Source organism: Pseudidiomarina fusca, assembly GCF_032227045.1.
GTDB lineage: Bacteria > Pseudomonadota > Gammaproteobacteria > Enterobacterales > Alteromonadaceae > Pseudidiomarina > Pseudidiomarina fusca.
Genome location: NZ_JANFPJ010000021.1, coordinates 1 through 57,671 on the forward strand (window position 1 = coordinate 1; position 57,671 = coordinate 57,671).

A 57,671-nucleotide genomic window follows, 5' to 3' on the forward strand; every position below is an offset into this window, starting at 1 on the left:
GAACCTAATTTTGAGTTGGTGCCGGCAGAGAGAGTCGAACTCCCGACCTACTGATTACAAGTCAGTTGCTCTACCAGCTGAGCTATGCCGGCACCCCGGTTAGGTGGAGCGCATTCTATTGTATCGATTTTGATGATGCAATAGAAAATGCTATTTTTTTTCCTTTTCTGCGTTCGTTTGGTTAAATAGCGAACGGATGACGCAAAATAATGGTTTCTGCACGGTCTGGTCCTGTTGAAATAATATCCACTGGAACACCGGTTAAAACCTCGATTCGTTTAATATATGCAAGTGCTGCCGTTGGCAAATCTTTGTGTTCGGTAATGCCAACAGTGCTATCTTGCCAACCTGGCATGGTCTCGTAAATAGGTTCTACGTGATCATAATCTTCAGCGGCCATCGGCGGATACTCAGTGATGTCGCCGTTAGGTAATTTATAACCCACACAGATCTTCAATTCTTCTAGGCCGTCCAAGACATCGAGCTTGGTTAAGCAAAAACCGCTCACTGAGTTGATTTGTACTGCCCGACGTGCGGCTACTGCGTCAAACCAACCGGTACGACGTTTACGCCCCGTGGTGGCGCCAAATTCATGGCCTTTAACACCTAAATGTTCACCAACTGCACAATCTAACTCCGTTGGGAAAGGACCACTACCCACTCGGGTGGTGTAGGCTTTAACAATACCCAACACGTAATCAATATAACGCGGACCAAAACCGGCACCCGTCGAGACACCACCAGCGGTCGTATTTGATGAGGTGACATAAGGGTAGGTTCCATGGTCGATGTCTAATAAGGTGCCTTGAGCCCCCTCAAACATGATGTGCTGGCCAGCTTTACGGGTTTCATCTAACAACGATGGAATGTCAGCGATCATATCTTTCAGTTGCTTGGCAACTTCGTGGCAATAAGCTAATACCTGGTCGGCATCAACGGCGTCGACTTTGTAGTAGTTCACTAAGGTAAAGTTATGGAACTCGACCACTTCGCGTAATTTCTCTTCAAACCGCTCTGGGTTAAATAAATCGCCTACGCGCAGGCCTCGACGCGCTACTTTATCTTCGTAGGCTGGGCCAATGCCGCGACCGGTAGTACCGATAGCTTTGTTACCGCGAGCTTTTTCACGAGCTTGGTCTAGGGCAATGTGATACGGCAAAATCAATGGGCAAGCTTCACTGATGAGTAAGCGGTCGCGTACGGGTACGCCACGCTTTTCTAACATCGCAATCTCTTCCATCAAGGCTTCTGGTGAAAGTACGACACCGTTACCGATAATACATTTAACGTTGCTACGCAAAATACCTGATGGGATCAGGTGTAAGACGGTTTTTTCACCATCGATGACCAGGGTGTGACCAGCATTATGACCGCCTTGATAGCGAACCACTAACGATGCTTTATCGGTGAGTAGGTCGACAATCTTACCTTTACCCTCATCACCCCATTGCGTACCAAGAATTACGACGTTTTTACCCATGAGTTAGATACCAGCTGTTACTGTTAGAAAAACAGGTGTTGAAAAAACAGGCGCTGATTTTAACAGGAATTGCCCTTACAAGGTAGCCCGATCAGTGGCTGCTTAACGCCTTTTTTAAGCGTTGATAGTCGGCCACATCATGGTAAAGCGCAAAGCCAAACCTTAGTCGGTTGCCCCGGTAATCGGTTTCGATACCAGCTTTGGCTAGCTTTTCAGCAAGTTGCTGCACTTGGTCTGGATTATCCAAACAAAAGGTAAAGAAATGCCCATGCTGCGCCAACGAGTTAACTAATAAACGTTGGCGGTTAACTAGGGGGTGCCCTACTTCATCTAGTACGGCCAAAAAACCCTGCTGCAATTGCTGCACATAACCATGCATGTGGTCTACGCTTAACTGTTCTTGCTGCCACCATTGCAGCACACTTTCAAGCCGGTAGAGGGCGCTAAAATCCATCGTGGAGCCGGCGAAACGCAAGCCATCGTCAGCATATTGCACCTCGCCCTGTTGGGGCTTGGCTAAGTTCGCGAAATCAGCGAACCAACCAGTGTACTCTGGGCGTAACTGGCAGCCCTTAGGCACGGCCATAAAACAACAGCCCTCGCCCGCTTGCAGATATTTGTATGCGCCAGCCAAGTAAAAAATCCGGTCCGCCACGGCACTTAAGTTGGTTGGTATGGCACCGCAACCATGATAGCCATCGACCACGATAGTACTGGCAGGATCAGCTTGAGGCACCCAATGATTTAAGTCTGGGCCAACCACACCTGAGTTATAGAAGACTTGGCTGGTAAAAATAAGCGTATAGGCCTGTGCTGCGACTGCCTCTAACCAGCGTTGTGGGAAGCTAGCAAAGGGTTCTGTGGCAACCACAGTCACGGTTAAGTTACTACGCTCTTGTAGCCGCCGTAATTGGCGAGAAAAACTGTGAAACTCGCTATCTGTGGTCAAAATCGAAACGGGTTGGCTCAGGTCAAAACAACTCATCACTCGGTACAGCAGTTCGTGGGTGTTACTGGCGAACACAAATTGCTCTGGATGAGGATGCTGCAACAGCTCAGCTAGCAAGGTTTGTACGGCGGGTACACGTTCACCAAAAATCTGGTTCCACTTATGGTCGACCCCTTGAGCGGTATCATCCCAATACTGGAGTTGCGCAGCACGCGTCACATCGGGCCAATAGTGATGACTATGGGGCGCGCAGTGTAAGCTATCCGGATGGCGTTGAAAGAAACCTTGGTAATACTGCTTGTAAGACATATCAGAAATTCTCAGCAAAGTAGTCGAGCGATGACCAGCAGCTTACCTACAAAAAACCCGCGGGACAACCGCGGGTTTTGATAGGTTTCAAAAGCTTAGCTAACAGCTATTTTTTACCACCGGTAGCGTCTTTCAAATACTTGAAGAAGTCGCTGTCTGGTTCAAGCACTAACACATCATTGCCACTTTCAAAACTCTTCTGATACGCCTGCAAGCTGCGCAAGAACGAGAAGAACTCTGAGTCTTGAGTGTACACTTCAGCATAGATACCCGCAGCTTCAGCATCACCTTGGCCACGCAGTTCACGTGACTCACGCTCAGCATCAGCTAACATTACGGCTACTCGAGCATCTACATCAGCGCGGATGAATTCAGCTTGTTCACGACCTTCAGAGCGGTGTTCCATAGCTACTGCTTGACGCTCTGCACGCATCCGTTGGTAAATCGACTGGCTAACTTCGGTCGGCAAGTTGATTTGCATTACGCGCACGTCAATCACCTCAATACCCAGCTCTTGAGCGCTATCAGCACCACGAATAAGAGCTTCACGCATTAAGTTATCACGTTCACCCGACACGATTTCTTTAATGGTACGGCTACCAAATTCAGCCCGTAAACCGCTGTTCACCCGACGGGTTAACAAGGCTTCGGCTTGAGCTTGGTTACCACCATTGGTCGATAAATAGTAAGTTGCAAAATCAGAGATGCGCCACTTTACATAAGTATCTACAATCAAATCTTTCTTCTCGCTGGTTACAAAGCGATCGGGGTCACCATCAAGGGTCTTAAAACGCGCATCTAAGCGCTTAACCTGCTCAATAAAAGGCAGCTTAAAGTGTAAGCCCGGCTCAAATACGACGGCTTCGCCAGTATTTGCGTCACGTTGTACCTTACCAAATTGCACCACAATGGCGCGTTCGCCTTCTTTCACTACAAAGAGTGAAGAAACCCCAAGGGCTAAGGCGACTATAACTAAAATGGCTACTAAGTTTTTCATCGTTTACCCCCGGCCACTGTTGAAGCGGTCGCTACTACGTGTGGTATTGCTGTTAGTGCTTGCAGGGTTGTTATTCTGCGAACTTGGGTTCGTTGAATTAATCCCTTGCTGTGGCGCACGCTCTTGGCTTTGCGCTTCAGAACGGCTGCGTTGCTGCTGTTCTAAAATTTTATCTAACGGCAAGTACATCATGTTATTGCTACCTTCAACATCCACCATCACTTTGCTGGTGTTGGCATAGATAGCTTCTAACGTTTCTAAGTACAAACGTTCACGTGTAACAACTGGAGCAGCTTTGTATTGTGGCAGCAATTCTTTAAAACGTGCTACCTCACCTTGCGCTTTCAGTACGGTCTGCTCGCGATAAGCTTGCGCTTCTTGCAGCACTCGACGTACTTGACCACGAGCTAACGGCTCAATTTGTCGGGCGTAAGCTTCAGCTTCACGAATAAAGCGCTGTTCGTCTTCTTGTGCCGCAATAGCGTCATCAAAAGCGTCTTTCACAGCTTCTGGCGGACGCGCAGGCAACAAGTTCACATCAACAATTTGAATCCCTAACAGATAAGGTGCAATGATGTTGTCTAACAATTCTAACGTGTCAGCACGAACACTTTCACGTCCTACTGTTAGTACTTCATCCATGGTGGTGTGACCCACCACGTAACGCAAGGCACTGTCTGTCGCTTGGGCAAGACTGCGGTCGGCGTTCTCTACTGCGTAGAGATAATCGCGCGGATTGATGATGCGATACTGTACGTCTAGCTCAACATGCACCACGTTCTCGTCTTGAGTCAGCATGAAACCTTCTGACTGGAACTGTCGCACATTGCTCACGTCAACGGTTTGTACGCTATCAATGAATATTGGGCGCCAATGCAAACCTGACTCTACTAAGTTGTGGTATTGACCGAAGCGCAGCACCACCCCACGTTCGGCTTCTTTGACCGTATAAATACCCGCCAAAAACCAAACTAATAGGGCGATAATCGCAATCACACCAAAGCCCTTGCCGGATAAACCGCCACCGCTTCGATTTTGATTGTTGCCACCTTTCTTACCACCTAGGCCAAGTTTGCCTAGGAGGTTACGCACTGCTTCATCTAAATCTGGCGGACCTTGTTCGCGGCCGCCTTGTTGTTTCCATGGATCACGGTCATTGTTATTACCGTTTCCCGGTTGATTCCAGGCCATTGATTACTCCAACTCTGGGTTGCTGTTTAATTGTATTCGTTAGTTATTCTACAAAGCCTTGCAGGTTATCGCCATATTCTTCGGCGACCTGCTTACACAATCTACGCCAATCTACTTGAGACATACGTACCTGCATTGAAAATTGTCCATCGTCCGCAGTCGTTTCTGCGGTGACACTCTTAAGTGCATACAGCTTACCACGTAATTTACCCATCGAGGGTGGAATTCGTAAGGATACGTCAACCATCTGTGGACGCAAGCGTTGCACCAAGGCTTGTTGTAACAAATCTATTCCGGCCCCACTCTGAGCTGAAAGCCATACGCGGATTGGCATGCCTTGATCATCAGTATCAATGCGCGCTACTCCATCATCAAGCTGATCGATCTTATTACAAATCAACAATTGCGGAATTTCGTCGGCACCAATTTCGGCCAGTACTTCTTCAACTTGATGGATGTTGTCTTGTTGACGGTCATCGGCCACATCAATCACGTGTAAGAGTAAATCCGCTTCTTGGGTTTCTTGTAGTGTCGCTTTAAAGGCAGCCACGAGCTCATGGGGCAAATGCCTTATAAAACCTACCGTGTCGGCCAAAATAATAGGCCCCACATCGGTTAGTTCAAGCTTGCGCAAGGTTGGGTCGAGGGTGGCAAAGAGCTGGTCGGCCGCATACACCCCGGCTTCAGTAATCTTATTAAAGAGGGTAGATTTACCGGCGTTGGTGTATCCCACTAAAGATACCGTCGGAATCTCAGCGCGTTGGCGTGCGCGACGACCTTGCTCGCGCTGCTTCTGAACTTTGTCTAAGCGCCCCAAAATGTTTTTGATACGGCCACGAATTAAGCGACGGTCCGTTTCTAGCTGGGTTTCACCTGGGCCACGCAAACCAATCCCGCCTTTTTGCCGTTCTAAGTGAGTCCAGCCGCGTACCAATCGTGTTTGGATATGACGTAATTGCGCTAGTTCTACTTGCAGCTTACCTTCGTGAGTGCGGGCGCGCTGGGCAAAGATATCAAGAATCAAGCCGGTGCGGTCGAGCACACGACATTGACACAACTTTTCTAAGTTACGTTCTTGGGTAGGTGTAAGGCTGTGGTTAAAAATGACGATGTTAGCATCGAGCAAGCGCACCTGATCGGCAATTTCTTCCGCTTTACCCGAACCAACAAAATACTTAGAACTGGGTGCGCTACGCGAAGCAGTCACCACACCGAGGGTTTCAACCCCGGCGGATGACACTAATAACTTCAGCTCAGAGAGATCTTCACGATCAATTTCTGCAGGAAAATCAACGTGTACCAGGACAGCCTGTTCACCACTTTCAAACCTATCAAACAAGCTATCACTGCTCCCCTAACATCAATTAATCGATCGCTTCTTCAGAGCCTTCTGCCATGGGCAGATAATTCTGTGGAATGCGCGCTGGCACCACTGTTGAAATGGCGTGCTTATATACCATCTGGCTGACTGTGTTTTTCAGCAAAATAACAAATTGATCAAAAGACTCAATTTGTCCTTGTAGTTTAATTCCATTTACTAAGTAAATCGAAACCGGCACACGCTCGCGGCGCAGTGCATTCAAAAAAGGGTCTTGTAGAGTTTGCCCCTTGGCCATAATAGTGCGTCCTTTTTTTTTGTTATTGTGAGTGCCTAGCAACATACTACTGCGCTAAAACGTGCCAGCCACTTAAAATATAGACAATTTTTTTAAATAGTGTAACTCAGAACCATTTTATTTCAGTTAATACTGAATATAGGGATTAGTTTAAGCTTTTCAAGGAGCAATTGAACGATAGTTTGTTCGATTGCAGCTATCGCTAAAGCAACTCAGCGAATACTTCGCCTGGCTGTTGCTGGCAGTAAGCAATCGCTTGGGCCGCTAAATCATCCGCATCCGTATCTAACCAATGCACCCCGGGCCATTTGCGCAGCCAAGTTAACTGCCGCTTGGCTAATTGCCGAGTGGCGGCGATGCCGCGCTCGACCATCTCGTCATAACTGCACTCGCCAGCTAAATACTGCCAAGCCTGACGATACCCCACACAGCGTAACGCAGGTAAATCGAGATGCAAATCGGACCGCTGTCTTAATTGTTCGACCTCGGCGAGAAAATCTTGTTCCAACATTTGTAAAAATCTTACTTTAATACGCTCGTGCAAGACGCTGCGATCATGGGGCGCCACGGCTAATTGCAGTACCGGATAGGGTAATGCTCCAGTGCGCTGGGTAGTAAGTTCAGTAAGTGTTTGTCCACTGCTTAAATAGACTTCCAGGGCCCTTACTAAGCGCTGTGGATCATGCGGATGAATCCGTGCCGCACTCACCGGGTCTATCTGTTCTAGGCGCTGATGTAGAGCATGGGTACCCGTGCTGGCTACCTGTTCAAGTAGCTGCTGGCGAATGGCCGGGTCTGCTTCAGGTAAATCGGACATGCCTTCTAGCAAGGCTTTGAAATACAACATGGTACCGCCTACCAGCAATGGAATCCGGCCACGCGCCAAAATGGCTTCTATTTCTTCGCGTGCATCGGCTGCAAATTGTGCCGCTGAATAGCTTTCGCTAGGGTCACAGATGTCAATCAATCGATGCGGTGCTTGCACTTGTTCAGCGGCACTTGGCTTCGCGGTTCCGATATCCATACCGCGATAGATCAGGGCAGAATCCACCGAGATAATATCGCAGGGTAACGCCTGTGTTAGCGCAATAGCTAAGCCCGTTTTGCCGGCTGCCGTGGGCCCGTAAAGGCAAATGACTTTATTGGTAAAAGTGGTCATCAAGTTTCCTTAGCTGTGGCCGTACTGCTAACTTCAGGTGGTAATGAAAGAGCATACAAATAGTCAGCAATCGGATCTTGTAGCCACTGCTGTAACCAGTGTTCAGCTTGGCTTAAATTGAACTGGGACAACACCTGGAACTGGGCCAGCCAACGGAATAACTGTGGGCTGTCCAACTGCTTAACCAGTTCCGCTAAGGTAACTGTGAGGTTGGTTTGCCGCAGCATGGATGGCACTTCTAACAAGGTGACCCGATTGCGGCCAAACTCACAACGGACCCCTAAGCGCGCCAACTGTTCAGCGGGAACAGCCCGTAATGCTGCGATCAAGGGCGCATCCTGTAATTGCAACGGTATCAACAGGGGTTGCCCAGCTAACCCTAATTGCCATTGTTGCTGCAATTGTTTGCTCAGCACATGCTGCTGTACTGCAGCTAAATCTAACAGCGCCAGCAGGTGCTGCTGAGAACCCAATTCAACCTGCTGCAATAGGGCAAAACGTTGCTGTATAACTGACAGTAATTTAGGTCCGGTGACAGCTGACTCAGGCTGACTGGGAGCAGCCACTTGCTGCAACTGAGCCAAACTTGGGTGGGCTTGAGCGCGCTGCGGAAACAGCTGACTATGACGTGGTTGTAACTCCTGCACCTGCTGACTGAGCTGACTGCTGGCCGGCTGATAACCATGCTGTGGTGGCGCTGTCACAACCTTGCTGGCATCCGCTGCGCCGGCACCATGAGGCGCTGCCGTAGCATCGCTGCGGGCGTTGCTTGGAGCTTGTTGCAAGGCACTGCGTACAGCTGCTAACACAAAGTCATGAATCTGCCGCGCTTGATGAAAGCGCACTTCATGCTTGGCCGGATGCACATTCACATCCACGTCTTGGGGCGGTAATTCTAGATACAACACAAACGTGGGGACTCGATGTTGCCCCATGCTATCGCTACTGGGGTCCGCTAACCCGCTAGCTTCACCGTAAGCTTGTCGCACCGCATGCGCCAGCAAGCGATCTTTCATCATCCGACCGTTAACATAAAAGTACTGAATATCTGCCTGATGGCGACATTCTTCTGGCGCTGCGACCCAACCCCATAGGCGCACTGGACCACTAGCATGTTCCACCGCTAAGGCTGGATCGGTAAATTGCCGACCACACACTTGGCTGATGCGTTGTAATGCATCTTGTTGCGCCGATACCGCAGGGTAGTTACGCACCGGTTTATCGTTATGGTTCAGGCTAAAACGCACCCCAAAACGAGCCAGTGCAATACGCCGTACGACCTCGTCGATATGGGCAAATTCAGTTTTGTCAGTACGCAAAAATTTGCGCCGCGCCGGTGTGTTAAAAAACAAATCTTGCACATCAACGGTAGTCCCATCCGGGTGACTTGCTGGGGCGATTTCAGCCTGCATATCACGCCCTTCTACCCAAGCCTGCCAAGCTTCGGCTTGCTGCGCTGGCTTTGAGGTCAGGGTTAACCGTGACACTGAACTAATACTGGCTAAGGCTTCGCCTCTAAAGCCTAAGCTTTGAATCGCTTCGAGGTCGTTGAGACTGCTGATTTTACTGGTGGCATGTCGACTAAGGGCTAAACCTAATTCAGCTTTGACAATACCAGTACCATCATCGCGAATACGAATACGCCGTCGACCACCTTGCTCAATATCAATGACAATATGGCTGGCACCTGCATCTAGACAGTTTTCCACCAGCTCTTTCACTACCGACGCGGGACGCTCGATCACCTCGCCGGCGGCAATTTGGTTGGCTAAACTGATCGGCAATAATTGAATCGGCATAACTAGCGTGCTCGTAGCTGATGAGTGCGAAATAAATCAGGGTGTTATGGGATGTCTAGCACTTGCCCTACTTGCAGTACATTACTGGTTAGGTTGTTCCGTGTTTTCAATGCTTTGACGGTTGTATTGTAGCGCTGTGCAATTACCGATAACGACTCACCAGATTTTACCACATGTTGCGCCGCACGGCTTGATACAAACGACGAGCCATCGGGCGGACGCCGAGTAAAGTAATCGCGCACCCCTTGATAAATGGCGCGCGCCATCCGCTGCTGATAGGCGTTGCTTAACAGTTGCTGTTCTTCTTGTGGATTTGAGATAAAACCGGTTTCCACCAAAATCGAGGGTTTTCCTGACGTAAGCACGGCAAAACTGGCATGTTGCGGTTTGTCTTTGTGCATAATGGCAATGCCATCCATATGCTTGATGACATCTTCGGCTACTTCAAAACCGGCACTCATGGCATGGCCCATGGTCATATCAATGAGGGCCTTGTTTAAATAACCGTGGGTATCGTCAGACTCTACCCGCAAATCGATGCCTCCAAGCACATCAGACAGCCGCTCTTTATCCTCTAACATACGCCCCATTTCAGTGGTAGCGCGACGTGAGGACAGCACCCACACCGACCCGCCACGGGGTTTCGGTGAGGTAAAAGCATCCGCATGAATGGATACCAACAAATCGGCTTCAATTTCTTGAGCTTTACGGGCGCGCGCTTTAAGCCCCACATAATAATCACCACTGCGAATCAAATAGGCTTGCATGGCTGGATCTTGGTTGATCATATCCGCTAGTGCTTTCGATATTTTCAACACAATATCTTTTTCGTAGGCTCCCGATGGCCCAATCGAACCGGGATCATCGCCACCATGCCCAGCATCGATGGCAATGGTCACTTTTCTTTCTTGTAATTCATCGGCACGTAACGGGGTATTTTTGCGCTCAATCGATCGCCCTTTTAAATCGATTACTAAGCGCTCGCCATATTGCTCGTTGGCCCGCACCGGAAAAATCTCAAATTCAATCTTGTCGTTGAGCTCAATCACAACACGAGTGGATTGCTTGTTCTTGGGGGTACTGGTACGAATTTTCTTAATCAACAGTGAGCTATTTTCCACTTTGGCTAAGTCAACCTTGAGAGCGGTTTGGTTAAAATCAATCACCAGCCGATAGGGTGTTTGTTGATACAAGGTAAAATAACTAAAATCAGGAGTTGCAGACAGATCAAAAACGACCCGCGTATTATCAGGCGCAGGCCACATTCGTACATTGTTGATGCTGTTAACTTGCACCGAGAAACTGGTGGTACTGAACAGCAGCAAACTGCAACTAATAAAAACGCGTATCCAATAGGGCATTAAAGTGTTTCGAGAACCGCTCGACCTCGTGTTGTTAGCGCATGTATCGTCATAGTTCGACCCGGTTGGGCATAGTCTATGGTTATCGTTATATCAGCTTCGGGTAAGTACCCTGTCCCTCGCTGCGGCCATTCGGCTAAAATAATCTGATGGTCTCCAAGGTAATCGCGGATGCCCATGAATTCAAGTTCTTCTGGATCAGCAAGCCGATACAAATCAAAGTGATGAATGGTCCAAGGACTCAACTCATAGGTCTCTACCAAGGTGTAAGTAGGGCTTTTTACCGCACCTTGGTGGCCCAAGGTCTGGATAAAACCACGGCTAAAAGTGGTTTTACCTGCACCTAGATCACCGTACAAATAACAAGTAAAGGCAGTTGCAGCAGGCCCCGCCTGTTGTAATAGCTTAGTGGTGTTACGAGCTAATTGTTGCGCTATTTGCAGCAGCTCTGCTTCGGTGGCTGCGCTACGAATAATGGTTGTCATCAAGGGTTCACCAAGGCTCTGAGTTCATTCACAATATCGCTTGCTATAGTACCACGTTCTCCGGCTTGCGCAGCATTTTCGCCAGCTACGGCATGCACCCAAACTGCGGTTGCTACTAGCTCGTGCAAAGCTGCAGCTGAAGGTTGCCGATGCTGCGCTAGCAAGGCCCCTAAGAGGCCACTGAGCACATCGCCCGAGCCGGCTGTCGCTAAGGCTGGGCTCCCACGCTCACACACTAAGATGCGCTCGATTTGGTGTGCTGGCCCGGCAATTAAGGTTCCTGCTCCTTTGAGTAGCACCTCGGCGTTAAAGTTCGTGACTAATTGCGTTAACGCTTCGTATCGATCCGCTTCCACCACGGCCGTCATATTCTCATCCGCAAACCGAGTGCTCATCACAGACCGTAACAAGCGACCCGCCTCTGCGGGATGCGGAGTTAATACCCACTGCCGTAAATGGGGTGGCGTCTCGCCCTGCTGCAACTGCGCTAGTAGATTAAGGGCGTCGGCATCGGCAACCACCGGCGGTAGCGGCCCTATAAGCTTCAAGTGCCAATCTAACAACTGCTGTAGCTGCTGTTGCGCCCAAGCATCGCGGCCTAATCCCGGCCCGATAACAATAGCATTTGCTTGTTCAAGCCAAGGGATAAGGCCCTTCTCATCGGTGCCATGCACCATAAGTTCGGGCTGCGCTTGCGCAATAATAGCAAGTGTGTGCGGATGCGTAACTAGAGTGACCTTACCCGCACCGCTGCGTAAGGCTGCCCGCCCAGCCAAAATAGCCGCGCCACTCATACCAGGCCCGCCAGCAATCAAAACAAGATGACCATGGTCACCTTTGTGCGAGCTAGGCTTTCGTTTCGCCAACCAGCGCTGCGCTAGCTCTGGCTGCACCAGCTCAGCCATGGCCGGCTGCTTGCTAAAGGCTGCGCCGATGCCCAATTCGGCCAAGCTCAGCTGCCCTACGTAATCTTTGGCCTTACCTGTTACCAGTCCTGCTTTTATCGCTACCATAGTCACGGTGTGTGCTGCAGTTACCGCAATGGGTTGCGGTTGCCCGGTATCACTGTTTAATCCGGTTGGCACGTCCACACTCAACACCCAAGCGGTGTTAGCTGCGGCGGTGTTAGCTGCGGCATTGATAGCCTGCACCGCAGCTAGGTAAAAATCAGTTAGAGGCCGACTTAGTCCACTGCCAAGCACAGCATCAACAAGGATCTGATAGCCGTGCAAGCTATCGATGCTACTCTGCCAGCGACCGCCCTCCGCCTGCCACGCCGCCTGTGCTTGTTGTGCTAGCTTGGTGGTTGGGGGCACCGCATAAACCGTCACCTGATAGCCCGCGGCTTGAGCCAGTCGTGCCAGCACCCAACCATCGCCACCGTTATTGCCGGGGCCACAGACAATCGCCACCCTGGCTGGTGCGGCGCAGTGATCCTGGATGGCCTGCAGACATGCTTGGGCAGCCGCTTGCATCAGTTGCGCCATACTCAAGCCAATCGCTGCGGCAGCTGCTTGCTCACCACTACGAACCTGTTCGGTGCGATATATCAAGTGCGATAATTGTGCCACCATGAGTCTCCCTATCGTGCGTTTTTGCCCAGATTTTGCTATGTTAGCCAACATCAACCGCGGGCATACCTACAAGAGTACGACACCATTCATGGATTATCATCAACTAGCTGCAGATATCAAACAATGGGGCCGCGACTTAGGCTTTCAGAAGGTCGGTATTACCGACGTTGACCTGAGTACTGAGCAGCAGCACTTAGAACGTTGGCTGGCAGCGGGTATGCATGGTGATATGGAATGGATGGCGCGACATGCAGAGTTACGCACCCGACCTGATCAACTGCATCCCGGTGCAGTGCGTGCGATTTCGGTGCGAATGAATTATTTACCGGCTGAAGCTGGCTTTGCTAAAACCCTGAAAAATCCTCGTTTAGGCTACATTAGTCGTTATGCGCTTGGGCGCGACTATCATAAATTAATGCGAAAACGCCTGAAACAACTAGGCGATAAGATACAAGCAGCATGTGCTGAGCTAGATTTTCGCCCCTTTGTGGATTCAGCTCCGATCATGGAGAAGCCACTAGCTATCAAAGCAGGTTTAGGCTGGCGTGGTAAACATACCTTAGTGCTTGATGAAGCCCATGGCTCTTGGTTTTTCTTGGGTGAACTGCTGGTTAATTTACCTCTACCGATGGATTCACCCGTAGCCGAAAAATGTGGTAACTGCAGTGCCTGCATGACCATTTGCCCTACCCAGGCCATCGTCGAACCCTACGTGTTAGATGCGCGCCGCTGTATTTCTTATTTAACCATTGAGCTCAAGCAAAGTATTCCGGAAGAATTTCGGCCGCTGATTGGCAATCGCATCTACGGTTGTGACGACTGCCAATTGATTTGTCCCTGGAATCGCTACGCCCACCTAACGGATGAAGCCGATTTTTCTCCGCGCCAGCACTTGCATGCTCCTGAACTACTGCAATTGTGGGCTTGGGATGAGGACACTTTTTTGCGACAAACTGAAGGTTCGCCGATTCGGCGGATTGGCCATGAATGTTGGCAGCGGAATATTGCGGTGGCCTTAGGCAATGCGCCAGCCGATGCTGCTATTATCGACGCCTTGCAGCAGCGTCGTGATAGTGCTAGCGCTATGGTTCAAGAGCATATTGATTGGGCCTTAGCGCGGCAACAAGCAGGTTTAGGCAAAGTTGAAAAGCAAGTGCTAAGGCTGGTACGTGCGGTAGAAAAAGGCATGCCGCGAGATGCTTAAGGCCCAGCGCTGGAGCTATTCAACTTCGGTTAGTACCACGTTAACTCGACGGTTTTCGCTGCGTCCAGCTGCGGTAGTATTAGTCTGCAGCGGCGCACTATCTGCATAGCCGACAGCTCGCATCCGCTCTGGAGCTATGCCTTGCTCTGCTAAAAAGCGTACCACCACACTAGCCCGCGCGGCAGATAACTCCCAGTTGCTAGGAAACCGCTGATTACTGATCGGGATGTTATCCGTATGCCCTTCAACGCTGATAAACAGCTGATTTTTCTTCAACACCTCAGTTAGGGTTTGCATCACCTGGGCGGCCTGCTGATTAAATTCAGCTTCGCCGCTGTGAAATAAAATCTTGTCTTTAAGCTTAATATTAACTTTACCGGGCGAGGTGCTTACTTCTACTCCATCGGCTAAACCACTACTGGCAAACTGCGCCTGCAATTCGCTTTCAGTTAGTGCTAAGCCTGCTGACTGCCCAGCCGCGGCTTGCAATACTTGCTCAGATGGGCTCGGCGAGCCAGACAAGTCAGCATTGGCAAGCAAAATAACAAACAACACCAGCAGCAGGGTCAACAAATCCATATAGGTGGTTACCCAACTGTCTTCCTCATCAACGGGCTGGTCATGCAGTGCCGCCACTCCATGCCCGAATAAACGTGCTGAAGCACCGCGATGCTCACGATGAGGTTCGCGATGTAAGTTGGCGGCTGCGTCCGAAGCTTTGGCTTGGGGGCCGCCGCTACGTTCCATCAGCTCATTTAATGTAGGTTCGTTGCTCATAGCCGCTCAGATTTACCCTTGCCTAAACCTTCATGGAGCCCATTTTTCGCGGCAATATCGTTAGCCTCGTTGATATCCAGCTCATCTTCTACATGGGCGAAGAAGGTGGCTAAATATTCACGAATGTAGGCTGGGCTGCGACCACGAGCAATCAGCAAGATGCCTTCTAAAATCATATTCATTAATTGCACGCGGCTCTCAGTACGACGCTCAAATTTAATCGCAATCGGTTTGAACAACATGTTTGCCAAGACCACCCCGTACAGCGTGGTTAATAGCGCAAAGGCCATGTCTACGCCAATCTCGCTCATGCTGCTCTGGCCCATGCCATGCAACATGTTAACCAGACCAACCAAGGTACCCAACATACCAAACGCGGGGGCAAAAGTGGCCATGGTGCGATACACCTGAGCTTCGGCGCGCTCTTTTAATTTGGTCCGCAGAATTCGCCACTCTAATAACTCAGCGATATCCTCGGTCGGCGTGCGATCGATGAGTAACTGTAAACCGGTTTTTAAAAACGGGTTTTGTACCTGGTTTAATTGATCTTCAGCATTGGCAATGCGTCCCTGCACTAACTGTCGTGCCACCTCAACCAATTCGCGCTGGTCATCTTCGGCGTACATTTTTTCGTTACGCAGCACAATCCACAGAATCTTGAACACCCGCACCACATCACGCAATGGGTATGCCAACAAGGTGGCCGCAAAGGTACCGCCTAGCACTATGGCTAAGCCTGGTAGATTGATAAAGGACCAAGCATCGGCTGCGGTTAGCATCACCGATAGCACCACGATAGCAATACCCGAAAGCATGCCAATAAGAGTTGATAAATTCATACGGCTCAGTAGTTAGTCACAGATGTTAGGTATTATCGGCAGGAGGCTCGCCAGCTTTAATTTTATGCAGCAAACGCTCAAAAAATGCGGCACCTTTACGCCGTGCGAAAGCTATATTGCGCTCCGGGATCAGTTCAGGTTGATCAAAGTTATCCAGTGCCTCGGCCAGCTCGTCTTCACGCAAAATATGAAAGATAGGATAAGGTGCACGGTTGGTGTAATTGGCAGGGTCGTCTTCAGGCTCACCGGCGAAGCAGTAGGCCGGATGAAAGCTAGCCAACTGAAACACCCCTTCGTAGCCTTCTAATCGCAATAACTGATTAGCTAAGTCTAAGGTATCTAGATAATCGCTAAAATCGGCTAAAGCATCGGGCACTATCACCAGCGCTGTGGCCACTTCAGGATGCTCATCTAAAAACTTACACTCAGCCACCACGCTCGCCAAGATATCCTCGACCGCAGTAGCTTTGCACACCTGATAGTTAATGCGTTGAGCTTCAATTTCTTGCCGGGCAAACGGGCAAATGTTGTACTTTACAATCACTTGCCACAACCAGCGTTGGGTAACCTCAACCACCTGCTGCATGTTTCCCCCTCTAGGCTTGGTCACGCAAATAGTCCAAGCCACCTACGATCGCAGCCACTTGAGCTAAGATGCATTGCTCTGGGGTGGCATTAGCGCTATCAGGATAAACCTCGGTGGTGGTCACATAAGGTGCATCGGTTAAGCCCATACACAATCCGAGTTCACGGCCAGCGTAATGAATCACACCTGCTTGCTGTAATTCCGCCCCAATGATTTTACCTTCGTCGTCCGCTGGGGCGATATGAGTTACTTTGCGCACGGAGTCAATAATGGCGCGCTGAAACTCTGGCGTCGGAATTTCTGAGTTACCTACCGTATAAAAACCATCCGGAATGTTCCAGTTGGTATTAACAGTGCCATCAAGAGCGGCTTTCGCCGGACGAAATTCGCTATTGTCGGTATCAGTTGTTTCGTGCAGATCAAAATGAGCTAAAAATTGCCATTGCTGTTGGCCTAGATAATCCATGATGTTGGCACATTCAGCCGCAGGGCTAGGTGCTTTAAAGGACCGGTTAGGGTCTATCGCATGGGGGTTCCAACGATTGATGGTTTCGTAACCCCACGGGCTTAGACAAGGTGCGACAACCAGATTAAACCACTGACTGTAATGCTCGGCTTGGGTTTCTAAAAACCGCAAAGCGCCATGTACACCACTGGTCTCATAGCCATGCACCCCGCCCGTAATTAATACGGTAGGCTTGTCTGACTGCCAATCGCGGGTCTTTACTACAAACAACGGGTAGTTATTGGCTGGATATTCAAGCAGGCCATATTGCTCTACATCAAAACGTTCATGCAAAGCGTTGATGGCGGGTACCACGTCCTCAAAATAAGAACGCTTGAGCTGCTGGGCTTGTTGCCATTCGAGTTTCTCTGCGGGCCCCCAAGGCTGGCCCGGAGTACCAATTGGATATTGACGTTCAACCATAATTTACCTCTATTCGTTAAGCCCCAGCCAAGACCATCGCTGCTTGCACTAACACTGCAATGTTTGCCACCACGCCCAGAATGAAAAAATAACTACGTGGGCTGGGGTTTTTCTCGGTTGCTATCGCATAATACAACACCATGTGAATGATGCGAATAATAGCATAGAGCCACACCCAAGCGACGAACCACTGCGACTGCACTCCACTCAAAATAGCGAGTAACACGGCGGCGGCAAAAAAGGGAACGTTTTCGATGGAGTTCTGAAAGGTGCGATGAGCTCGGAACACAAAGGAGTCATGGCTGAGTTCTGCGCTGATTTTACCTGGTACAGCTCCTGGTGCTGCTGCTTTGAAGCGACTGGCCACAAACCACTGTACCATCACCGTCACTAAAATGACCCACAGGCCCCATAATACCCAATCTACAATCATGCTAATCACTCCCTTGTTGTTGTTATTATCTCCCGCATCTAGCGAGTTCTGAATCTATTCTGGTTTAAAAAACCCGATCACCTGCCCCGCGGGCACTTTTTCGGGTTGTTGCGCTGATGCAGGAGCCGGTGCCGCTGCTTGACGCTCCTCAAATTTATGCCCGCATTGCACACATTGCACCTGTTCTTGCTCATTTACAATAGTCAGCATCAGGGTATCTTGGGCCTGGCATGCTGGGCATTCTGCCCCAGCAATAAAGCGTTTCCTAGTTCGAGTCATATTCACCTCTTATGGTATCGGGTATAATTGTCGCAGAAACCTAGCACAAACACCAAGTTCAGGAACTCGTTATGATACAAATGCGCGCCATGTCATTAATGCGCGGTGGCAAGTTATTGTTAGAAAATGCCGATATTACTGTCTTTCCGGGGCACCATGTGGGCCTGGTTGGGCGCAACGGCACGGGTAAATCATCACTATTTGCCTTGCTGCGGGGCGAGCTACAAACCGAACAAGGCAGTTGCGAATTGCCACCGGCATGGCGTATTGCTAGCGTAAAACAAGAAACCCCAGCGTTAGATCAAGCCGCCCTTGAGTATGTGCTAGATGGCGATACTGAACTGCGCCACTTGCAACAGCAACTAGCTGATGCTGAAGCTCGCCACGACGGTCATGCCATTGGCTCCTTACACGATGCCTTAGCTACCATTGGTGGTTATGATGCCAACGCACGGGCTGCCGCTCTATTAAACGGTTTAGGCTTTCAACCCGATCAGATTTATTTGCCGGTGAAGGCTTTTTCCGGCGGCTGGCGCATGCGCCTTAACTTGGCACAAGCTTTGATTGCGCGCGCAGACCTACTGCTACTTGATGAACCAACCAACCACCTCGATGTTGACGCCATTTTCTGGCTAGAAGATTGGCTGCAACGGTATCCGGGGACGCTGATGGTGATTTCCCACGACCGCGACTTTTTGGATGCGATTGCCGGACAAATCATTCATATCGAGCACCAGCGCGCTACCAGTTACAGTGGCAATTATAGTAGCTTTGAACGCCAGCAAGCAGAACAGCTAGCGCAACAACAAGCGCAGTTTGAAAAAGAACAAGCTCAGAAAAAGCATCTACAGAGCTACATTGACAGGTTTCGCTACAAAGCCAGCAAAGCTAAGCAAGCCCAGAGCCGAATTAAAGCGTTAGAGCGCTTACAGGCAGGAGCCCCCCTACGTGCGGCGAGTGGCTTTCAGTTCAGCTTTAAAGAGCCGCCTCAATTACCTAACCCTTTACTAACCATGCAGCAAGTGCAAGCGGGCTATGGTGAAGGTGATGCCGCGGTAACTATTCTAGCCGATATTAGCTTTAATTTAGTGCCGGGGAGCCGCATCGGTCTGCTCGGCCGCAACGGTGCGGGTAAATCAACATTAATCAAATTGCTAGCAGGGCAACTCAAACCGCAAGTGGGCGTGGTGCAGTTGAACCCCGGAGTGCGACTTGGGTATTTTGCGCAACACCAATTAGAACTGCTTGATTTGCAAGCCAGTGCACTTTTACATCTGCAGCGCTTAGATCCAAACGCCAGCGAACAGCAGCTACGCGATTTTATCGGTGGTTTTGGCTTTTCCGGTGATGCCGCAACCGCAGCAGTTGGGCCTATGTCCGGCGGTGAAAAAGCACGCTTGGTGTTGGCTCTGATTGTCTATCAAAAACCGAATATGCTGCTATTGGACGAACCTACCAACCATTTAGATAGCCAGATGCGCGAAGCCTTAGTGTTTGCTTTACAAGACTTTGTTGGCGCTATGGTGATTGTCAGCCACGACCGTCATTTATTGCGTACCACGGTGGATGAGTTTTATCTGGTAGCTCATCAACAGGTGCAGCCTTTTGCGGGTGATTTGGATAACTACCACGAGTGGCTCAAACAGCAAGCCAGTAGCGCCAACGCTGATACCACCGACGGTAGTAGCGGTAAGGCCGACCGTAAAGCTGAAAAACGCCAAGCCGCTGAGCGCCGTCAAGCCCTCAAACCGCTGAAGGATAAGGTGACCAAGGCTGAGCAGAAACTCGAACAAGTAAGTGCAGTGTTAGCCGAAATCAATCAGTTGCTTGCTGATAATAGTTTGTATGAGGCCGCCAACAAGGCTCAACTGACTGAGCTTCTACAACGTCAGGCCGCACAACAACAGGCCTTACAAGCGGCCGAAGAAGCCTGGATGGAAGCAGAAGAGGCGCTCCACCAAGCCAGTGAACAAGATAACTAAGGAAATCTTATGCTGATCCCATGGCAACAACTTGATGCTGATACTTTAACCGCACTGATCGAAAGCTTTGTGCTGCGCGAAGGCACTGATTATGGCGAGCAAGAAAAATCACTCACTGCCAAAGTTGAGGATGTACGGCGGCAGTTAGAGCACAAACAGGCGGTGCTGGTCTGGTCTGAACTGCACGAAACCGTAAATATTATGGCCGCTGATGAATTTAACCCAGGTGGTGAGTAAACACTTGCTGCCATGGCACCTTGGCATCACCTAACACGATAAAGTTTGGGTTGCCTAAGCTAGTTTCGCGGTTGTAGCTTAAGGGCTGAAAGTACTCATCGACAATGCGACCGCCAGCCTCACCCACAATAACTTCTGCAGCGGCAGTATCCCACTCGCCGGTTGGCCCCACCCGCAAAAAGCAATCGGCGCTGCCTTCAGCCACAAGACAGGCTTTTAAAGAGCAACTCCCGGTGGCCACTGTGGTGTAGCTGCGCGCGGCACTCATCCGTTGTAGCACCCGTGCTGGCGGCTGGCGGCGACTCATAGCAATGGTAATAGCTTCTTGCTCTGGTTGGCTGAATTGGCGAACTTGCAGGCGTTCGGTGCCCACCGCCGAGATCTTCACTGCTCCTTGCCCGCGCTGGGCGCAATACAAGGTTGCGGTTGCCGGCCAATAAATCACCCCAAGCACCGGCTGATGTTGCCCCGGTTGTGATTGCTCCACCAGTGCGATAACAATCCCAAAATCGCCGCTACCAGCGATAAATTCTTGCGTGCCATCAATAGGGTCAATTAACCAATAGCGTGACCATTGCTGGCGTTCGTCCAAACTCAGGTGTGAGCCCTCTTCCGATAAAATCGGAATGGTCTTATCTAAGGCTGTTAAGCCATCAATGATCACCTGATTGGCAGCATAATCGGCGCTGGTGACCGGCGATTCATCATCCTTCGCATAAGTTTCGTAGGCTTGATTCTGGTAGATATCCATCACCACGGCACCGGCTTGGCGAGCTACCACACAGGCACCATCAAGCAACTCAGCTAATTCTGCTACATCCGTATCGGCTCGTTTCATGCGTGTCCCTCGCGCAAGGTCATTAATAACGCGGCTATGCTGCGTGCTTCAGTAAAATCAGGCTGGGCCAACAAGGCATCGATGTCATTGGTTGACCAAGGCACCAGTTCTAACGGTTCTGGCTCATCACCTGGCAACTGCTCGGGATAGAGATCTCGCGCCACAAAAATATGCATGGTGGCTGCAAAAAACTGCGGCGCCATAGTCACACTCTTCAGCGGAATCAGCTCTCTTGCGCCATATCCTATCTCTTCTTTAAGCTCGCGATTCGCGGCCTGTTCAGGTGACTCGCCGGGGTCGATTAAACCTTTTGGAAAGCCCAACTGATAATTGTGTAAGCCTGCCGCATACTCGCGCACCAACATCAGGGTGTCGGCCTTCAAGAACGGCACTATCATCACCGCACCGCGACCACTACCCGGTATGCGTTCAAATTGGCGTTCTTCCCCATTACTAAAACGCAAATCGACCGCCTCAATTTTGAGTAACCGACTTTGCGCCACAACTTGACGAGTTAAAATTTCTGGAACTTGTTTGCGCGCCATGATGATTCCATTAACTAGCTTGACACATCGGACGTTATTTTTTCCGCGACAATGGTACTATAACGATAAAGCGCAAATGGGTACAACCCACAAGGAGCATTCATATGGCGACACCCCCTATTCAGTTTGATGCGGTAGTGATTGGTACGGGCCCCGGCGGCGAAGGTGCAGCAATGCAATTAGCTAAACATGGCCGTCGCGTTGCCGTGATTGAAAAATACGATTCGATTGGTGGTGGCTGCACTCACTGGGGCACGATCCCATCAAAAGCACTGCGGCATTCGGTAAGTCGCTTAATTGAATATAACAGCACGCCCTTGTTTGCCGGCGAAAAAGTTCACCGCGGGCTAACCTTCGCCGAAATTTTACGCCATGCACAAGGGGTGATTGGTAAGCAGATTCGTTTACGCAGCGGTTTTTACGAGCGCAATAACGTTACTGTGCTGCATGGGGTGGCTAGCTTCGAATCAGCCCACGAGCTGCGCATTACCCAAGCCGATGGTACTTATGAAATCATTGGCTGCAAACAGATTGTGATTGCTACCGGTTCACGCCCTTATCACCCTCAGGATGTCGATTTTAGTCACGAACGCATCTACGACTCAGACACAGTATTGCAACTCAAACATGAACCACGCAGCATCATTATTTATGGTGCTGGGGTGATTGGTTGTGAATATGCCAGTATCTTTCGGGGGTTAGGCGTTAAAGTAGATTTAATCAACACCCGTGAACGGCTGCTATCGTTTCTAGATGCAGAGATCTCCGATGCGTTAAGCTATCACTTGCGCAACAGTGGCGTGGTGATCCGTCATAACGAAGAATACCAAAGCATCCGCGGCCATGAAGATGGGGTGACTATGTACACCCAGTCTGGTAAACGTATCGATGCTGATTGCCTGCTGTTTGCCAACGGCCGCTCTGGTAACTTTGAGCAGTTACAACTTGAGACAGTGGGTTTAACCACCAATCATCGGGGTCAGTTAGAAGTAAATAAGCACTATCAAACTGCGGTTGATAACATCTATGCTGTGGGGGATATTATCGGCTATCCGTCGCTAGCAAGTGCAGCCTATGATCAAGGGCGCATCTGTGCCACCGCCATGCTCTTTGGTGACTGTGATCAGCGCTTGATCAGTGATATTCCTACCGGAATTTACACCATTCCCGAAATCAGCTCGGTGGGCAAAACTGAAGAAGAATTGACTGCGCAAAAAGTACCCTATGAAGTGGGCCGTGCGCAATTTAAGCACCTGGCTCGAGCGCAAATTTCTAATATGTTGGTAGGGAGCTTAAAAATTCTGTTCCATCGCGAGACCAAACAAGTGTTAGGGATTCATTGCTTTGGCGAACGCGCGGCTGAGATCATTCACATCGGCCAAGCCATTATGGAGCAACAAGGTGAAGGCAATACCATCGAGTACTTTGTCAACACAACCTTTAACTACCCAACCATGGCTGAAGCCTATCGCGTGGCAGCACTTAACGGCTTAAACCGAGTAAAAAATTAATCGTTAAGAGCTAGACCACCGCCGGCAATTCAACCCGGATGCATAATCCACCAAGCCGTTGACTGGTGCTAAACACCACGCGGCCTTGGTGGCGTTCGACAATTCGTTTCACAATCGCTAACCCCAACCCAGAACCTTTAGCGGCGCGGGCCGTGTCACCTTGAGTAAAAGGCTGAATCACTTTCGCTACTTGCTTGGCAGGGATACCCGGGCCATTGTCACAAACCTTAAACCACACTCGCTGCCGACTTTGGTCATACCCCGTTTCGATAAGTACTCGTCCGTTACCATAACGCTCAGCATTCTCGAGTAAATTTTGCAGCACCCGTTTAATGGATATGGCACGCACTGCAACATCGGGTACCTCGGTGTAAATCACCTCGATCTTGCTGTGCCAATTTTCGGGACTATGGCCCACCACTTCTTCAACTAAATAATTCAGATTATTACGCTCGTTATCGGCTACAGTATCAATGCGAACATAATCAATAAATTGATCAATAATGGCGTTCATATCATCAATATCATTAATGATACTTTCAGCTAAATAATCTTCATCTGGTGGCATCATCTCTGTCGCCAAACGAATCCGTGTGAGTGGTGTCCGCAGATCATGAGATACCCCTGCCATCAGTAAGGCGCGGTCTTGCTCAAGTTGGCGTACCCCTTCGGTCATTTGGTTGAAAGCCCGAGTTACTGCCACCACCTCGGTCGAGCCAGCTTCTTTGAGTTGATCCGGGTATTCGCCGCGGCCGATACGTTTAGCTGCTGCTTCTAAGGCCTTGAGCGGACGGTTTTGCCACGTTGTAAACAGCATGCCGCCGAATATGCTTAACAAACCAATCAGGCCTAGATAAAAGAGTAACGGTGAAAACCGTGCTTCATCAAACTTATCCAGATCTATCACCAGCCAATAGTCAGGAATCGCAGCCGTTTTTATCCACACTCGATACACGTCGCCCTGTGAAATACGAACTTCGGTATCGGCCTGCAGCAATTCTGACATTTGTGCGGAGAGAAAATTATAACGAGAGGTTTGTTGCAAACCTCGCTTCACCGCTTCTAACTCAGACAGCGGCAACACCCCGGTGGCGGCAGTGTAGTCCTGGACCAACTGTTGGTGCTCAGCACGTGCCCGTTCACTCTGTTGCAGCCAAGTATCTAGCACTAAGATGCCCTGCACTTGGCGCGCCACCACGCTACTGATTTGCTGCATACTGGGTTTGACGACATACAAACCAACCATCACATACGATACCAGTTGGTTAATCAGCAGTACCCCCGCAATCAAAGCAACGGTGCGAGCAAAAGCTGAGCGAGGTAGTAGGCGCATCGTGACCTTAATTACTTAGATTTATCAGCTGTCGGTGCTTTACCATCTGGCACAAACACATAACCTAGCCCCCACACAGTCTGGATGTAACGCGGATTAGCAGGGTCTACTTCAAGCATCCGCCGCAACCGTGATACCTGCACATCAATACTGCGCTCTAACGCACTGTAATCTCTGCCTCGGGCCTGATTCATTAGTTTATCCCGTGACATCGGCTGGCGTGGATGAGTCACCAAGGCTTTGAGTACGGCAAACTCGCCACTTGTTAGTGGCATCTGCTCGTCGCCTCGATACATTTCACGGGTACCCAAATTAAGCCGAAACTCACCAAACACGATTTCTTCATCTTGCGCCGCCGGAGCACCGGGGATTTCATTACCACGGCGTCTTAGCACCGCCCGAATACGTGCCAGCAGTTCACGAGGATTAAAAGGTTTCGCCAAGTAGTCATCCGCACCAAGCTCAAGGCCGATGATACGATCCACTTCATCCCCTTTGGCGGTGAGCATCACAATGGGAATATCATTGTTCTGTTGGCGTAAGCGCTTACAAATAGTTAGACCATCTTCACCGGGAAGCATCAAATCTAGCACCATCAGGTGAAAGTTTTCACGCTCTAGCAACCGATTCATTTGCTCGCTCTCGGCCGCACTACGAACATAAAAACCTTGTTCTTGCAGGTAACGCTCTAACAAACTGCGCAACCTTGCATCGTCATCTACAACCAGTATTTTAAAAGTAGTTTGGCTCATTATTTAGTGCTCTTATTATGACTTACCTGAACTATAAAAGATGCCTACCATAATTACCAAAATTGGCTTGTAAGCAAACATGTCGAAGCGCAACCCCTGCGGCTATGACTCATACTCAATGGTATGTACTAGCCAGTACTTAGTGCCAGCGGGAGTTGCCACAGTCACCTCATCATCTACTTGTTTTTTCAACAGTGCGCGAGCCATCGGTGAGTCAATCGAGATGTAATCGTTGCGGCCATAGATCTCATCCGGCCCCACGATACGAAACCGGCGCTGTTGCCCACTCTCATCTTCAATCACCACCCAGGCGCCAAAAAAGACTCGGCCTTGTTGTTGTGGCGAGTAATCCACTATACGCACTTCTTCGAGTCGTTTACGTAAAAATCGTACGCGTCGGTCGATTTGCCGCAACAGTCGCTTATTCTCTTTGTAATCAGCATTTTCGCTGCGATCACCAAGGCTTGCCGCCCAGGCTACTTTCTGGGTGATTTCAGGACGGTATTCGCGCCACAAATAATTGAGTTCATCGGTTAATTTAGTGAACCCAGCACGGGTAATCAAATTTGTCTTCAATGCCTAATCCTTGCTTGGCAAACTGCTGATGGCAAGCATCTTAAGAGGTTTAATTTGAGAATGCTAGCACCTCTATAGACTGATATACTTGGCCCCAATTTTTAGCTAACGAGAGAAACCATGAGCTCGATTACCCAGCAAATTGCGACCGAATTAGCGGTAGGCTCGCAGCAGATCCAAGCTGCTATCGCGCTATTAGATGATGGCGCTACCGTCCCTTTTATTGCCCGTTATCGTAAAGAGGCTACCGGTGGCCTAGACGACACTCAGTTGCGCAATTTAGCCCAACGCTTAACTTACTTGCGTGATTTAGAGGACCGGCGCCAAGTTATTTTGGCCAGCATTGCCGAACAGGGTAAGTTAACTCCTGAACTAGCAGCCGCGATTAAGAGCACCCAAGCCAAAACCGAACTAGAAGACTTGTATTTACCCTACAAGCCAAAGCGTCGCACTAAGGGGCAGATCGCGATAGAAGCAGGGCTAGAGCCCTTGGCTGAGACCTTGTTTACACAACCGCAGCAACAGCCAGAATCCTTAGCCGAGCAATACATTAACGCCGAAGCAGGGTTTGCTGATAGCAAAGCCGTTCTTGAAGGTGCGCGTTTTATTCTGATGGAGCGCTTCGCCGAAGATGCGGCCCTGTTGAAAAAAGTACGTGAATATTTATGGCAACAAGCGGAAATTGCTAGCACCGTTGCCAGTGGCAAAGAGCAAGAGGGAAGTAAGTATCGCGACTACTTTGCCTTCAGCGAAGCACTTAAGAAAATCCCTTCGCACCGAGCCCTAGCGCTGTTCCGCGGGCGCAATGAAGGGATCTTGCAACTCAAGCTGGTGGCAGATCCACACCAAGAGGATGCTAAAGCCCCGAGTTACTGTGAACACATTATTGCTAGCCATTTGGGCTGGCAGCACCAGCAGCGTGCCGCGGACGCTTGGTTGCAACAAACGATTCAATGGACTTGGCGGATTAAGATCTTGTTGCACATGGAAACCGAACTCTTTGGCGCGATACGCGAACGAGCTGAAACCGATGCCATTCAGATTTTTGCCAACAACCTAAAAGACTTACTGATGGCAGCACCAGCTGGTGCGAAAGTGACCATGGGGCTTGACCCAGGCGTACGTACCGGGGTGAAGGTTGCCGTAGTAGATGCTACCGGCAAAGTCCTTGCCACCAACACCGTGTTTCCTTTTCAGCCGCAAAACCAAGTGGATAAATCGCTTCGGACTTTGGCGACTTTGTGTAAGCAATATAAAGTTGAACTGATTGCTATCGGTAACGGTACTCACTCGCGTGAAACCGATAAATTGGTCGGCGATATGCTTAAAGCACTACCCGAACTCAAGGCGCACAAGGTTATTGTGAACGAGGCGGGTGCCTCGGTGTACTCGGCGTCTGAGCTTGCGGCGCAGGAGTTTCCTGATTTAGACGTATCGCTACGCGGCGCTGTCTCCATTGCCCGCCGCCTGCAAGACCCACTGGCAGAATTGGTGAAAATTGAGCCCAAATCTATTGGCGTGGGCCAATATCAGCATGATGTGAGTCAGGCGCAATTGGCGCAAAGTTTGGATGCTGTGGTAGAAGACTGCGTTAACGCCGTTGGAGTAGATATCAATACGGCCTCGGCAGCGCTATTAGCACGAGTGGCTGGCCTATCGAAATTGGTGGCACAGAATATTATTGCTTACCGCGATACCCACGGCGCGTTCGAGCAGCGCCAGCAATTATTAAAAGTGCCGCGCATGGGGCCCAAAGCCTTTGAGCAAGCCGCCGGCTTTTTACGCATCATGGGAGGTACTCAACCTCTGGATGCTTCGGCGGTGCACCCAGAGGCTTATCCAGTGGTCGAGCGCATTGCGCAGAGCAACAACAAGCAAGTTGCTGAACTCATAGGTGACTCTGGGTTCTTAAAGACCTTGAAAGCGGCCGATTATGTCGATGATAAATTTGGTATCCCAACCATCATCGATATTTTGCGTGAGCTGGATAAGCCAGGTCGCGACCCTCGGCCTGAGTTTAAAACAGCCAGCTTTAAAGAGGGTGTCGACAGTATTAACGACTTAACTCCAGGCATGACGCTAGAGGGCGTCGTGAGTAACGTTGCTGCCTTTGGTGCCTTCGTTGACATTGGCGTGCATCAAGATGGGTTGGTGCATGTGTCGGCTCTTTCAGACAAGTTTGTAAGCGATCCGCGCGAGGTGGTCAAAGCGGGTGATATCGTGAAAGTCAAAGTACTCGAGGTAGATGTCGCACGTAAACGTATCGGCTTAACCATGCGTTTAACCGATGACCTCCCTGCCCCGGCTCCGGCGGCTAATGCGGGTAGTGCGGGTAAAAGTGGCGCTAAGACGAACCGCAAAGGTGCGCCAGCTCGCGCATCAACGTCGCCAAACAAACCGGCCGCTGCAAATTCAGCGATGGGTTCGGCTTTTGCCGATGCCTTTGCCAAAGCTAAAAAGTAATAAAAAAAGCCCTACTCATGCTGAGTAGGGCTTTCATATCTGTTCAGCAACGGTTGCTGTTAGCTCGCAGATACCAACTTCAACTGCTGCTGAAATGCTCGTTTATGCGCCATAAAGGTAGCACGCAACTCTTCCGCTCGGTGCTGTAATTCAGCCATCGTAGGTAGGTGCACACTATCTGCTAAAGCTTTGGCTTTAACGTCTAGCAGTTGCTTACGTACTTGATAGTACTCGCGCAATTTAGCCATCAGCTGGTCATACTCTTCATGCCATCTAGCTAAGGTTGTCTCACAGGAGACTTGCGCCTTTTGCTTCGCCTTTTTGAATTGCATTTCTAGTCGGGCTTTTTCAATTTGATAACCATTGGTGCGCTTAAGATCGCTAGTTAAACCAAGCCACGAACAAGCCCGAATTAACCATTTGGTTGGGTCAAAATGCCACCACCGAATGCCGTTGCGATAATCTGCTGAAAAGATATGGTGGTAGTTATGGTAGCCTTCACCAAAGGTTAATAAAGCCAGTACTCCGTTATCACGCGCGGTGTTACGGTCAGTGTAAGTTTGCTTACCCCAGACATGCGCCAGCGAGTTGATAAAGAAAGTCGTGTGATGATTAATCACTAAGCGAGCCACGCCCACTAATAACACTGAACCCCAGATATCACCCACTAACAGGCCAAACAAGATGGGCCAGCCAAAACTGGTTAACAAGGTTAAGGTTAAGTAGTTACGATGCTGCCACATGACCACTTTGTCTTGTTGCAGATCTTTGACGTTATCGTAGTTGGTGTAACGCGACGCTTGATACTCACGCAGCATCCAACCGATATGCGAATACCAGAAGCCGCGTTTGGCTGAGTAGGGATCTTTGTCGTTATCATCCACATGCTTGTGATGTTCACGATGATCTGAAGACCAATGTAACGCACTGTTCTGTACGGCTAAAGCACCGCCCAGCGCAAACAGCACGCGTAACGACCAATGTGCGTTATAGGCTCGGTGCGCCCACAAACGATGGTAACCCGCAGTAATTGAAATACCGGCAAAACCAATGGTTGCCAACATTCCCACAATCAATGCGGTAGAGAATCCGTGCGTTATTGCATACCAAGGCACAGCAACAACAGTAATACCAAAGGTAATTGCGAAAACTAACGCATTTAGCCAAATGATAGGGGGTTTTTCAGCGGCTGCTGAATTATTTTGTGCAGACATAACACCAACCAATAAACAAAAAATGAAACACTATGCTCTACTTTAAGTGAACACGTGTACGCTCAATTTACCTAGGTTAGGCGTTTGGTGCAAGCAAAAGTTCCTAAGATACGATGAATTGCGTGAACATGAGTTCACTGACATAATCACCCTTGAGCCACTTCAATAGTTCCATCACCTTCGATAATCAGAGATATCACCATGGCCGGTATTCGTGCTGCACAAAAAGAAAAAACCAGACGCGCGCTCATTCAAGCAGCGATGAATCAATTAAGCGCCGAACATGGCTATGCAAGTTTGAGTTTACGCGAAGTTGCGCGGGAAGCCGGAATTGCCCCTACTTCGTTCTATCGGCACTTTCAAAATATGGAAGAGCTAGGCTTAACGTTAGTTGATGAAGGTGGTTTAACGCTACGGCAATTATTACGCCAGTCGCGGCAGCAAATCGCCAAAGGTGGCTCGATTATTCGCGCCTCAGTGACCACCTTTATGGAGTTTGTGAACAACAACACGGCTATTTTTAGGTTGTTATTGCAAGAAAAATCCGGCAACTCACGAGAATTTCGGATGGCGGTAGCGCGCGAAGTCGAGCACTTTACCTCGGAGCTAGAAGATTATTTAGTAGACGAGCAAAAATTTACGCGTGAACTTGCAGAACTGCAGGCCGATGCGATTGTGCGCATTGTGTTTAGTGTAGGCGCCGATGCGCTCGATGCGGACAACAAGGAGCGCCAACGGCTGACCGAGCAAACTATTCATCAGCTACGCATCATTGCCCGTGGTGCAGAAGCTACGCGGACAGCGGCCATACCCAAAGAATAAGCGGCACAGCGGCAGCAATCATCAATAAGGTGAGCGGTAGTCCAAGCTTCCAATAATCACCAAAAGCATAACCGCCCGGTCCCATCACGAGGATATTTGATTGATGCCCTATCGGCGTCATAAAAGGTAGTGCCGCACCTATGGCCACTGCCATTAAAAACGGATCAGCGGAGACCCCTAAAGTGCTAGCCATGCTTAGCCCTATCGGTGCCATCAATACCGCGGCAGCCGCGTTGTTAACAACATTAGAGAGTGCCACTGTCACTATTAAGAGCACCACCATGGCTACCGCAGCGGGGGCACCTGAACTAATATGTAGCGCCCAATCGGCTAAGGTGGCGGCAGCACCACTACGCTCCAACGCAGACCCTAGCGGAATAGTAGCGCCCAGCAATACCACAATCGGCCAGTCGATATTTTCATAGAGCTCGCGCAAGGGAATAATATTGGCAAATACCATAGCGCCAGCGGCAGCGGTGAAGGCTACCGGCACACTCAGCCAGCCAAGCGCACTCAAAACAATAGCTACCGCAAAGATAATCAGTGGGGTAAATAATTTGCGGGTCCCCCCGATGCGCATACTGCGCTGGGCTAAGGGGAAACAACCGAACCGCCGAAACACATCCGCAAGCACTTCGGCATCGCCCTGAAGTAACAACACATCGCCAGGCTTAAAGCGAATATTTGCTAAGTTAGGTTTTACTGGCTGCCCCTGCCTAGCAACAGCCAAAATATTGACGCCAAAGCGGTGACGAATGCGTAGATCCGCTGCCGAGCGACCAATCAGCCGCGAGTCAGGGCCCACCACGCCTTCTACCACTTGAATATCATCGGACACCAAAAATCGTTGATCTAATTCTTCATCTGCATTGAGTTCAAAACCCGTCGCATCGATAATTTTTTGAAGGGTTTCGGTGTCTGCTTCGATAATTAACACGTCTTCTTGTTTAATGCGGTAATAGCGCGGTGGCGCGGTAATCACTTGTTTGCCCTGCTTCACCGCCACCACCGCAAAGCTATCTTTGATTTTGGTTTCAAACTCATACAGGGTTTCACTAATGAGCGCAGCTCCAGCCGGCACGTAAAGTTCAGTTAAGTACGAGCTCATATCGTAGGGTGAATTAGCCGCATTCCGGCTGCCACTGCTAGGTACCAAAATACGACTGAAGATCCACATAAACACCAGCCCGACCAAGGCTAAGGTGAGGCCAACAGGGGTAAAATCAAAAATCCCAAAGCTAGTGCCCAAGGCTGCTTGCCGAATGTCGGCGATGATGATGTTTGGTGGCGTACCTATCATGGTAATAGTACCGCCTAACAGCGAGCCAAACGCCATTGGCATCAGCACTTTTGAAGCATGGCCTAAACCGCTTCGAGATAACTGTAAGGCTACCGGAATCATGATAGCCATGGTGCCGGTATTGCTGATAAAGGCAGAGCATAAGGTGGTTAGCCCCGTTAACGCCACCATTTGTAAAAAGCTGTTATCGCCCACCCGCTTCATCAAAGAAGCCAGGGCATCTACCACCCCTGAGCGCCACATGGCATGACTAATAATAAGTACCGCCGCTACCGTGATCACAGCGGGATTTCCAAACCCAGTAAATACTTCTGCAGCCGGCACTAAGCCAAACACTGCAGCGGCTAACAAAGCCAACATAGCGACCAAGTCGTAACGCCATTTATCCCAAATAAAAAGTGCCAACGCCGCAAGTAAAATCGCACCTATAAGTAGCTGGTCGGTCATAAAGAGTCCATTAGTCGCTCGATAACCTACAGATTGGCGTGATTTTTTGTGAAGTCAATAAAATTACTGTTAATATGAAGCGAAATTTACAATAACAATCACCAAGGAGTATTCTATGTTGCGACGACTTAGCCTGGTGCTATTAACGGCAACCCTTGCGTTACCAGCCATGGCACGTGATATCTCATTAACTGAAACCATTACGGTACGTTCAGTTAACAGCGCCGTGCTTGCCGCAGATGGCCAACTTGCTGCCTACACGCAAGTCACCCCAAGAACGCCATACAAAGATGATGATGGTGGTTCTTATCAAGCGCTCTACACAGTGCTGGGCGATACTAAGGTGCCTTTTATTACCGGTAAAGAGAGCTTCAGCCAAGTTAGTTTTCATGGTCAAACTCTGTACTTCTTAGCCAAGCGTGGTGATGACAAGCACACTAGTCTGTACCGTATGGCAACCACAGGTGGTGAAGCCCAGAAAGTGGTGAGCCATGTAAACAACATTTACAGCTACAGCATTAGCGCTGATGGCCGTTATGTTGCTTTTAGAGCACAAACCAAAGCTGATGAAAACAAGAGCAAATTAGCTAAGAAAGGCTTTCGCGCAGAAATTTATGAAGAACAACATGTCTTTACTCACGCGTGGTTAGTTGACACTCAAGTAGATACTGTTGAGCCAGTCCAAGTGACGGATAATCAGCAAGTTCTTTCGGTGGCATTCCGTCCTGGCAGTGAGCAGTTGTTGGTACGTACCGCACCTACGGCCTTAGTTGATGATAACTACATGAGTAGTCAGTATCAGTTAATCGATTATGCTGGCAAGCCTGTCTCCACATTTGCGTCAGAAGGAAAACTTGGCAAAGCTGAGTTCTCTCCGGATGGACGTTATTTAGCTGTGATTGCAGCGGCCGACTACAACGACCCAGCAAGTGGCCGCTTGTACGTTTATGACACCAGCAAAAACAACGAACGCAAAGATGTACTGCCTGATTATCAAGGCCACGTGCAAGACATTGCTTGGCGTAAAAATGATGAGTTGATTTGGTTAGGTCATCGCGGCACTCAAAGTGAGGTGCAAGCACTGACCATGCAGTGGTTCGAAAGCCGCACCTTACTTGAGCCAGGTAAGCTCATTGCCGTAGATATTGAAGCAGCGCCAGGCCAGAACGATATTCTCGTTCGCGCCCACAGTGCTGAACACCCAACTGAACTGTTCCGTTTGAGCAACCAACAGCTTCAACGCGTCACCGACTCAAACCCATGGCTAGCTGATATTACCCAGCCACGCCAAGAAACCATCACTTACAAAGCTCGTGATGGTTTGGAGCTTGAAGGTATTGTGGTGTATCCAACTGATTACAAAAAAGGCACCAAGTACCCGCTGATTATGGTCGTACACGGCGGTCCTGAGGCCCATTATAGCGATGGTTGGTTGGATCGTTATGGCAGCCCGGTAAAATACGCTGCCCAGCAAGGCTTTGCGTTATTCTTCCCGAATTATCGTGGTAGTACAGGTCGTGGCGTTGAGTTTTCTAAACTTGGCCAGAACGATTATGCCGGTAAGGAATTTGACGATTTAGTTGATGGCAAAAACCATTTGGTTGAGATGGGCTTAGTAGATGCCAAAAAAGTCGGTATCACCGGTGGCTCATACGGCGGCTTTGCCTCTGCGTGGGGTGCCACAGCACAAACTGAACACTTCGCCGCAAGCGTGATGTTTGTAGGTATCAGCGATAACATTTCTAAGTTCGGTACCACCGATATCGCCAAAGAAATGCACGCCGTGCACGCCCGTAGCTACCCATGGGAAAAATGGCAATGGTACCTAGAGCGCAGCCCTATTTACCACGCCGAAAAAGCTCGCACACCGATTTTAATTATGCACGGTAAAGAAGATACGCGAGTTCATCCCAGTCAGTCGATGGAGCTCTACCGTTACCTGAAGACCCATGGCAAAGTTCCTGTGCGGTTAGTGCTGTATCCGGGCGAAGGCCATGGTAACCGTCGCGTTGCAGCACAGCTAGACTACTCCATGCGTTTGATGCGTTGGATGCAACACTTTTTAGTAGATGGTGGTAAAGAAGCGCCAGCGCATGAATTACCGCACGCTGATAATCTTTAACGGCTAAGACAAGGATCACTCACCATGGATGCAATCAAAAGTTACCTTAGTTGGTGGGTGATTCCGCATCAGTTTGAACCTGAAGATTTACGGTATCGGCAAGTACAGCTATTACAAGCTGTGCTTGCCTTTTTACAGGTTTATTTTGTCTTTTTTGTGCTCCTAAACAGTTTAGTGCTATTGCTGTTCGATATGGCACTGGTGGACTTAGTGGCAGCAGTTTTGGTTACCGCAGTTCAACGCTATACCAAAAGTACGCTTAATATTCGTTTAGCCGGGCAGCTTACAGTAGGTTTGATCATTAGCTTTTTATTGGTCTACTTGCATGTAGCTGAAGGCCGCAACTATTCTTATTACTGGCTGACGATTGTGCCATCGCTGTCTTTCTTTTTGCTTGGTGGGCGCCAGGCTATTTATATCAATCTTTTGTTTTTCAGTTACGTAATAGGCTTTTTACTATGGCGTGCACCTGAATGGTCAGAGCATTCATTTAACTTGGCCAGCCTTTTTAATATCACTTTAGCGACCACTTTTTTGGTGATGACCATCCGTCATCATGAACGCACCCGGGCGGCGGCCCAAATCATTCTTGAAGATAAAAATAAACAACTCACTTTGTTGGCCACTACCGATAGGCTTACTGAGCTTTATAATCGCTCGCACCTAGATCACATGTTAGGGCACTTAGTATCGCAAGCAAAACGCCAACAGCAACCGCTGGCAGTGATCATTATTGACGCCGATTTGTTTAAATTAATTAATGATGAATTTGGTCATTTGGTGGGTGATCAAGTGTTGATTGAGCTAGCTAAGCTGTTGCGTAATAACGTGCGCGAAGCAGATATTCTGGGGCGTTGGGGCGGTGAAGAATTCTTGATTATCTGTCCCCAAACTAACAGTAAAGAAGTGGCTGAGCTGGCCGAACGCATTCGTGTCAATGTAGGTAATCATAGTTTTACTAACCTACAACTTAATCTAACCTTAAGTCTAGGTACCGCTGTCCTAACCCCAGAACTTGCAGCGGCTTCGAGTAAATCAACTTCTGCGCTTGCAGTAGAGCTTATTCAGCATGCAGATAATGCCCTTTATAAAGCTAAGCATGGTGGCCGTAATTGCGTGGTCAGTAGTAGTTATTGAGGCTATGAGGTTTAAGCGGTCAGAGCGAAGAAAGCTTTTTATTTAAAAGCTCAGCTTGTCTCGGTAAGACAGGTCTCATACCAAAGACAAGCTGAGTTGTTTTACGTTTAAGCCAGCTATAGGCACTGGCTTACATGTTATAGCTGCGGACCAGCAGCAACCAAGGCTTGGCCTTCAGCGTTATCAGTGAACTTCTCAAAGTTCGCGACAAAACGCTGTGCTAAATCTTTAGCTTTTAAATCCCATTCAATCACGTCGCTATAAGTGTGACGCGGATCTAAAATATTGCTGTCTTCAACCCCAGCTAATGCCGTTGGCATGGCTAAGTTAAAGTATGGCAATTGCACAAATTCAGCATCTTCAATGCTGCCATCTAAAATAGCATCAATGATAGCGCGGGTCGCTTTGATAGAAATACGCTTACCAGTACCATTCCAGCCAGTATTGACTAAGTAGGCTTCTGCGCCGGCAGCTTCCATACGCTTGACCAAAACTTCAGCATATTGAGTTGGGTGCAACGACAAGAAGGCTGCGCCAAAACAACTAGAGAAAGTTGGCGTCGGCTCAGTGATGCCACGCTCGGTTCCCGCTAATTTAGCAGTGAAGCCCGACAAGAAGTAATACTCCGTTTGCTCTTTGGTTAACTTAGAGACCGGTGGTAATACGCCAAAGGCATCCGCAGTCAAAAAGATAACTTTCTTAGCATGACCAGCTTTAGAAACTGGCTTAACGATGTTATCGATGTGATGAATTGGATAAGAAACCCGAGTATTCTCAGTTTTTGAACCGTCATTAAAATCAACAGTACCATCAGCTAAAACAGTGACGTTTTCTAACAACGCATCGCGTCGAATCGCACGATAGATATCTGGCTCAGCTTCTTCAGATAAATTGATGGTTTTTGCGTAGCAGCCGCCTTCAAAGTTGAACACCCCATCGTCATCCCAGCCATGCTCATCATCACCGATTAACTGGCGTTTCGGATCCGTCGATAAGGTGGTTTTACCGGTACCTGACAAACCGAAGAAGATCGCAACATCACCGGCTTCACCCACGTTGGCTGAACAGTGCATTGATGCGATACCTTTTAATGGTAAAAAGTAGTTCATCATTGAGAACATACCTTTCTTCATTTCGCCGCCGTACCATGTACCACCAATTAACTGAATACGTTCAGTTAAATTGAAAGCCACGAAGTTTTCAGAATTCAAACCGTGCTCTTGCCACTTCGCATTGATACATTTAGCACCGTTCATCACCACAAAATCTGGCTTGAAGCTAGCTAGTTCTTCTGCGCTTGGACGAATGAACATGTTTTTTACGAAATGGGCTTGCCAAGCAACTTCTGTGATAAAGCGCACCGCTAAACGGGTGTCTTCGTTAGCTCCGCAGAAAGTATCTACTACAAACAGACGCTTACCTGATAACTGAGTGGTTACGGTCTGCTTTAAATCGGCCCAGATTTCTGGTGAAATAGCTTTGTTGTCGTTTTTGCCTTGATCAGCCCACCACAACGTATCCTTGGTTGTTTCGTCACGAACGATGTATTTATCTTTCGGCGAGCGACCAGTAAAAATACCGGTATCAACGGCAACTGCGCCTAGTTTAGTGACGGTTCCTTTTTCGTAACCATGAAGGTCATCGCGCGTTTCCTCTTCGAACAAAACATCGTACGAAGGGTTGTGTACGATTTCACTGACGTCTGTTATGCCATATTGGCTTAAATCCAGATCAGTCATGGGCTGAACTCCTGCGGGTTTAGTTTAGCTTAAATTAACGACAATTCGTGGGGCGAGATTTTAACCCGAAATGCTCAAAAATAATAGTCTAACCTATGTCATAGGGGCTAGAATGGCTGAGTTTTTGCTAACTTTTTAATTCCTAAGTGGCGCTAGAGTGCCAACTTGCCAACCTATAGTTGTGATTATGATACGTGATGCTTTTAATACCAGAATAGGCTTTATTCTTGCAGCCGCGGGCTCTGCCGTAGGGCTTGGCAATATTTGGGGCTTTCCAACCCAAGTGGCTAATCATGGCGGCGGCGTGTTCTTGTTGGTCTATTTGTTAGTGGTATTAATTCTCGCTATTCCAGCACTTTATACCGAAATCTCGTTGGGCCATGCGGCTCAAGCCAACCCCGTGCAAGCCTTACGCAGCTTGGCACAACGCCCCGCTGGAGTGGGTGCTGCGGCTGGTGCCGGTATGGGCTACCTGAATGTCGGTGGCGCCATCTTGATGCTGAGTTTTTACCATTTAGTCGCCGCTTGGATGTTGGCGCAGGGGTTAGCGTCGCTCGCTCTTGCGCTCAACCTAGACCAACTAAGCCAGTGGCTGCAAACCGGTAGTCATAGTCGCGACTTGGTGCTGATGTTTGCCTTTATTAGTCTTACTTTTGGGATTGTCATTAAGGGCGTGCAACAAGGTATCGAACGCTGGTCACGGCGTTTAATGCCGGTGTTGGTGCTTCTACTACTGAGTCTCATTGCCTACATTCTTACGTTGCCCGGTGCTAGCACTGGTTTAGCGGCCTACTTAATTCCTGATTTATCCGCATTACAACAACCGGGGCTGATTGTCGCAGCGATGGGACAAGCGTTTTTCTCGTTGTCGATCGGCTTGGGCGGCATGATGATCTATGGGAGTTACCTGCCTAAAGACACCCGTATCGGCAAGTTAGTCTTTGGGGTGGCAGGGCTGGATACACTGATTGCGTTTCTAGCCGGGTTGCTGATCATTCCTGCGTTATATGTCGCTATGGCACAAGGGCTCAGTGTTGCGGAAGGCGATCAGCTGATTGGCGAAGGGCAACTGATCTTTCAAATCTTGCCGCAATTGTTTGCTCAATTAGGTACAGCCGGAGCTTGGCTAGGCTTTGCCTTTTTTGCGCTACTCAGTATTGCTGCGCTGACCTCAACGATTGCTACTGCGGAAGTGCCCATTGCCTATGCCATCGAGCAACACCAGCTGTCACGACGCCAAGCAGCTTGGATTATTGCTGCGCTGATAGCCGTCATCGGTAGTGCTTTGGTGATTTGGTTTGAACCACTCTTTAACTGGGTGGTGACCTATGTTACTCAGTTCCAATTGCCGCTGTCTGGGTTGTTTTATTTTATTGTGTTGGGTTGGTTATGGCAGCGCAGCAATCGCTTACGTGAACTTGCCCAACAGCAGTTGAAGTATCGTTTGCTGTTCTGGCACTTACGGGTCGTGTGCCCGCTACTATTGCTCTGGGTATTCGTGGATGTTGCGTTTTAAGCTGTTCAGTTGGAGCTTATCGAGCGTTAAGGCTCACTAGAGCCTTAACGCTGATTCATCTAGTTAATTCTGATTGGTTGCCTGATCGCGCAGTTTAACTTGCTGTTCTAAAGCTGCTGCGACACGACTATCGGTAAACTGACGGACATCGCCATGATGAATAGCGACTTCTTTCACTAACGTTGAAGAGATAAAGGAATTCTCTTCAGCGGGCGTCAAAAAGACACTTTCTAGGCCCGGAAACAGCCGGCGATTCATATTGGCTAACTGAAATTCATACTCAAAATCTGAAACCGCACGCAACCCACGAATAAGTACAGTAGCGCCCTGCTCTTTAGCAAAATCAACCAACAAACCACTAAAACCAACAACCGTAACGTTGTTCAAATTCTCTGTGACTTGCTGTACCAAAGCTACTCGTTCTGCTAATGAGAACATCGGCTTTTTGCTAGGACTGTTGGCAACGCCTACAATCACTTCACTGAATAAATTTGCTGCCCGTTCAATCAGATCCGCATGACCATTCGTAATAGGATCGAAGGTGCCTGGGTAAATAGCGCGTTTATGCATCAATTATCTCCCGTTGCATAAATGAGGATGCGCAGCCCCCTGTAGATCAGGTAAACTATGCAACATAAATCCATGAATCAGTCCGAACCACGGAGAATTACATGAAGAACGATTTTTATCAACAGCTTGAAGCCCAGCTCGTGGAGCTTGAAAACGAAGGCTTGTACAAAAACGAACGCATCATTTTAGGCGACCAAGACGCTGAAATCGAAGTAGGTAACGGCGAGTCTGTACTTAACTTCTGCGCCAATAACTACCTTGGTTTGGCCAATAATTCTGAACTGATTGCGGCGGCAAAGCAAGGTCTAGATGAACACGGCTTTGGTACCGCATCGGTGCGTTTTATCTGTGGTACCCAAAACATTCACAAGCAATTAGAAGCTAAATTGAGTGAGTTCTTAGGTACCGAAGATACCATTCTTTATTCATCATGCTTTGATGCTAATGGTGGTTTATTTGAGACCCTCATGGGCCCCGAAGATGCCATCATCAGTGACGAGCTTAATCATGCCTCGATTATTGATGGAATTAGATTGAGCAAGGCGAAGCGCTATCGTTACAAAAATAACGATATGGCCGACCTTGAAACTCAACTAAAACAAGCAAAAGCCGACGGCGCTCGTAACATTCTGATAGCCACCGATGGTGTGTTCTCAATGGATGGCGTGATTGCCAACCTTAAGGGAATTTGTGATTTAGCCGATGAATATGGCGCCCTGGTGATGATGGACGACTGTCATGCCACAGGTTTTTTAGGTGCTAACGGTAAAGGTACTCACGAGTACTGCGAGGTCATGGGCCGCGTTGATATTATCACCGGCACCCTCGGTAAAGCATTGGGTGGCGCTTCAGGTGGTTACACCTCAGGTAAAAAGCCAGTGATTGATTGGTTGCGTCAGCGCTCGCGTCCTTATCTGTTCTCTAACTCAGTGGCTCCTGCGATTGTGCAAGCCTCTATCCGCGTACTTGAGATGCTTGAGCAAGGCCATGAGCGACGCCAGAAACTTTGGGACAACGCTAATTACTTCCGTAAACAAATGACTGCGGCTGGCTTTACTTTGAGCGGTGCAGATCATGCCATTATTCCAGTGATGATTGGTGATGCCCGCTTGGCCTCAGAAATGGCTGACCGGATGCTTAAAGAAGGTATCTACGTGGTCGGTTTCTCATTCCCTGTGGTGCCGCGTGGTAAAGCTCGTATTCGTACGCAAATGAATGCTGCCCATAGTCGTGAGCAGCTTGACCGTGCTATTGATGCCTTTACCCGTATTGGTAAAGACCTCGGAATTATTTAAGGAGTTTTGCCCATGAAAGCGCTCGCTAAATTACATGCAGAACCCGGCATTTGGATGACCGAGGTTGAACAACCTGAATACGGTTACAACGATCTCCTTATTCGGATCAAGAAAACCGCTATTTGCGGTACTGACGTACACATTTACAAATGGGACGAGTGGTCACAAAAAACCATTCCAGTACCTATGGTGGTTGGCCACGAATACGTTGGTGTCGTTGAAGCCATGGGTGATGGCGTGCGTGGTTTTACCAAAGGTGACCGCGTATCGGGCGAAGGCCATATCACCTGTGGCTACTGCCGTAACTGCCGTGCCGGGCGTCGGCATTTATGCCGCAATACCGTAGGCGTTGGCGTTAACCGTCCGGGTGCTTTTGCTGAATACTTGGTGATTCCAGCCGAGAATGCCTTTAAATTACCCGACGATATCAGCGATGATTTAGCGGCTATCTTCGACCCTTTTGGTAATGCTGTCCACACCGCACTTGCTTTTGATTTAGTCGGCGAAGACGTGCTTATTACTGGAGCAGGCCCCATTGGTATTATGGCCGCGGCCGTTGCCCGCCATGTTGGGGCTCGCCACGTGGTGATCACCGATGTTAACCAGTACCGGTTAGATCTAGCGAAGCAAATGGGCGCAACTCGTGCCGTTGACGTCAGCAAAGAAAATTTGCGCGATGTGATGCAAGAACTAGGCATGAAAGAAGGCTTTGACGTAGGTCTTGAAATGTCAGGGGTGCCTTCGGCATTTTCGCAAATGTTAGAAACCATGAACCATGGTGGCAAAATCGCCATGCTTGGGATCCCACCACAAAGCGTTGCTATCGATTGGAACCAAGTGATTTTCAAAGGGTTAGTTATTAAAGGTATTTACGGCCGCGAAATGTTTGAAACCTGGTACAAAATGGCCAGCTTACTGCAATCAGGGCTAGATTTATCACCTATTCTAACCCATAGTTTGCCGGTTGCTGACTTCCAGCAAGGTTTTGATATCATGACGTCGGGTCAATCCGGTAAAGTCATTTTAGATTGGAGTTAAGCTTACTATGGCAGAATTTACGCGTATCAACTGTGCTACCGCGCACCAATTATGGCAGCAGGGCAACACGGCATTCGCCGATATTCGCGATGCGCGTTCATTCGCCATGGGCCATATCCCAGGGGCTGTGCATTTAACCGATGCCAGCCTCAGTGAGTTTTTGCAACAGTTAGATGATGAGCAACAGGTGGTAGTGGTTTGTTACCATGGTAACAGTAGCCAAGGTGCCGCCCAGTATTTGGCTGGCCAAGGCATTGAGCTCGTCAGTAGCCTTGATGGTGGCATGACGGCATGGGGCCAACAATATCCTGAGGCTATGGAGCGCGGTTAAATGCAAAAGCTGATGAGTACTGAAGATGCTGAGTTAATGGCCAAAACCTACCGGTTCTTAAGCCAGCGCGGCGTTCCAGTCACCGTCAGCGAACATGGTAGCCAGTTAGAGTTATGGCTTACCGTGGCGAGTTACAGTGCGCATGCGAAGGCGCTGTTGCAAGAGCTCAAGCACCATCCCGAGTTACTCGATCAAGCCGAACCGGCGCACACGCCTGCGTCCGCAAGCAGTCATGCCACCCCTAGTTTGCTCAAGCAACTGTTGCAACAAAGTGGTTGGTTTACTGCGGGGTATGCGCTGTTGGTGGTGCTGGTCTTTGCAGGGCTACAACTCGATGCGCTGCAAGAGCCGATATTACGCGCCCTGCTCTATAATCCCGATTCGTTTGAGCAACTACCATGGGCTCAACCTTGGCGCTTGTTAACCCCGGCTTTGTTGCACTTTAGTGCCATGCATATTTTGTTTAATGTGTTTTGGTGGTGGTATTTAGGCGGCCGTTTTGAGCGCTATTATGGCTCCAAATGGCTGATTTTAACTTACGTTTGCGTAGCGCTGGTCTCTAACACTGCACAGTTTATGGTAAGTGGCCCGTATTTTGGCGGTTTATCGGGTGTGGTTTATGGTCTTTTTGGCCTAGCCGTGGTGGTTGCATGGAATCGTCCTCGCCACCCGCTCTTTCTACCCCGTGGATTAATCATCTTTATGTTGGCTTGGCTGCTGTTAGGCTACACCGACTTACTTTGGGTGAATGTTGCTAACACCGCCCACACCGCTGGTTTAGTCAGTGGCTTATTGGTTGGTGCACTGATCCAGTGGCTAAGCCGTTTCAGCACCAAATAAGGTTTTAATATGGGATTTTTACTTCCCAATGGGGTTAACTTTCCGGTGATTGGGGTGGCGCAACAAGCGAACTGGTGCAAGGCCGAGGCCCAACACCTAAGCCAGCATGCTGAGCTCGATAGTTGGTTACAAGACCCGCAATCCCTTACCGCCAAACTCAAACAGCATAGCAGTGATTTTCAGGTTATCGTTATCGGCCAGCAACCAGGTATCATTCGTGCCGATGAGGCCACTTGGCTGGGCACCGATCTAACCGGCGAACATGCGATTATCCGTGAGGTGCTGTTGTGCTGCGATGGCCAGCCTTGGGTGTTTGCGCGTAGTGTTTTTCCTGCCAGCGCCATGGATACCAAGCAGTTACAACTAGGCCAGCTTGGCGATAAACCCTTAGGGGCGCATCTGTTTGCCCAACCGGATCTGCAGCGCAGCGCGATTGAGGTCTGCTGCTTTGCCGATAACTCGGTAGTCAGTGACCTCAATCAACAACTCGGTTTTGCTCGCCAACAGTTATGGGGACGCCGCAGTTGCTTTACTGCAGCACAACAACAGGTGCTGGTAGCAGAAGTGTTTATTGGCGCTTCCATACCAGCTCAGTTGGCGTTATCTGCTAGTTCATCAAGGGGAAGTTAACATGACCAACATACGTTCGTTGGCGCGGGCAAGCTGGCAGCTGATGCGTGCTGACCGCCCCATTGGCACCCTATTGTTAGGTTGGCCTACGTTAATCGCTTTGTTCATTGCTGGTAACGGTAACCCTCCGTTAAAAGTGGTGGTGTTGTTTATGCTGGGTGTGTTTGTGATGCGTTCGGCTGGCTGTGTCATTAATGATTACGCTGATCGCCACATAGATGCTCATGTCACTCGTACTAAACAACGACCGCTAGCAACGGGGGCTATCAAACCTTGGCAGGCGCTCGTTTTGTTTGTGGGCTTGTTGTTCATCGCTCTACTGATAGTTTTGCAATTTAATGTAGCCACCATTTTACTAAGTATCGCTGCTGTTGCCGTAGCTACTCTCTATCCCTTCTGTAAACGTTTTACCCAGCTGCCCCAAGTAGTGCTGGGCATTGCCTTCAGTTTTGGCGTGCTGATGCCCTTTACCGCGTTGGAGCAAGGCTTACCCTTGGTGGCTTGGCTGCTGTTTTTCGCCAATATCGCTTGGACGGTTGCCTACGATACCGAGTACGCCATGGCGGACAGACCTGATGATTTAAAGATTGGGGTGAAATCTACAGCTATTTTGTTTGCTGGCTTTGATAAGCTGGCGATTTTTAGCCTGCAAGTGATTACCCTGCTGCTACTACTGTGGCTAGGCATTGAACTAGCTTATGGATTGGCCTATTGGCTGGGGTTAAGTATCGTGGCAATACTGTTTTTATGGCAGCAAAAGATGATTTGGTGGCGCGAGCCTGATGCCTGCTTTAAGGCCTTTTTACACAACAATCATGTAGGCTGGATCCTTACGCTGGCGGTCGCGCTCGAGTACTGGTTTTAAGTTTTTAGGTTCAAGCTTAGCTAGCGCAAGCCCGGTCTGCACCGAGCTTGCGCATTTTTTTACTCGCTGGTGGAGGTATCCGCCTGCATCAACAGTTGTTGCACCGATTGCCTAATGGTTTGCAGCACAGTAGGTTCTAACAACACATCGATGGCATCACTGAACAAGCCTACCCGCGCATCAGCCAACAACATGCCGTCGGTATTAACGCTGATGTAACCCTCACGCTTAATGGTCGCAACCAAGGTTGTCAGTACTTTTCGATCAAAGAACTCTGGCGCATTAACCCCATGAATGGCACTCAAACGTTCCGCCAGCGTCACCGCATGCTGCTCTAAATCGCTACGACTTATTGGCTGCGCTTGCTGTAATAGCTCCAACACAATAGCATAGCGCTGCAAGGTTTCACTGGCGCTGCGGGCCAGGAGTACCAATTGGAAATAACGCTGCGAATCACGTGCAGGTACGCCATAAACACAGTCTTGCTCGTTGGTTAACAAACCAATCTGTACGTAATGCTCTAATAATGCGGCTACCCAAAGCTCGATATCTTGTTCTGGATGACTCAAAAAGAGTTCATCGCGTAATAAGGGCTGCAGTTGTTTTATTAAGGCCTGCAAGCCCGCGATACCAAACTTTTTATGCCCCATCGCATAGGCGGCGACGATTGCAGGCACGATCACCATGTGGATGATATTATTACGGTAATAGGTCATGGCGATGGCCGTGGTACCGTCTAGCCGAATCAATTCCCCCATGGTATCGGCTTCTACCACAAACTTATCGTGTCGTTTCGCAAGTTCCCACAATTCAGCACCCGTTTGGTCTGGAATATAGGCATCCTTACTGTAAGGCACATGGCGCAAAATATCTGTGTATAAGTCCAGTTGGCCAATCAGTTCTTCACGAGTTAACGCATGGTGCTCAGAGCTGAGAATGGCTAGCGCCGACAAGTTAATGCTATTCAACGCCGCCGCATTATTGATTCGACACATGATTTCATCAGCCAACACATTAACGGTTGGGGTTAACCATTGGGGCCGCGATGGCTCCTCGGCACCCAACGTAATAGATTCACGCCAGTTCGGCTGCAATTTATCTAAGGTATCACCAAGGTTAATAGGGTCACCAAAGGAGACATAGCCTTGGCCAAAATTGCGTAAATGACGCAAGCTACTCAGCACCTGCCATACGGATTCTTTTTCTTTGGACTTACCTTTAAGCTCTTTTAAGTAAGTACCCACTTCCATGACATGCTCGTAGCCTAAGTACACAGGCACCAAGGATATCGGACGCTGTTGACCACGTAACATGCCTTGAATGGTCATCGCGACCATACCTGTTTTAGGGGGTAACAAACGACCGGTTCTACTGCGCCCACCCTCGGTAAAATATTCTACTGGGTAGCCCTTTTGGAACAAGCGGTTCAAGTATTCACGAAACACCGTCGAGTAAAGTTTGTTGCCTTTGAAGCTACGGCGGATGAAAAAAGCACCGCCACGGCGGAAAATAGGACCCGCCGGGAAAAAGTCTAAGTTCACCCCCGCAGCAATGTGCGGCGGCACCAAACCTTCTTTATAAATCACGTAACTTAACAGCAGGTAATCCATGTGCGAACGGTGACACGGCACATAGATCACCTCATGCCCGGCTTGCGCCAGCTCGCGAATACGCTCGCCGCCATCCACATGAATCCCGTTATAAATACGACTCCAACACCAGGTCATAAAGCGGTCTAAAAGACGCACTAAGGTATCGTTATAGTTAGCAGCTATCTCATGCAAGTATTTTTCAGCAGTCTTACGCGCTTGTGCTTCGGTTTGCTTTTTGCTCTTCGCCTCATCAGCGATGGCTTGGCGTAACGCTGGCGTATCCAGGAGGTCTTGAATCACCACCGCCCGTTCCGTCATCTTCGGCCCTGCAACTGCATGGCGCATCCGGACAAAATGAACGCGTGCTACCCGTGCCAGCTTGTGCGCTAGATGTTTGGTACTACCGCGCTGTTCGGCCATCTCTTGCAATTGCACCGGCCGACTGCCACGCACCAGAATATGCCGACCCGAGAACAGCACCAGCCAAAATTTACGCCAATGCCCTGGGTTATCCACATCTGCAATCATGGTGCGCCCCTGCCGTCGCTCCTGACCGGCTTGGCGCCCCCAAAATAATCCTACTGGCACCAAGGAAACCGCCAAGCTTCGATCCTGTTGATGGGCATTAAGCAACTGTTCGAAATCCTTAATCGCCTGTTGAGCACTATGCTGGTCGGTCTGATCTAAATACATGACCCGCGCATACTCGTTACCGTTTAACAATAACGGCTGGGTAGGGTCAGGTAAGCCCGCTGCACGCAACGCTCGTTGGGCCACCAATAAGTCGGCATTGGACACACTGCGCATCACATACACCACGTGGTCGCTGCCCTTTAGCCCTTGTACCGACTCATCAACAATAATCTCAAAGCGTGTTAACCAACGCACTGGCCAGTGCAACAGGCTGCGCCAAAAGCCTTTTAGACTCATGAACCTTCCTCGACAAAATGAAACCCTTAAAGAATATCATTGTTGTTTGAATTTGTCTGATAGAAAAAAATTGCACAAAAAAGTTGCGATTCCAAAACACCTGTATATACTCACAGTATTACTGTATAGATAAACAGGTAAACATATGCGTCCGTTAACACCTCGTCAGCAACAAATTCTGACTTTAATCAAAGACAATATTGATGCGACTGGTATGCCACCCACCCGTGCTGAGATAGCTGAGCGCTTGGGTTTTCGTTCCGCTAATTCAGCCGAAGAGCATTTGAAAGCACTAGCCAAAAAAGGCGTGATTAAGATGATGCCTGGCATGTCTCGAGGTATCCAGTTAATGGAGGCAGAAGACGAAGCTCCAAGCGGTTTACCACTGATTGGTCAAGTAGCCGCAGGTGAACCTATTTTGGCGCAGGAGCACGTTGAGAGTCACGTTCAGGTTGACCAAAACCTGTTTCACCCGGCGGCTGATTTCCTGTTACGCGTTAACGGTATGAGCATGAAAGATATCGGTATTCTCGATGGCGACTTACTAGCTGTTCACAAAACTCAAGAAGCTCGTAATGGCCAAATAGTGGTTGCCCGCGTTGAAGATGAGGTGACGGTGAAACGCTTTGAGCGACGCGGCAATGTTATCTTCCTACATCCCGAAAACGACGAATTCGCCCCGATTAAAGTCGATTTAACCTCACAGTTTTTCACGATTGAAGGGTTAGCTGTAGGCGTGATTCGCAATGGAGCATGGTTATGAGAAACAAATTTTATCACCACGATATGTTATCAGCAGTCCACGAAGTAACACCTGATACTTGGGCTAGTGAGCTTGAAGCAACTGCAACAAGTTCATCCTTAGAGGCCTTGTTGCCGCGTTTACATGCCCTGTCATTGCGTTCTCACCAATGGGTGACTGTTATCGGTGCGACAAGAGATGTCGTAGAAAAATTAGTTGCAGCCGGGATCAGTCGTACCCGCATTCGATGGGTCTGCGGACGCAATCAAGACGAGCGCGAATGGGCAACTGAACAAGCCCTACTCGCAGGCACTAGCAGCATTGTTTTAAGCTGGTTAGGTGAATTAGCACCGCGTACTCAGCAACGTTTAAAAATGGCAAGTAAAGTTAGCCATACCCACAGTTTCATCTTTGATGAACAACCTTCACGTACCCCACTCCACTAAATCTGCCGTGAAGGATTTGATAGGGCTGCCGTGATGGCAGCCCTTTTTTTATCCTTAAATAAAAAAATCTTAACTTTTGCGGTGGCAATTTGTGCAGAAGGTGGTATTTTGATCAGGCATTAACTGCTAACACAATAAATAAAAACAAATATTGATACACAACAACAAAGGGTTAGTGGGGAAAGCGATTTTCGAAGGAAATGCTGTTCCTTTTTCTACTCACCTCTTTGTTCTTCAGGCAAGCACTTCGGTGTAATCGCGGTTACCGCGTCGGAAGAATGAGAGGAGCTGTCGCGTGAGAACGAGACTCATCACTAGCTTACTTGCGAGCATTCCATTTGCTGCAAGCGCACAATCGTCGCAATTAAACTTAACTCAAGGCGTTACTGAGATAAGTAATCGCGTCTATGACTTACACATGACCATTTTTTATATCTGTTGTGTGATAGGTCTCTTAGTTTTTGGGGCCATGTTTTGGTCCATGATAGCCCACCGCAAAAAGCAGGGGGTTAAACCAGCCACTTTCCATGAAAACGTGAAAGTTGAGATTGCTTGGACGGTCATCCCCTTCTTAATTTTGATAGGTATGGCTATTCCAGCAACGTCAACACTCATTGCTATGGAAGACACCAGTGAATCTGACGTCACCGTGTTAGTTACTGGTTCGCAATGGAAGTGGCACTACAAATATTTTGACCACGACGTTGAGTTCTTCAGCCTCCTAGCTACTCAACAAGAGCAAATCAATAACCGCCTTGATAAAGGCGAGAATTACTTGCTTGAAGTTGACCGGCCATTAGTTATTCCTACAGGTAAAAAAGTCCGCTTTCTCATCACCTCAGATGACGTTATCCATTCTTGGTGGGTACCTGACTTTGCGGTGAAAAAGGACGCGAACCCCGGCTTTATTAATGAAGCTTGGACCAAAGTAGATGAACCCGGTATTTACCGTGGCCAATGTGCTGAGCTTTGCGGCAAAGACCATGGCTTCATGCCGGTGGTTGTAATTGCTAAGGAGCCGGCCGAGTACGATGCTTGGATTACCGAGCAGGAGCAAATCGCTAAGCAAGCCAAAGCTGAGGAACAACGCTTATTGGCCATGTCGATGACCGAAGCCGAGCTTATGCAACTTGGCGAAAGCGTGTACTTAGGTAACTGCGCTGCTTGTCACCAACCTAATGGCCAAGGTATTCCTGGGGTGTTCCCAAGCTTAGTCGGCACCGATATGGTACTCAACGATTTACCCGCACACATTGATATTGTGGTGAATGGTAAGAATGGCACCGCCATGCAAGCCTTTGGTAACCAGCTAAGCCTTCGTGAGTTGGCTGCGGTCATCACCTACGAGCGTAATGCTTGGGGCAACAGCACTGGCGATTTAGTACAAGCCGCCGATGTTAACGAATATAAGAATAATTAAGGAGACCCGGCTATGAGCACAGTTGTTGGCGAGATGGATCACCAAGATCATCACCACCACGCGCCGTCGGGAATTACCCGTTGGCTATTTACCACCAATCATAAAGACATAGGCTCTATGTATTTATGGTTCAGTTTTATTATGTTTTTAGTAGGCGGCTCGATGGCGATGGTTATTCGCGCCGAGTTATTCCAACCTGGATTGCAGTTGGTCGATCCGCACTTCTTTAATCAGATGACCACAGTACACGGCTTGACCATGGTATTTGGCGCGGTTATGCCGGCCTTTACCGGATTAGCAAACTGGATGATTCCGATGATGATTGGTGCGCCAGATATGGCGTTACCACGAATGAATAACTGGAGTTTCTGGATCCTACCCTTTGCGTTCGCTATTTTGCTAGCCTCGTTATTTATGGAAGGCGGCGGCCCTGCCTTTGGTTGGACCTTCTATGCTCCCCTTTCCACCACTTACAGTAGCGATTCAACGGCTTTGTTTGTGTTCTCTGTGCACATCATGGGTATTTCATCCATCATGGGCGCCATCAACGTGATAGTAACCATCATGAACATGCGTGCACCCGGGATGAATTACATGAAGATGCCGCTGTTTGTCTGGACTTGGCTCATCACTGCTTTCCTGTTGATAGCTGTGATGCCCGTGCTCGCAGGAGCGGTGACCATGGTGTTGACGGATAAATACTTTGGTACCAGCTTCTTTGACGCTGCCGGGGGCGGCGACCCGGTCATGTTCCAGCACATTTTCTGGTTCTTCGGGCATCCAGAAGTTTACATCATGATTTTACCGTCATTCGGTATTATTTCGGCGATTATCCCAGCATTTTCACGTAAGCCGCTGTTTGGTTACTCGTCCATGGTGTACGCCACCGGAGCTATCGCCATACTCAGTTTCTTGGTCTGGGCGCATCATATGTTCACCACCGGTATGCCGGTAGCAGCCGAAATGTTCTTTATGTATGCAACCATGCTGATCTCGGTGCCTACTGGGGTGAAAGTATTTAACTGGGTTGCCACCATGTGGCGCGGTTCGATCACTTTTGAAACCCCGATGTTATTTGCTTTAGCCTTTGTGATTCTGTTCACCATTGGCGGCTTCTCGGGCTTAATGCTGGCTATTACCCCGGTCGACTTTCAATACCACGACACTTATTTTGTAGTGGCTCACTTCCATTATGTTTTAGTGAGTGGTGCGATTTTCTCCATCATGGCAGCGGCTTACTATTGGCTACCTAAATGGACTGGCCACATGTACGACGAGAAGCTCGGGCGCTTGCATTTCTGGTGCTCGTTGATCTCAGTTAACGTGCTGTTCTTCCCCATGCACTTTGCTGGCTTGGCTGGTATGCCGCGGCGTATCCCTGACTACTCACTACAATTTGCTGATATTAACCAAATTGTCAGTATCGGTGGCTTTGCGTTTGGCCTCTCCCAGTTGATTTTCTTATGGGTGGTGATTAAGTGTGTTAAAGGTGGCGAGAAGGCCCCTGCCAAACCTTGGGAAGGAGCCGAAGGGTTGGAATGGACAGTGCCTTCACCAGCGCCTTATCACACCTTTGAGACCCCACCTGAGGTGAAGTAATCATGCAAAAACCCGAACCAACAGTCACCAAAGTACCCCGTGCAGACAATGCACGGGTAGTACGCAAACTGCTGTTTATTGTCGTAGGTATGTTTGGGTTTGGTTTTGCATTAGTGCCCCTGTACGACGTTTTTTGTGACATTACCGGTTTTAACGGTCGCACCAAGAACGAACAAGCAATGGCGAATACCCGCAGTGTGGACACCTCACGAACCGTGAATGTGCAATTTCTAACGCGGGTAAACAAAGGGATGCCATGGGGCTTTGAAGCCGAAGTGAAATCGGTACGGGTGCACCCTGGCGAAACCAAAGTGGTGAACTTTTTAGCGCATAACCTCACTGGTAATAATATGGTGGCGCAGGCGATTCCGTCAGTAGCCCCTGGTGAGGCCGGTTTGTACTTAAATAAAACCGAATGTTTTTGCTTTAACCAGCAGCCATTAGCTGCTGGTGCAGAAACCGTTATGCCGATGCAGTTTTACCTAGACCCTGATATTCCAGATCATATTCACACCTTAACTTTGTCATACACCATGTACGATATGACAGCCCATGCAACGCCTGATGTGCTGGCGAGCATTGAGCAACCAGCAGACTGAGGAAGAGTTATGGCAACACAACACGAAAAATATTATGTCCCAGCTTCCAGCCCTTGGCCCATCGTAGGCGCTATTGGGTTAGGATTAATAGCCTTTGGCGCTGGCCATACCGTCATCGATATGAAAAACGAAACAGTTGATGGCTGGGGTAGCAATGTACTTTGGGGCGGCATCGCCGTCATGCTAATCATGTTATTTGGTTGGTTCCGCGACCAAATTAACGAATCTATGGGCGGTTTATACAGTCCACAGCTAGGCCACTCCTACCGTCAAGGCATGAGCTGGTTTATCTTTTCTGAGATTATGTTCTTTGCGGCTTTCTTTGGTGCTCTTTTCTACGCGCGCGTCATTGCCGTGGAGTGGTTAGGCGGCGCCAGCAACAATGCCATGACCAACGATGTGCTATGGCCTGGCTTTGAGGCTATGTGGCCACTCACGGAAACTCCGGGGGGCACCACCACACAAGCTATGGGCTGGATGGGTTTACCTTTGTACAACACCATTATTTTGGTGATTTCTAGCTTTACCTGTCATTTTGCGCATGTTGGCTTAGAAAAGAATAACCGCAAGCAACTCACGTTGTTCTTGGGGATTACCATCGTCTTGGGCTGTATCTTCTTGTATTTACAAGGTGCCGAATATGTTCACGCCTACCAAGATCTTGGATTAACTTTATCCTCTGGAGTTTACGGAAATACCTTCTATATGCTGACGGGCTTCCACGGCATGCACGTTACTCTGGGTACCATCATGTTAATCGTGATGTTTTTCCGAGTTCTGAAAGGTCACTTTACCCCAGATAACCATTTTGCATTCCAAGCGACCAGTTGGTACTGGCACTTTGTGGATGTGGTCTGGGTGTGCTTGTTTATCTTTGTTTATGTCATTTAAAGCAAGTTACCGTACTGGGCTAGGTGCCTAGTACGGTCTTGGGTTTGGTGCTAATACACCAGACCCCAGTAGTACCACAATAATCACTAGGGCAATCGCCGAGAATAACACGCGACGTCCCAAATAGTGCGTCATTGGTGGTTTGGTAGGGTCGTTTCTGAGCATGGCTAACAAAGCCCGCATGAGGTTTACGACCATAAATAACATGAGTAGTACCAGAATGATTTTTGCAGCTATAACCATTATTTTTGCTCCAGTGGCGCACGCTTATGCGTAAGTCGATGTGGCTTGGCATGGGCTTAACTGTGCTAGCAATTGCACTTTTGGTCAAGCTAGGATTTTGGCAGCTGCAACGTGCCGCAGAAAAACAACAGCTGTTTGACCAATTTCAACAAGGTGAAGCTCAACAGCAAACTCCCGTGCCACTGCAATCTATCGAGCAACTGCAGGATTTAGAGCAGTATCAACCCGTTACTATTAGTGGCCGATTTTTGCCCGCGCCCATTTTGCTGTTGGATAATCAGGTATGGCAAGGTCAGGTGGGCTACCAAGTGATTGGCTTATTTGAACCTACTACCGCAGCTCGTTTGATCGGCGTTAGTGTAGGCTGGGTAGCGGCGGGCAGTGATCGCAGTCAACTACCAACATTGAGCTTACCAACCCAACCCATGAATATCAGCGGACTGGTTTATACGCCCAGCCTTGGCGGATTTCGTTTATCTGAGCAGGTGGTTACTGAGGCAGCAACAAACGCCGCTCAAACCGAGCTGATCCGTATTCAACGCTTCGACCCAACCGCACTGACAAACCTGCTCAGTCTCCCCTTAGCCGATCGGCAGCTATTATTAGCAGAAAGCGAAGCCTGGGGCTGGCCACGTGCTTGGCAACCTCAAGTAATGTCGCCCGCCAAACATCAAGCTTATGCATTGCAGTGGTTTTCACTAGCATTAGCTTGCTTGATTGTGTTTACTATAGCTGCACGTTCCAATAAAAAGAAAAATAATAAGGAATGCCCATGAGTACTGTTAAAAAATCCAGAGCCACCTTAATAGGCGTTGTACTTGCCTTTCTTATTCCGGTGATTGGCGCCAAATTGGTACTAGACCAAAACTGGTATCAGGGGGCGGTCACCAATAAAGGCACCATGCTAGTACCGCCCATCGAACTGAACCAACTGAACCAGCGCTTGCCTGCAGGATGGCGGGTAGCCCTACGCACCGAGCAAGATTGCGGTGCCGGTTGCCAACAGGGTTTGTATGCCATTAATCAGCTCGATATCGCCTTGGGCAAAGAGACTGAACGAGTTACCCCAATCATGATCAGCGCCCAAGCGCCGAGCATCGATTTACAACAAACACCATTAGTGCAGGCTGTGGTCGACAGTCAGTTAGCGGCAGCTGTTGCCAGCATCCCAGATCAGCACTTGTTTATCATCGATCCCTTGGGAAATATCGTCCTTTATTACCCAACGCATGCCGATGAATCAGCCATGCGCACCGAGGCTAAGAACATCCTGGCCGATTTGCGTACCTTGTTAAAACTTTCAAAGATAGGGTGATAGCATGCGGGCCTTAGTTAAATTTAGCTTACTGCTGACCTTAGTGGTGATTGTACTAGGTGCCTACACGCGTCTTACTGATGCGGGTTTAGGCTGCCCTGATTGGCCTGGCTGTTACGGTGAATTAACGGTCCCCAAAAGTGCAGAGCAGGCTGCCATAGCCTTTCCTGATGCACCGTTAGAAACTCAAAAAGCTTGGAACGAAATGATTCACCGGTATGCCGCTGGCAGCTTGGGTTTATTTATTCTAGCAATAGCCATCAGTGCCTTGGTTCGCGTTCGTAAACATCCAGAACAACCGGTTAAACTGCCGTTGCTACTGCTCGTCCTGGTCATATTTCAGGCAGCACTGGGGATGTGGACAGTTACCATGAATTTGCAGCCGTTGATTGTTATGGGGCATTTATTAGGCGGCTTTAGCACCCTTAGCTTGCTCTATTTGTTGCACCTAAGGTTACAACGCATCCATATGCCTATGGGCGATGCTGGTATGCGCAAACTCGCCGGATTAGCCGCGTTAGCCTTGCTTGTGGTCATCGCCCAAATCGCACTTGGTGGCTGGGTTGCCGCTAACTATGCGGCACTCGCTTGTACCGACCTGCCGTTCTGCGAAGGCAACTGGACCGAGCGCTTAGACGTAGCCGGAGCTTTTAGTATTCCAGAAGCGCAAACCTATCAATATGGCGCTCATGACTATGCTGAACGCATGACCATGCATGTAGCTCACCGGCTTGGTGCCTATGTGACAACGGTAGTAGTGGCACTGCTGTTGTGGTTTGGTTTTGCTAAAGCCCAATCCAAAGTGATGCGACGTGCGCTAACCTGGGTGGCCGTTGCCTTAGTGGTGCAATTAGCACTAGGCTTTAGTAATGTTATTTTTATGCTACCGTTAAAGGTAGCCGTAGCGCATAACTTAGTAGGAGCCTTGTTGCTTCTTAGCTTAGTTGGGCTAAATTATAAAATTGCTCGCAACGCATAAAACAACAATAAGCGAGTAAGGAGAACCAGATGGCAGAACATGCAAGTATCAAAGGCGCCAGCCAAGACTTGGCAGCAACCTATAATAAATCTAGCTCATGGCGTGATTACCTTACGTTAACCAAACCCAACGTAGTGCTCTTGCTGCTACTCACGGCCTTGGTAGGCATGGCCTTAGCCACGCCAACTTGGGTCGCCTGGCAGGTGCTAGTGCCGGCACTGGTCGGTATTGGCTTAATGTCGGCTTCAGCGGCAGCGGTAAATCATTTGGTGGACCGTCACATCGATGCTCGGATGGCGCGTACGTTACGACGGCCACTACCCTCTGGCGCCCTATCCCCCAAACGCGTGCTAACCTTTGCTGCGGTTATTGGGGTGTTAGGATTTGTGGTGTTAGCCGTTTGGGTCAACATGCTCACCGCATGGCTGACGCTAGCTAGCTTAGTGGGTTACGCATTTATCTATACCATGTATTTAAAACGGGCCACGCCACAAAACATCGTCATCGGCGGCCTTGCTGGAGCAGCGCCTCCGCTATTGGGCTGGACCGCAGTCACCAATGAGATCCATCCCTTTGCCATTTTGTTGGTGATGATTGTCTTTACCTGGACCCCACCGCATTTTTGGGCGTTAGCCGTGCATCGAGCCAAGGATTACGCCAAAGCTGAAATTCCGATGCTGCCTGTGACCCATGGTATTGAATTCACCAAAACCTGCATCCTGCTGTACACCATTTTATTAGGCGTGGTCTGCTTGTTACCCTATTTAGTAGGAATGTCTGGGGTGATTTACCTGATTGGCTCCACAGTCTTGAGTCTTTGGTTTTTGGTGTATGCGTGGAAACTCAAATTTGCTCCGCAACAGCATACTGCCTTTAGCATGTTTAAGTTTTCTATTTGGCATTTAATGATTTTGTTTGTGCTGTTGTTGGTAGACCACTACTTGGTATTACCTCCTATGAGTTCGTTTTAATTTTCAGCGATAGGACAAGATAAAATGCAAAGATTAGTGGCAACGGCAGTGGCTTTAGTAGCCTTGGTCGCGGGGTTGGTGATTTACAATAGTTTGCCACAAGCGCAACCCCAAGCCTTAGTGTACGAACCAGCACGACAACTACAGCCATTTACGCTACAGGGCAGCGATGGTAGTCAAGTAACGAACGAGCGTCTGCAAGGACAGTGGACGCTGTTGTTTACGGGGTACACTTTTTGTCCAGATATTTGCCCCACCACCATGGCTGACTTGCGCCAGATCATGCCTAGCCTGCAACAGCATACGGATACCCCGGTAAAGGTTTGGATGATTTCAGTGGACCCACAGCGCGACGATGTCGGACGCATTGCGGCTTATACGGAGTTTTTTGGCCCGGAGTTTTTTGGGGTTCGCGCTGAACATCCGCAACTGTATCCGTTTGTGAACAACCTTGGTTTGATGTATTCCATCCCCGATGAGGGTGCCATGGATTATCTAGTGAATCACAGTGCGGCTATTATTCTGGTGAATCCAGCCGGTCATTTACAGGCGATATTTAAAGCGGAGCACACCATGGGCGAGATACCCACGGTGAATATGCAGCAATTAGCCGCAGACTTTGCCATCATTGCTGATAATTAATACCTCTTGATGCTGGTTTTGCTTAATCAGGCCAGCGTCCATTTTTATCAGCCCGAGCAAAGGGCTGCGAATACCAGTAAAACCGCTGCGGCTGACTCTTACTAGCAACAGTACAATTCACCCGTGATCGTCCTATTGGTAACGGTTGGCTGAGTTCCACGGTAAAGGTGTTTCCCTGCCAACTGGGCCGCACGGTCGAGCTACCCGCAAAACAATTCATTTGGGCCGGATTAAAATCATCGGTATGGTCTAAGGTCACACTAAAGCTTGGCGTGCTTTGGTCATGCTCTAATACCATCGAAGCCGGGGTGATATGGGTTACCGGCAAGGCTAAACTATTGATTTTAGTTGCTAGAGTGCGCAAGTCTGCATACTGAGCAGAGGCAGGAAAACGTGGAATCGCAGCACTGTTGCTGAACCTGTTCCAAGCGCCTGAATGTTGGGCAAAGGCTACAAAGCCAGCCTCCTCCACAATAGCTTCAACGGCGGGGTCGTATTCACCATAAGGATAAGCAAGCAATTTGGGCTGTGCACCTAAGGCTTCATAGATCTCTTGCTGAGCGTCTAAGATATCTGCTCGAATACGCTGCTGCCATTGGCTTTCAGATTCATCGGTACGGCGCCAGGTAAGATGATCATGTGAGTTGGTGTGGTTTGCAATGGTAGCACCGTATTGCTGTAGCTCCCGTAATTGTTGCCAGTTCATGTATAAATTAGGAGCCTCGCGCATTAAGCGCGGGTTCACAAAAACAGTAAAAGGTACTTGGTATTTTTTAAACACCGGCAAGCCATTTTGGTAAACGTTCTTCCAGCCATCATCGATGGTCAACACTGCGAGTTTAGCCGTAGCAGGGGTTGGTTGCTGCAACAGCTGCAACGCATCAGTAATCGAGACGATGTCAAAATCATGCTCTTGTAACCACTCAATATGCTGAGCTAGTTCGTCCGCTGTTACTGAGGTTACCCGCGGTGTATCATCACCAATATGATGATACTGTAGCACCGTAATACTGGCGGACGATTTAGCCAGCACCGGCTCGCTGCAACCTAATAAGCCTAACCAACATAAACAGATGATTAACACACGCATAGATAAACTCCTCGGCATTGCATGGTTGAACAAGTATCGTTCTGATCATCGAGCGATTTTTGCGATTGCCCTGCCCATGATTCTTTCAAATATTGCCGCGCCACTTTTAGGTTTAGTAGATACGGCCATTATCGGGCACTTAG

Annotated in this window: 56 protein-coding genes and 1 tRNA gene (1 of these 57 running past the window's edge); 27 read left to right on the top strand and 30 right to left on the bottom strand. The window is 49.1% G+C overall.

Annotated elements, in window-relative coordinates; all coding sequences use genetic code 11:
• Positions 1-16 precede the first annotated feature (16 nt).
• The 12 genes from NOG12_RS10115 to NOG12_RS10170 form a co-directional block, all read right to left on the bottom strand.
• Positions 17-92: transfer RNA gene (locus NOG12_RS10115), tRNA-Thr, on the bottom strand.
• An 89-nt stretch (positions 93-181) separates the two neighbouring features.
• Positions 182-1,480: an adenylosuccinate synthase gene (locus tag NOG12_RS10120; protein WP_110076611.1), complete on the bottom strand. Its 1,299-nt coding sequence runs from the start codon at positions 1,478-1,480 to the stop codon at positions 182-184.
• Between the two features lie 91 nt (positions 1,481-1,571).
• Positions 1,572-2,738 (bottom strand): aminotransferase class V-fold PLP-dependent enzyme, encoded by a 1,167-nt coding sequence (locus tag NOG12_RS10125; protein WP_313933188.1) that lies wholly within the window; start codon positions 2,736-2,738, stop codon positions 1,572-1,574.
• Between the two features lie 106 nt (positions 2,739-2,844).
• Positions 2,845-3,735 carry a protease modulator HflC gene (gene hflC / locus NOG12_RS10130; RefSeq protein ID WP_313933189.1) on the bottom strand — a complete coding sequence of 297 codons (891 nt, stop codon included), beginning with the start codon at positions 3,733-3,735 and terminating at the stop codon, positions 2,845-2,847.
• Positions 3,736-3,738: 3 nt separating this feature from the next.
• Complete coding sequence (gene hflK / locus NOG12_RS10135) at positions 3,739-4,926, bottom strand: FtsH protease activity modulator HflK (RefSeq protein WP_313933190.1); 1,188 nt, start codon at positions 4,924-4,926, stop codon at positions 3,739-3,741.
• Between the two features lie 43 nt (positions 4,927-4,969).
• On the bottom strand, positions 4,970-6,265 hold the full coding sequence (gene hflX, locus NOG12_RS10140; RefSeq protein ID WP_313933191.1) for a ribosome rescue GTPase HflX: 1,296 nt from the start codon (positions 6,263-6,265) through the stop codon (positions 4,970-4,972).
• Between the two features lie 25 nt (positions 6,266-6,290).
• A complete protein-coding gene (hfq, locus tag NOG12_RS10145; protein WP_153827005.1) occupies positions 6,291-6,542 on the bottom strand; it encodes an RNA chaperone Hfq in 252 nt (83 codons plus the stop codon).
• A gap of 202 nt (positions 6,543-6,744) precedes the next feature.
• Complete coding sequence (gene miaA, locus NOG12_RS10150) at positions 6,745-7,701, bottom strand: tRNA (adenosine(37)-N6)-dimethylallyltransferase MiaA (RefSeq protein WP_313933192.1); 957 nt, start codon at positions 7,699-7,701, stop codon at positions 6,745-6,747.
• Entirely contained in the window at positions 7,701-9,500 is a 1,800-nt protein-coding gene (mutL, locus tag NOG12_RS10155) for a DNA mismatch repair endonuclease MutL (protein ID WP_313933193.1), read from the bottom strand. The genes miaA and mutL overlap by 1 nt, the downstream gene beginning before the upstream one ends.
• Before the next feature lie 44 nt (positions 9,501-9,544).
• Positions 9,545-10,861, bottom strand: a complete 1,317-nt coding sequence (locus tag NOG12_RS10160; protein ID WP_313933194.1) for an N-acetylmuramoyl-L-alanine amidase — start codon at positions 10,859-10,861, stop codon at positions 9,545-9,547.
• On the bottom strand, positions 10,861-11,346 hold the full coding sequence (gene tsaE / locus NOG12_RS10165) for a tRNA (adenosine(37)-N6)-threonylcarbamoyltransferase complex ATPase subunit type 1 TsaE (protein WP_153827009.1): 486 nt from the start codon (positions 11,344-11,346) through the stop codon (positions 10,861-10,863). Before tsaE ends, NOG12_RS10160 begins: the two co-directional genes overlap by 1 nt.
• Positions 11,346-12,920 carry an NAD(P)H-hydrate dehydratase gene (locus tag NOG12_RS10170; RefSeq protein ID WP_313933195.1) on the bottom strand — a complete coding sequence of 525 codons (1,575 nt, stop codon included), beginning with the start codon at positions 12,918-12,920 and terminating at the stop codon, positions 11,346-11,348. The genes tsaE and NOG12_RS10170 overlap by 1 nt, the downstream gene beginning before the upstream one ends.
• Before the next feature lie 37 nt (positions 12,921-12,957).
• Here NOG12_RS10170 and queG point away from each other — a divergent pair, with 37 nt between their 5' ends.
• On the top strand, positions 12,958-14,124 hold the full coding sequence (gene queG, locus NOG12_RS10175; protein ID WP_418055316.1) for a tRNA epoxyqueuosine(34) reductase QueG: 1,167 nt from the start codon (positions 12,958-12,960) through the stop codon (positions 14,122-14,124).
• A gap of 15 nt (positions 14,125-14,139) precedes the next feature.
• Here the strand turns inward: queG and NOG12_RS10180 are convergent, their stop codons facing one another.
• The 6 genes from NOG12_RS10180 to NOG12_RS10205 are packed head-to-tail and all read right to left on the bottom strand — an operon-like array spanning position 14,140 to position 17,966.
• Positions 14,140-14,901, bottom strand: a complete 762-nt coding sequence (locus NOG12_RS10180; protein ID WP_313933196.1) for an OmpA/MotB family protein — start codon at positions 14,899-14,901, stop codon at positions 14,140-14,142.
• Positions 14,898-15,740, bottom strand: a complete 843-nt coding sequence (locus tag NOG12_RS10185) for a motility protein A (protein ID WP_110076623.1) — start codon at positions 15,738-15,740, stop codon at positions 14,898-14,900. The genes NOG12_RS10180 and NOG12_RS10185 overlap by 4 nt, the downstream gene beginning before the upstream one ends.
• Before the next feature lie 25 nt (positions 15,741-15,765).
• A complete protein-coding gene (locus NOG12_RS10190) occupies positions 15,766-16,326 on the bottom strand; it encodes a DUF1415 domain-containing protein (RefSeq protein WP_313933197.1) in 561 nt (186 codons plus the stop codon).
• A gap of 10 nt (positions 16,327-16,336) precedes the next feature.
• Positions 16,337-17,254: a M14 family metallopeptidase gene (locus NOG12_RS10195; RefSeq protein ID WP_313933198.1), complete on the bottom strand. Its 918-nt coding sequence runs from the start codon at positions 17,252-17,254 to the stop codon at positions 16,337-16,339.
• A gap of 16 nt (positions 17,255-17,270) precedes the next feature.
• Positions 17,271-17,687 (bottom strand): MAPEG family protein, encoded by a 417-nt coding sequence (locus NOG12_RS10200; RefSeq protein ID WP_313933200.1) that lies wholly within the window; start codon positions 17,685-17,687, stop codon positions 17,271-17,273.
• Between the two features lie 54 nt (positions 17,688-17,741).
• Complete coding sequence (locus NOG12_RS10205) at positions 17,742-17,966, bottom strand: YheV family putative zinc ribbon protein (protein ID WP_110076627.1); 225 nt, start codon at positions 17,964-17,966, stop codon at positions 17,742-17,744.
• A 71-nt stretch (positions 17,967-18,037) separates the two neighbouring features.
• Between NOG12_RS10205 and NOG12_RS10210 the strand changes: the two genes are divergently transcribed.
• A complete protein-coding gene (locus NOG12_RS10210) occupies positions 18,038-19,948 on the top strand; it encodes an ATP-binding cassette domain-containing protein (RefSeq protein ID WP_313933201.1) in 1,911 nt (636 codons plus the stop codon).
• Between the two features lie 9 nt (positions 19,949-19,957).
• Complete coding sequence (locus NOG12_RS10215; RefSeq protein ID WP_313933202.1) at positions 19,958-20,185, top strand: YheU family protein; 228 nt, start codon at positions 19,958-19,960, stop codon at positions 20,183-20,185.
• Here the strand turns inward: NOG12_RS10215 and cysQ are convergent.
• Positions 20,166-21,023, bottom strand: coding sequence for a 3'(2'),5'-bisphosphate nucleotidase CysQ (cysQ, locus tag NOG12_RS10220; RefSeq protein WP_313933203.1), 858 nt, complete (start codon positions 21,021-21,023; stop codon positions 20,166-20,168). The two genes, NOG12_RS10215 and cysQ, sit on opposite strands and share 20 nt — an antisense overlap.
• A complete protein-coding gene (gene nudE, locus NOG12_RS10225) occupies positions 21,020-21,568 on the bottom strand; it encodes an ADP compounds hydrolase NudE (protein WP_313933204.1) in 549 nt (182 codons plus the stop codon). Before nudE ends, cysQ begins: the two co-directional genes overlap by 4 nt.
• A 104-nt stretch (positions 21,569-21,672) precedes the next feature.
• Between nudE and sthA the strand changes: the two genes are divergently transcribed.
• Positions 21,673-23,079, top strand: coding sequence for a Si-specific NAD(P)(+) transhydrogenase (sthA, locus tag NOG12_RS10230; protein WP_313933205.1), 1,407 nt, complete (start codon positions 21,673-21,675; stop codon positions 23,077-23,079).
• A 10-nt stretch (positions 23,080-23,089) separates the two neighbouring features.
• Here sthA and envZ read toward each other — a convergent pair whose 3' ends face one another.
• The 3 genes from envZ to greB all read right to left on the bottom strand — a co-directional run bounded on the left by envZ (position 23,090) and on the right by greB (position 25,740).
• Positions 23,090-24,412 (bottom strand): two-component system sensor histidine kinase EnvZ, encoded by a 1,323-nt coding sequence (envZ, locus tag NOG12_RS10235; RefSeq protein ID WP_153827017.1) that lies wholly within the window; start codon positions 24,410-24,412, stop codon positions 23,090-23,092.
• Between the two features lie 11 nt (positions 24,413-24,423).
• Positions 24,424-25,164 (bottom strand): osmolarity response regulator transcription factor OmpR, encoded by a 741-nt coding sequence (ompR, locus tag NOG12_RS10240; RefSeq protein WP_110076634.1) that lies wholly within the window; start codon positions 25,162-25,164, stop codon positions 24,424-24,426.
• A gap of 102 nt (positions 25,165-25,266) precedes the next feature.
• Complete coding sequence (gene greB / locus NOG12_RS10245; protein ID WP_313933206.1) at positions 25,267-25,740, bottom strand: transcription elongation factor GreB; 474 nt, start codon at positions 25,738-25,740, stop codon at positions 25,267-25,269.
• 120 nt (positions 25,741-25,860) lie between these two features.
• Between greB and NOG12_RS10250 the strand changes: the two genes are divergently transcribed.
• Entirely contained in the window at positions 25,861-28,203 is a 2,343-nt protein-coding gene (locus NOG12_RS10250; protein ID WP_313933207.1) for a Tex family protein, read from the top strand.
• 59 nt (positions 28,204-28,262) lie between these two features.
• Here the strand turns inward: NOG12_RS10250 and NOG12_RS10255 are convergent, their stop codons facing one another.
• Positions 28,263-29,417 (bottom strand): acyl-CoA desaturase, encoded by a 1,155-nt coding sequence (locus NOG12_RS10255; RefSeq protein WP_313933208.1) that lies wholly within the window; start codon positions 29,415-29,417, stop codon positions 28,263-28,265.
• 201 nt (positions 29,418-29,618) lie between these two features.
• Between NOG12_RS10255 and fabR the strand changes: the two genes are divergently transcribed.
• A complete protein-coding gene (gene fabR, locus NOG12_RS10260; RefSeq protein ID WP_313933209.1) occupies positions 29,619-30,239 on the top strand; it encodes an HTH-type transcriptional repressor FabR in 621 nt (206 codons plus the stop codon).
• Here the strand turns inward: fabR and NOG12_RS10265 are convergent.
• Positions 30,208-31,986: an SLC13 family permease gene (locus tag NOG12_RS10265; RefSeq protein WP_313933210.1), complete on the bottom strand. Its 1,779-nt coding sequence runs from the start codon at positions 31,984-31,986 to the stop codon at positions 30,208-30,210. The two genes, fabR and NOG12_RS10265, sit on opposite strands and share 32 nt — an antisense overlap.
• Before the next feature lie 115 nt (positions 31,987-32,101).
• Here NOG12_RS10265 and NOG12_RS10270 point away from each other — a divergent pair, with 115 nt between their 5' ends.
• Together NOG12_RS10270 and NOG12_RS10275 are read left to right on the top strand one after the other, a co-directional pair.
• On the top strand, positions 32,102-34,108 hold the full coding sequence (locus tag NOG12_RS10270) for a S9 family peptidase (RefSeq protein ID WP_313933211.1): 2,007 nt from the start codon (positions 32,102-32,104) through the stop codon (positions 34,106-34,108).
• Positions 34,109-34,132: 24 nt separating this feature from the next.
• Positions 34,133-35,245 carry a GGDEF domain-containing protein gene (locus NOG12_RS10275; RefSeq protein ID WP_313933212.1) on the top strand — a complete coding sequence of 371 codons (1,113 nt, stop codon included), beginning with the start codon at positions 34,133-34,135 and terminating at the stop codon, positions 35,243-35,245.
• A 137-nt stretch (positions 35,246-35,382) separates the two neighbouring features.
• Here the strand turns inward: NOG12_RS10275 and pckA are convergent, their stop codons facing one another.
• Complete coding sequence (pckA, locus tag NOG12_RS10280; protein ID WP_313933213.1) at positions 35,383-36,984, bottom strand: phosphoenolpyruvate carboxykinase (ATP); 1,602 nt, start codon at positions 36,982-36,984, stop codon at positions 35,383-35,385.
• A gap of 181 nt (positions 36,985-37,165) precedes the next feature.
• Between pckA and NOG12_RS10285 the strand changes: the two genes are divergently transcribed.
• Positions 37,166-38,500 carry a sodium-dependent transporter gene (locus tag NOG12_RS10285; RefSeq protein WP_313933214.1) on the top strand — a complete coding sequence of 445 codons (1,335 nt, stop codon included), beginning with the start codon at positions 37,166-37,168 and terminating at the stop codon, positions 38,498-38,500.
• A 63-nt stretch (positions 38,501-38,563) separates the two neighbouring features.
• Here the strand turns inward: NOG12_RS10285 and coaD are convergent, their stop codons facing one another.
• A complete protein-coding gene (gene coaD, locus NOG12_RS10290) occupies positions 38,564-39,070 on the bottom strand; it encodes a pantetheine-phosphate adenylyltransferase (RefSeq protein ID WP_153827026.1) in 507 nt (168 codons plus the stop codon).
• Positions 39,071-39,171: 101 nt separating this feature from the next.
• Between coaD and NOG12_RS10295 the strand changes: the two genes are divergently transcribed.
• From NOG12_RS10295 to ubiA, 6 genes are read left to right on the top strand one after another with little or no spacing between them, the layout of a single operon-like run.
• Positions 39,172-40,365, top strand: a complete 1,194-nt coding sequence (locus tag NOG12_RS10295; RefSeq protein WP_313933215.1) for a glycine C-acetyltransferase — start codon at positions 39,172-39,174, stop codon at positions 40,363-40,365.
• Positions 40,366-40,377: 12 nt separating this feature from the next.
• A complete protein-coding gene (gene tdh, locus NOG12_RS10300) occupies positions 40,378-41,403 on the top strand; it encodes an L-threonine 3-dehydrogenase (protein ID WP_110076645.1) in 1,026 nt (341 codons plus the stop codon).
• Positions 41,404-41,410: 7 nt separating this feature from the next.
• Positions 41,411-41,734, top strand: a complete 324-nt coding sequence (gene glpE / locus NOG12_RS10305; protein ID WP_313933217.1) for a thiosulfate sulfurtransferase GlpE — start codon at positions 41,411-41,413, stop codon at positions 41,732-41,734.
• The gene (locus NOG12_RS10310; protein WP_313933218.1) at positions 41,735-42,574 is read left to right on the top strand and encodes a rhomboid family intramembrane serine protease; all 840 of its coding nucleotides are present in this window, start codon (positions 41,735-41,737) and stop codon (positions 42,572-42,574) included.
• A gap of 9 nt (positions 42,575-42,583) precedes the next feature.
• Positions 42,584-43,204, top strand: coding sequence for a chorismate--pyruvate lyase family protein (locus tag NOG12_RS10315; protein WP_313933219.1), 621 nt, complete (start codon positions 42,584-42,586; stop codon positions 43,202-43,204).
• Between the two features lies 1 nt (position 43,205).
• Positions 43,206-44,069, top strand: coding sequence for a 4-hydroxybenzoate octaprenyltransferase (gene ubiA / locus NOG12_RS10320; protein ID WP_418055315.1), 864 nt, complete (start codon positions 43,206-43,208; stop codon positions 44,067-44,069).
• A gap of 59 nt (positions 44,070-44,128) precedes the next feature.
• Here the strand turns inward: ubiA and plsB are convergent, their stop codons facing one another.
• Entirely contained in the window at positions 44,129-46,591 is a 2,463-nt protein-coding gene (gene plsB, locus NOG12_RS10325; protein WP_313933220.1) for a glycerol-3-phosphate 1-O-acyltransferase PlsB, read from the bottom strand.
• Between the two features lie 145 nt (positions 46,592-46,736).
• On the opposite strand from plsB, the gene lexA reads away from it, so the two are divergent.
• The 6 genes from lexA (at position 46,737) to NOG12_RS10355 (ending at position 52,288) form a co-directional block, all read left to right on the top strand.
• A complete protein-coding gene (gene lexA / locus NOG12_RS10330; protein ID WP_153827030.1) occupies positions 46,737-47,354 on the top strand; it encodes a transcriptional repressor LexA in 618 nt (205 codons plus the stop codon).
• Entirely contained in the window at positions 47,351-47,779 is a 429-nt protein-coding gene (locus tag NOG12_RS10335; protein WP_313933221.1) for a hypothetical protein, read from the top strand. The genes lexA and NOG12_RS10335 overlap by 4 nt, the downstream gene beginning before the upstream one ends.
• Positions 47,780-48,074: 295 nt before the next feature.
• Entirely contained in the window at positions 48,075-49,199 is a 1,125-nt protein-coding gene (gene coxB / locus NOG12_RS10340; protein WP_110076652.1) for a cytochrome c oxidase subunit II, read from the top strand.
• A gap of 12 nt (positions 49,200-49,211) precedes the next feature.
• Entirely contained in the window at positions 49,212-50,798 is a 1,587-nt protein-coding gene (ctaD, locus tag NOG12_RS10345; RefSeq protein ID WP_153827032.1) for a cytochrome c oxidase subunit I, read from the top strand.
• A gap of 2 nt (positions 50,799-50,800) precedes the next feature.
• Complete coding sequence (locus NOG12_RS10350) at positions 50,801-51,397, top strand: cytochrome c oxidase assembly protein (protein ID WP_110076654.1); 597 nt, start codon at positions 50,801-50,803, stop codon at positions 51,395-51,397.
• A 9-nt stretch (positions 51,398-51,406) separates the two neighbouring features.
• Complete coding sequence (locus tag NOG12_RS10355) at positions 51,407-52,288, top strand: cytochrome c oxidase subunit 3 (RefSeq protein ID WP_313933222.1); 882 nt, start codon at positions 51,407-51,409, stop codon at positions 52,286-52,288.
• Between the two features lie 27 nt (positions 52,289-52,315).
• Here the strand turns inward: NOG12_RS10355 and NOG12_RS10360 are convergent, their stop codons facing one another.
• Positions 52,316-52,531, bottom strand: coding sequence for a DUF2909 domain-containing protein (locus tag NOG12_RS10360; RefSeq protein WP_110076656.1), 216 nt, complete (start codon positions 52,529-52,531; stop codon positions 52,316-52,318).
• Positions 52,532-52,557: 26 nt separating this feature from the next.
• Here NOG12_RS10360 and NOG12_RS10365 point away from each other — a divergent pair, with 26 nt between their 5' ends.
• From NOG12_RS10365 to NOG12_RS10385, 5 genes are read left to right on the top strand one after another with little or no spacing between them, the layout of a single operon-like run.
• Complete coding sequence (locus NOG12_RS10365) at positions 52,558-53,307, top strand: SURF1 family protein (RefSeq protein ID WP_313933223.1); 750 nt, start codon at positions 52,558-52,560, stop codon at positions 53,305-53,307.
• Complete coding sequence (locus NOG12_RS10370) at positions 53,304-53,846, top strand: hypothetical protein (protein WP_313933224.1); 543 nt, start codon at positions 53,304-53,306, stop codon at positions 53,844-53,846. The genes NOG12_RS10365 and NOG12_RS10370 overlap by 4 nt, the downstream gene beginning before the upstream one ends.
• A 4-nt stretch (positions 53,847-53,850) precedes the next feature.
• Complete coding sequence (locus NOG12_RS10375; RefSeq protein WP_313933225.1) at positions 53,851-54,825, top strand: COX15/CtaA family protein; 975 nt, start codon at positions 53,851-53,853, stop codon at positions 54,823-54,825.
• Between the two features lie 29 nt (positions 54,826-54,854).
• Positions 54,855-55,796 (top strand): heme o synthase, encoded by a 942-nt coding sequence (gene cyoE / locus NOG12_RS10380; RefSeq protein WP_313933226.1) that lies wholly within the window; start codon positions 54,855-54,857, stop codon positions 55,794-55,796.
• Positions 55,797-55,820: 24 nt separating this feature from the next.
• A complete protein-coding gene (locus tag NOG12_RS10385; protein ID WP_313933227.1) occupies positions 55,821-56,438 on the top strand; it encodes an SCO family protein in 618 nt (205 codons plus the stop codon).
• A gap of 22 nt (positions 56,439-56,460) precedes the next feature.
• Here NOG12_RS10385 and NOG12_RS10390 read toward each other — a convergent pair whose 3' ends face one another.
• Positions 56,461-57,528: a polysaccharide deacetylase family protein gene (locus NOG12_RS10390; protein WP_313933228.1), complete on the bottom strand. Its 1,068-nt coding sequence runs from the start codon at positions 57,526-57,528 to the stop codon at positions 56,461-56,463.
• Here NOG12_RS10390 and NOG12_RS10395 point away from each other — a divergent pair.
• A protein-coding gene (locus tag NOG12_RS10395) for an MATE family efflux transporter (RefSeq protein WP_313933229.1) crosses the window boundary here: on the top strand, positions 57,512-57,671 show its start. 1,199 nt of this gene lie beyond the right edge of the window; only the first 160 of its 1,359 coding nucleotides appear in the window; its start codon is at positions 57,512-57,514; its stop codon lies beyond the right edge, outside the window. The two genes, NOG12_RS10390 and NOG12_RS10395, sit on opposite strands and share 17 nt — an antisense overlap.

Bases quoted from the DNA above. Each gene is read 5' to 3' on its own strand.
- NOG12_RS10120 (WP_110076611.1), bottom strand. From the start codon at position 1,480: ATGGGTAAAAACGTCGTAATTCTTGGTACGCAATGGGGTGATGAGGGT.
- NOG12_RS10125 (WP_313933188.1), bottom strand. From the start codon at position 2,738: ATGTCTTACAAGCAGTATTACCAAGGTTTCTTTCAACGCCATCCGGAT.
- hflC (WP_313933189.1), bottom strand. From the start codon at position 3,735: ATGAAAAACTTAGTAGCCATTTTAGTTATAGTCGCCTTAGCCCTTGGG.
- hflK (WP_313933190.1), bottom strand. From the start codon at position 4,926: ATGGCCTGGAATCAACCGGGAAACGGTAATAACAATGACCGTGATCCA.
- hfq (WP_153827005.1), bottom strand. From the start codon at position 6,542: ATGGCCAAGGGGCAAACTCTACAAGACCCTTTTTTGAATGCACTGCGC.
- miaA (WP_313933192.1), bottom strand. From the start codon at position 7,701: ATGACCACTTTTACCAATAAAGTCATTTGCCTTTACGGGCCCACGGCA.
- mutL (WP_313933193.1), bottom strand. From the start codon at position 9,500: ATGCCGATTCAATTATTGCCGATCAGTTTAGCCAACCAAATTGCCGCC.
- NOG12_RS10160 (WP_313933194.1), bottom strand. From the start codon at position 10,861: ATGCCCTATTGGATACGCGTTTTTATTAGTTGCAGTTTGCTGCTGTTC.
- tsaE (WP_153827009.1), bottom strand. From the start codon at position 11,346: ATGACAACCATTATTCGTAGCGCAGCCACCGAAGCAGAGCTGCTGCAA.
- NOG12_RS10170 (WP_313933195.1), bottom strand. From the start codon at position 12,920: ATGGTGGCACAATTATCGCACTTGATATATCGCACCGAACAGGTTCGT.
- queG (WP_418055316.1), top strand. From the start codon at position 12,958: ATGTTAGCCAACATCAACCGCGGGCATACCTACAAGAGTACGACACCA.
- NOG12_RS10180 (WP_313933196.1), bottom strand. From the start codon at position 14,901: ATGAGCAACGAACCTACATTAAATGAGCTGATGGAACGTAGCGGCGGC.
- NOG12_RS10185 (WP_110076623.1), bottom strand. From the start codon at position 15,740: ATGAATTTATCAACTCTTATTGGCATGCTTTCGGGTATTGCTATCGTG.
- NOG12_RS10190 (WP_313933197.1), bottom strand. From the start codon at position 16,326: ATGCAGCAGGTGGTTGAGGTTACCCAACGCTGGTTGTGGCAAGTGATT.
- NOG12_RS10195 (WP_313933198.1), bottom strand. From the start codon at position 17,254: ATGGTTGAACGTCAATATCCAATTGGTACTCCGGGCCAGCCTTGGGGG.
- NOG12_RS10200 (WP_313933200.1), bottom strand. From the start codon at position 17,687: ATGATTGTAGATTGGGTATTATGGGGCCTGTGGGTCATTTTAGTGACG.
- NOG12_RS10205 (WP_110076627.1), bottom strand. From the start codon at position 17,966: ATGACTCGAACTAGGAAACGCTTTATTGCTGGGGCAGAATGCCCAGCA.
- NOG12_RS10210 (WP_313933201.1), top strand. From the start codon at position 18,038: ATGATACAAATGCGCGCCATGTCATTAATGCGCGGTGGCAAGTTATTG.
- NOG12_RS10215 (WP_313933202.1), top strand. From the start codon at position 19,958: ATGCTGATCCCATGGCAACAACTTGATGCTGATACTTTAACCGCACTG.
- cysQ (WP_313933203.1), bottom strand. From the start codon at position 21,023: ATGAAACGAGCCGATACGGATGTAGCAGAATTAGCTGAGTTGCTTGAT.
- nudE (WP_313933204.1), bottom strand. From the start codon at position 21,568: ATGGCGCGCAAACAAGTTCCAGAAATTTTAACTCGTCAAGTTGTGGCG.
- sthA (WP_313933205.1), top strand. From the start codon at position 21,673: ATGGCGACACCCCCTATTCAGTTTGATGCGGTAGTGATTGGTACGGGC.
- envZ (WP_153827017.1), bottom strand. From the start codon at position 24,412: ATGCGCCTACTACCTCGCTCAGCTTTTGCTCGCACCGTTGCTTTGATT.
- ompR (WP_110076634.1), bottom strand. From the start codon at position 25,164: ATGAGCCAAACTACTTTTAAAATACTGGTTGTAGATGACGATGCAAGG.
- NOG12_RS10250 (WP_313933207.1), top strand. From the start codon at position 25,861: ATGAGCTCGATTACCCAGCAAATTGCGACCGAATTAGCGGTAGGCTCG.
- NOG12_RS10255 (WP_313933208.1), bottom strand. From the start codon at position 29,417: ATGTCTGCACAAAATAATTCAGCAGCCGCTGAAAAACCCCCTATCATT.
- fabR (WP_313933209.1), top strand. From the start codon at position 29,619: ATGGCCGGTATTCGTGCTGCACAAAAAGAAAAAACCAGACGCGCGCTC.
- NOG12_RS10265 (WP_313933210.1), bottom strand. From the start codon at position 31,986: ATGACCGACCAGCTACTTATAGGTGCGATTTTACTTGCGGCGTTGGCA.
- NOG12_RS10270 (WP_313933211.1), top strand. From the start codon at position 32,102: ATGTTGCGACGACTTAGCCTGGTGCTATTAACGGCAACCCTTGCGTTA.
- NOG12_RS10275 (WP_313933212.1), top strand. From the start codon at position 34,133: ATGGATGCAATCAAAAGTTACCTTAGTTGGTGGGTGATTCCGCATCAG.
- pckA (WP_313933213.1), bottom strand. From the start codon at position 36,984: ATGACTGATCTGGATTTAAGCCAATATGGCATAACAGACGTCAGTGAA.
- coaD (WP_153827026.1), bottom strand. From the start codon at position 39,070: ATGCATAAACGCGCTATTTACCCAGGCACCTTCGATCCTATTACGAAT.
- NOG12_RS10295 (WP_313933215.1), top strand. From the start codon at position 39,172: ATGAAGAACGATTTTTATCAACAGCTTGAAGCCCAGCTCGTGGAGCTT.
- tdh (WP_110076645.1), top strand. From the start codon at position 40,378: ATGAAAGCGCTCGCTAAATTACATGCAGAACCCGGCATTTGGATGACC.
- glpE (WP_313933217.1), top strand. From the start codon at position 41,411: ATGGCAGAATTTACGCGTATCAACTGTGCTACCGCGCACCAATTATGG.
- NOG12_RS10310 (WP_313933218.1), top strand. From the start codon at position 41,735: ATGCAAAAGCTGATGAGTACTGAAGATGCTGAGTTAATGGCCAAAACC.
- NOG12_RS10315 (WP_313933219.1), top strand. From the start codon at position 42,584: ATGGGATTTTTACTTCCCAATGGGGTTAACTTTCCGGTGATTGGGGTG.
- ubiA (WP_418055315.1), top strand. From the start codon at position 43,206: ATGACCAACATACGTTCGTTGGCGCGGGCAAGCTGGCAGCTGATGCGT.
- plsB (WP_313933220.1), bottom strand. From the start codon at position 46,591: ATGAGTCTAAAAGGCTTTTGGCGCAGCCTGTTGCACTGGCCAGTGCGT.
- lexA (WP_153827030.1), top strand. From the start codon at position 46,737: ATGCGTCCGTTAACACCTCGTCAGCAACAAATTCTGACTTTAATCAAA.
- NOG12_RS10335 (WP_313933221.1), top strand. From the start codon at position 47,351: ATGAGAAACAAATTTTATCACCACGATATGTTATCAGCAGTCCACGAA.
- ctaD (WP_153827032.1), top strand. From the start codon at position 49,212: ATGAGCACAGTTGTTGGCGAGATGGATCACCAAGATCATCACCACCAC.
- NOG12_RS10350 (WP_110076654.1), top strand. From the start codon at position 50,801: ATGCAAAAACCCGAACCAACAGTCACCAAAGTACCCCGTGCAGACAAT.
- NOG12_RS10355 (WP_313933222.1), top strand. From the start codon at position 51,407: ATGGCAACACAACACGAAAAATATTATGTCCCAGCTTCCAGCCCTTGG.
- NOG12_RS10360 (WP_110076656.1), bottom strand. From the start codon at position 52,531: ATGGTTATAGCTGCAAAAATCATTCTGGTACTACTCATGTTATTTATG.
- NOG12_RS10365 (WP_313933223.1), top strand. From the start codon at position 52,558: ATGCGTAAGTCGATGTGGCTTGGCATGGGCTTAACTGTGCTAGCAATT.
- NOG12_RS10370 (WP_313933224.1), top strand. From the start codon at position 53,304: ATGAGTACTGTTAAAAAATCCAGAGCCACCTTAATAGGCGTTGTACTT.
- NOG12_RS10375 (WP_313933225.1), top strand. From the start codon at position 53,851: ATGCGGGCCTTAGTTAAATTTAGCTTACTGCTGACCTTAGTGGTGATT.
- cyoE (WP_313933226.1), top strand. From the start codon at position 54,855: ATGGCAGAACATGCAAGTATCAAAGGCGCCAGCCAAGACTTGGCAGCA.
- NOG12_RS10385 (WP_313933227.1), top strand. From the start codon at position 55,821: ATGCAAAGATTAGTGGCAACGGCAGTGGCTTTAGTAGCCTTGGTCGCG.
- NOG12_RS10390 (WP_313933228.1), bottom strand. From the start codon at position 57,528: ATGCGTGTGTTAATCATCTGTTTATGTTGGTTAGGCTTATTAGGTTGC.